The 55601-nt window shown below is 66.4% G+C and carries 56 protein-coding genes (2 of these 56 cut by a window edge); 25 read left to right on the top strand and 31 right to left on the bottom strand.

Annotation, left to right across the window (positions count from 1 at the left end):
- The 3 genes from RBB46_RS02155 to RBB46_RS02145 form a co-directional block, all read left to right on the top strand.
- Nucleotides 1-238, top strand: the end of a protein-coding gene (locus RBB46_RS02155; protein WP_306027196.1) for an RT0821/Lpp0805 family surface protein. The gene continues 266 nt to the left of window position 1, outside the view; 238 of the gene's 504 nt are visible here — the last part of the coding sequence; the start codon falls outside the window, past its left edge; it ends in the stop codon at nucleotides 236-238.
- Nucleotides 239-366: 128 nt separating this feature from the next.
- Nucleotides 367-1359 carry a J domain-containing protein gene (locus tag RBB46_RS02150; protein WP_306027195.1) on the top strand — a complete coding sequence of 331 codons (993 nt, stop codon included), beginning with the start codon at nucleotides 367-369 and terminating at the stop codon, nucleotides 1357-1359.
- A 12-nt stretch (nucleotides 1360-1371) separates the two neighbouring features.
- Complete coding sequence (locus RBB46_RS02145; RefSeq protein ID WP_306027194.1) at nucleotides 1372-1500, top strand: hypothetical protein; 129 nt, start codon at nucleotides 1372-1374, stop codon at nucleotides 1498-1500.
- Nucleotides 1501-1543: 43 nt separating this feature from the next.
- Here the strand turns inward: RBB46_RS02145 and RBB46_RS02140 are convergent, their stop codons facing one another.
- The 3 genes from RBB46_RS02140 to RBB46_RS02130 are packed head-to-tail and all read right to left on the bottom strand — an operon-like array spanning nucleotide 1544 to nucleotide 4987.
- Nucleotides 1544-2407 carry an NAD(P)-dependent oxidoreductase gene (locus tag RBB46_RS02140; RefSeq protein ID WP_306027193.1) on the bottom strand — a complete coding sequence of 288 codons (864 nt, stop codon included), beginning with the start codon at nucleotides 2405-2407 and terminating at the stop codon, nucleotides 1544-1546.
- A 31-nt stretch (nucleotides 2408-2438) separates the two neighbouring features.
- Nucleotides 2439-3194, bottom strand: a complete 756-nt coding sequence (locus tag RBB46_RS02135) for a crotonase/enoyl-CoA hydratase family protein (protein WP_306027192.1) — start codon at nucleotides 3192-3194, stop codon at nucleotides 2439-2441.
- A 23-nt stretch (nucleotides 3195-3217) separates the two neighbouring features.
- A complete protein-coding gene (locus RBB46_RS02130) occupies nucleotides 3218-4987 on the bottom strand; it encodes an acyl-CoA dehydrogenase (protein ID WP_306027191.1) in 1770 nt (589 codons plus the stop codon).
- A 216-nt stretch (nucleotides 4988-5203) separates the two neighbouring features.
- Here RBB46_RS02130 and RBB46_RS02125 point away from each other — a divergent pair, with 216 nt between their 5' ends.
- The 3 genes from RBB46_RS02125 (at nucleotide 5204) to RBB46_RS02115 (ending at nucleotide 7983) form a co-directional block, all read left to right on the top strand.
- On the top strand, nucleotides 5204-6196 hold the full coding sequence (locus RBB46_RS02125; protein ID WP_306027190.1) for an L-threonylcarbamoyladenylate synthase: 993 nt from the start codon (nucleotides 5204-5206) through the stop codon (nucleotides 6194-6196).
- A gap of 460 nt (nucleotides 6197-6656) precedes the next feature.
- The gene (locus RBB46_RS02120; protein ID WP_306027189.1) at nucleotides 6657-7586 is read left to right on the top strand and encodes a histone deacetylase family protein; all 930 of its coding nucleotides are present in this window, start codon (nucleotides 6657-6659) and stop codon (nucleotides 7584-7586) included.
- A 142-nt stretch (nucleotides 7587-7728) separates the two neighbouring features.
- Nucleotides 7729-7983: an exodeoxyribonuclease VII small subunit gene (locus RBB46_RS02115; RefSeq protein WP_306027188.1), complete on the top strand. Its 255-nt coding sequence runs from the start codon at nucleotides 7729-7731 to the stop codon at nucleotides 7981-7983.
- Nucleotides 7984-8003: 20 nt separating this feature from the next.
- Here RBB46_RS02115 and RBB46_RS02110 read toward each other — a convergent pair whose 3' ends face one another.
- From RBB46_RS02110 to RBB46_RS02055, 12 genes are all read right to left on the bottom strand, one after another.
- On the bottom strand, nucleotides 8004-9128 hold the full coding sequence (locus RBB46_RS02110; RefSeq protein WP_306027187.1) for a class I SAM-dependent methyltransferase: 1125 nt from the start codon (nucleotides 9126-9128) through the stop codon (nucleotides 8004-8006).
- A gap of 35 nt (nucleotides 9129-9163) precedes the next feature.
- Nucleotides 9164-10423, bottom strand: coding sequence for a class I SAM-dependent RNA methyltransferase (locus tag RBB46_RS02105; protein ID WP_306027185.1), 1260 nt, complete (start codon nucleotides 10421-10423; stop codon nucleotides 9164-9166).
- A 51-nt stretch (nucleotides 10424-10474) separates the two neighbouring features.
- The gene (locus tag RBB46_RS02100; protein WP_306027184.1) at nucleotides 10475-11218 is read right to left on the bottom strand and encodes a TlyA family RNA methyltransferase; all 744 of its coding nucleotides are present in this window, start codon (nucleotides 11216-11218) and stop codon (nucleotides 10475-10477) included.
- A gap of 12 nt (nucleotides 11219-11230) precedes the next feature.
- Nucleotides 11231-11365 carry a hypothetical protein gene (locus RBB46_RS02095; protein WP_306027183.1) on the bottom strand — a complete coding sequence of 45 codons (135 nt, stop codon included), beginning with the start codon at nucleotides 11363-11365 and terminating at the stop codon, nucleotides 11231-11233.
- A 25-nt stretch (nucleotides 11366-11390) separates the two neighbouring features.
- Entirely contained in the window at nucleotides 11391-12008 is a 618-nt protein-coding gene (locus RBB46_RS02090; protein ID WP_306027182.1) for an SCO family protein, read from the bottom strand.
- Nucleotides 12009-12015: 7 nt separating this feature from the next.
- Nucleotides 12016-12594, bottom strand: coding sequence for a copper chaperone PCu(A)C (locus tag RBB46_RS02085; protein WP_306027181.1), 579 nt, complete (start codon nucleotides 12592-12594; stop codon nucleotides 12016-12018).
- A gap of 49 nt (nucleotides 12595-12643) precedes the next feature.
- Nucleotides 12644-13036, bottom strand: a complete 393-nt coding sequence (locus RBB46_RS02080; protein ID WP_306027180.1) for a hypothetical protein — start codon at nucleotides 13034-13036, stop codon at nucleotides 12644-12646.
- A gap of 89 nt (nucleotides 13037-13125) precedes the next feature.
- Nucleotides 13126-14535 carry an MFS transporter gene (locus tag RBB46_RS02075; protein WP_306027179.1) on the bottom strand — a complete coding sequence of 470 codons (1410 nt, stop codon included), beginning with the start codon at nucleotides 14533-14535 and terminating at the stop codon, nucleotides 13126-13128.
- 188 nt (nucleotides 14536-14723) lie between these two features.
- Complete coding sequence (gene dxs, locus RBB46_RS02070) at nucleotides 14724-16643, bottom strand: 1-deoxy-D-xylulose-5-phosphate synthase (RefSeq protein ID WP_306027178.1); 1920 nt, start codon at nucleotides 16641-16643, stop codon at nucleotides 14724-14726.
- Nucleotides 16644-17088: 445 nt separating this feature from the next.
- Nucleotides 17089-18408 (bottom strand): 3,4-dihydroxy-2-butanone-4-phosphate synthase, encoded by a 1320-nt coding sequence (gene ribB / locus RBB46_RS02065; RefSeq protein ID WP_306027177.1) that lies wholly within the window; start codon nucleotides 18406-18408, stop codon nucleotides 17089-17091.
- A 69-nt stretch (nucleotides 18409-18477) separates the two neighbouring features.
- Nucleotides 18478-19563, bottom strand: coding sequence for a chorismate synthase (aroC, locus tag RBB46_RS02060; RefSeq protein ID WP_306027176.1), 1086 nt, complete (start codon nucleotides 19561-19563; stop codon nucleotides 18478-18480).
- 98 nt (nucleotides 19564-19661) lie between these two features.
- Nucleotides 19662-20870 carry a DUF3095 family protein gene (locus RBB46_RS02055; protein WP_306027175.1) on the bottom strand — a complete coding sequence of 403 codons (1209 nt, stop codon included), beginning with the start codon at nucleotides 20868-20870 and terminating at the stop codon, nucleotides 19662-19664.
- 242 nt (nucleotides 20871-21112) lie between these two features.
- Between RBB46_RS02055 and RBB46_RS02050 the strand changes: the two genes are divergently transcribed.
- A complete protein-coding gene (locus tag RBB46_RS02050; protein WP_306027174.1) occupies nucleotides 21113-21373 on the top strand; it encodes a DUF1344 domain-containing protein in 261 nt (86 codons plus the stop codon).
- A 63-nt stretch (nucleotides 21374-21436) separates the two neighbouring features.
- On the opposite strand, the gene RBB46_RS02045 is transcribed toward RBB46_RS02050, so the two are convergent.
- Nucleotides 21437-22063, bottom strand: coding sequence for a histidine phosphatase family protein (locus tag RBB46_RS02045; protein ID WP_306027173.1), 627 nt, complete (start codon nucleotides 22061-22063; stop codon nucleotides 21437-21439).
- A gap of 90 nt (nucleotides 22064-22153) precedes the next feature.
- Nucleotides 22154-22975 carry an enoyl-ACP reductase FabI gene (gene fabI / locus RBB46_RS02040; RefSeq protein WP_306027172.1) on the bottom strand — a complete coding sequence of 274 codons (822 nt, stop codon included), beginning with the start codon at nucleotides 22973-22975 and terminating at the stop codon, nucleotides 22154-22156.
- Between the two features lie 226 nt (nucleotides 22976-23201).
- Between fabI and RBB46_RS02035 the strand changes: the two genes are divergently transcribed.
- Entirely contained in the window at nucleotides 23202-24626 is a 1425-nt protein-coding gene (locus RBB46_RS02035) for an FAD-binding oxidoreductase (protein WP_306027170.1), read from the top strand.
- Nucleotides 24627-24901: 275 nt separating this feature from the next.
- On the opposite strand, the gene RBB46_RS02030 is transcribed toward RBB46_RS02035, so the two are convergent.
- Nucleotides 24902-25699 carry an SOS response-associated peptidase gene (locus RBB46_RS02030; RefSeq protein WP_306027169.1) on the bottom strand — a complete coding sequence of 266 codons (798 nt, stop codon included), beginning with the start codon at nucleotides 25697-25699 and terminating at the stop codon, nucleotides 24902-24904.
- On the opposite strand from RBB46_RS02030, the gene RBB46_RS02025 reads away from it, so the two are divergent.
- The 4 genes from RBB46_RS02025 (at nucleotide 25698) to RBB46_RS02010 (ending at nucleotide 27768) form a co-directional block, all read left to right on the top strand.
- Entirely contained in the window at nucleotides 25698-26324 is a 627-nt protein-coding gene (locus tag RBB46_RS02025) for a hypothetical protein (protein WP_306027168.1), read from the top strand. The two genes, RBB46_RS02030 and RBB46_RS02025, sit on opposite strands and share 2 nt — an antisense overlap.
- A gap of 70 nt (nucleotides 26325-26394) precedes the next feature.
- Entirely contained in the window at nucleotides 26395-26832 is a 438-nt protein-coding gene (locus RBB46_RS02020) for an NUDIX hydrolase (RefSeq protein WP_306027167.1), read from the top strand.
- Between the two features lie 85 nt (nucleotides 26833-26917).
- Nucleotides 26918-27349: a TIGR02301 family protein gene (locus RBB46_RS02015; protein WP_336623125.1), complete on the top strand. Its 432-nt coding sequence runs from the start codon at nucleotides 26918-26920 to the stop codon at nucleotides 27347-27349.
- 146 nt (nucleotides 27350-27495) lie between these two features.
- Nucleotides 27496-27768, top strand: coding sequence for a hypothetical protein (locus RBB46_RS02010; protein ID WP_306027166.1), 273 nt, complete (start codon nucleotides 27496-27498; stop codon nucleotides 27766-27768).
- Between the two features lie 115 nt (nucleotides 27769-27883).
- On the opposite strand, the gene RBB46_RS02005 is transcribed toward RBB46_RS02010, so the two are convergent.
- Nucleotides 27884-28513: a LysE family translocator gene (locus RBB46_RS02005; protein WP_306027165.1), complete on the bottom strand. Its 630-nt coding sequence runs from the start codon at nucleotides 28511-28513 to the stop codon at nucleotides 27884-27886.
- A 211-nt stretch (nucleotides 28514-28724) separates the two neighbouring features.
- On the opposite strand from RBB46_RS02005, the gene RBB46_RS02000 reads away from it, so the two are divergent.
- Nucleotides 28725-29411 (top strand): hypothetical protein, encoded by a 687-nt coding sequence (locus RBB46_RS02000; RefSeq protein WP_306027164.1) that lies wholly within the window; start codon nucleotides 28725-28727, stop codon nucleotides 29409-29411.
- Between the two features lie 15 nt (nucleotides 29412-29426).
- A complete protein-coding gene (locus tag RBB46_RS01995; protein ID WP_306027163.1) occupies nucleotides 29427-29810 on the top strand; it encodes a DUF427 domain-containing protein in 384 nt (127 codons plus the stop codon).
- Nucleotides 29811-29846: 36 nt separating this feature from the next.
- Here RBB46_RS01995 and RBB46_RS01990 read toward each other — a convergent pair whose 3' ends face one another.
- Nucleotides 29847-31115, bottom strand: coding sequence for a L,D-transpeptidase family protein (locus RBB46_RS01990; RefSeq protein WP_306027162.1), 1269 nt, complete (start codon nucleotides 31113-31115; stop codon nucleotides 29847-29849).
- A gap of 337 nt (nucleotides 31116-31452) precedes the next feature.
- Between RBB46_RS01990 and RBB46_RS01985 the strand changes: the two genes are divergently transcribed.
- Nucleotides 31453-32211, top strand: coding sequence for a hypothetical protein (locus tag RBB46_RS01985; RefSeq protein WP_306027161.1), 759 nt, complete (start codon nucleotides 31453-31455; stop codon nucleotides 32209-32211).
- Nucleotides 32212-32322: 111 nt separating this feature from the next.
- Here RBB46_RS01985 and RBB46_RS01980 read toward each other — a convergent pair whose 3' ends face one another.
- The gene (locus RBB46_RS01980) at nucleotides 32323-33627 is read right to left on the bottom strand and encodes an ArgE/DapE family deacylase (protein WP_306027160.1); all 1305 of its coding nucleotides are present in this window, start codon (nucleotides 33625-33627) and stop codon (nucleotides 32323-32325) included.
- Between the two features lie 39 nt (nucleotides 33628-33666).
- Nucleotides 33667-34491, bottom strand: coding sequence for a class II glutamine amidotransferase (locus RBB46_RS01975; protein WP_306027159.1), 825 nt, complete (start codon nucleotides 34489-34491; stop codon nucleotides 33667-33669).
- Between the two features lie 340 nt (nucleotides 34492-34831).
- Between RBB46_RS01975 and RBB46_RS01970 the strand changes: the two genes are divergently transcribed.
- The 4 genes from RBB46_RS01970 (at nucleotide 34832) to RBB46_RS01955 (ending at nucleotide 38028) form a co-directional block, all read left to right on the top strand.
- Nucleotides 34832-35782, top strand: coding sequence for a folate-binding protein YgfZ (locus tag RBB46_RS01970; protein WP_306027158.1), 951 nt, complete (start codon nucleotides 34832-34834; stop codon nucleotides 35780-35782).
- 13 nt (nucleotides 35783-35795) lie between these two features.
- On the top strand, nucleotides 35796-36446 hold the full coding sequence (locus RBB46_RS01965; RefSeq protein WP_306027157.1) for an HD family hydrolase: 651 nt from the start codon (nucleotides 35796-35798) through the stop codon (nucleotides 36444-36446).
- Between the two features lie 95 nt (nucleotides 36447-36541).
- Nucleotides 36542-37066 carry a tyrosine phosphatase family protein gene (locus RBB46_RS01960; RefSeq protein ID WP_306027156.1) on the top strand — a complete coding sequence of 175 codons (525 nt, stop codon included), beginning with the start codon at nucleotides 36542-36544 and terminating at the stop codon, nucleotides 37064-37066.
- Nucleotides 37063-38028, top strand: a complete 966-nt coding sequence (locus tag RBB46_RS01955) for an NAD regulator (protein ID WP_306027155.1) — start codon at nucleotides 37063-37065, stop codon at nucleotides 38026-38028. The genes RBB46_RS01960 and RBB46_RS01955 overlap by 4 nt, the downstream gene beginning before the upstream one ends.
- On the opposite strand, the gene RBB46_RS01950 is transcribed toward RBB46_RS01955, so the two are convergent.
- Nucleotides 38009-38551, bottom strand: coding sequence for a MarR family winged helix-turn-helix transcriptional regulator (locus RBB46_RS01950; RefSeq protein WP_306027154.1), 543 nt, complete (start codon nucleotides 38549-38551; stop codon nucleotides 38009-38011). The two genes, RBB46_RS01955 and RBB46_RS01950, sit on opposite strands and share 20 nt — an antisense overlap.
- Nucleotides 38552-38724: 173 nt before the next feature.
- Here RBB46_RS01950 and RBB46_RS01945 point away from each other — a divergent pair, with 173 nt between their 5' ends.
- From RBB46_RS01945 to RBB46_RS01930, 4 genes are all read left to right on the top strand, one after another.
- Nucleotides 38725-39213: a PaaI family thioesterase gene (locus tag RBB46_RS01945; protein WP_306027153.1), complete on the top strand. Its 489-nt coding sequence runs from the start codon at nucleotides 38725-38727 to the stop codon at nucleotides 39211-39213.
- A gap of 95 nt (nucleotides 39214-39308) precedes the next feature.
- A complete protein-coding gene (locus RBB46_RS01940; protein ID WP_306027152.1) occupies nucleotides 39309-39971 on the top strand; it encodes a pseudouridine synthase in 663 nt (220 codons plus the stop codon).
- A 219-nt stretch (nucleotides 39972-40190) separates the two neighbouring features.
- Entirely contained in the window at nucleotides 40191-41462 is a 1272-nt protein-coding gene (locus tag RBB46_RS01935; RefSeq protein WP_306027151.1) for a cell wall hydrolase, read from the top strand.
- Nucleotides 41463-41787: 325 nt separating this feature from the next.
- Nucleotides 41788-43650: a GGDEF domain-containing protein gene (locus RBB46_RS01930; protein ID WP_306027150.1), complete on the top strand. Its 1863-nt coding sequence runs from the start codon at nucleotides 41788-41790 to the stop codon at nucleotides 43648-43650.
- Between the two features lie 9 nt (nucleotides 43651-43659).
- On the opposite strand, the gene hyi is transcribed toward RBB46_RS01930, so the two are convergent.
- The 5 genes from hyi to RBB46_RS01905 form a co-directional block, all read right to left on the bottom strand.
- A complete protein-coding gene (hyi, locus tag RBB46_RS01925) occupies nucleotides 43660-44442 on the bottom strand; it encodes a hydroxypyruvate isomerase (protein WP_306027149.1) in 783 nt (260 codons plus the stop codon).
- Between the two features lie 71 nt (nucleotides 44443-44513).
- Nucleotides 44514-45380 carry a carboxylating nicotinate-nucleotide diphosphorylase gene (gene nadC, locus RBB46_RS01920; protein ID WP_306027148.1) on the bottom strand — a complete coding sequence of 289 codons (867 nt, stop codon included), beginning with the start codon at nucleotides 45378-45380 and terminating at the stop codon, nucleotides 44514-44516.
- Complete coding sequence (locus tag RBB46_RS01915) at nucleotides 45377-47011, bottom strand: L-aspartate oxidase (RefSeq protein ID WP_306027146.1); 1635 nt, start codon at nucleotides 47009-47011, stop codon at nucleotides 45377-45379. Before RBB46_RS01915 ends, nadC begins: the two co-directional genes overlap by 4 nt.
- A 251-nt stretch (nucleotides 47012-47262) precedes the next feature.
- Complete coding sequence (gene nadA / locus RBB46_RS01910) at nucleotides 47263-48345, bottom strand: quinolinate synthase NadA (RefSeq protein WP_306027145.1); 1083 nt, start codon at nucleotides 48343-48345, stop codon at nucleotides 47263-47265.
- Between the two features lie 255 nt (nucleotides 48346-48600).
- Nucleotides 48601-49491 carry a LysR family transcriptional regulator gene (locus RBB46_RS01905; protein WP_306027143.1) on the bottom strand — a complete coding sequence of 297 codons (891 nt, stop codon included), beginning with the start codon at nucleotides 49489-49491 and terminating at the stop codon, nucleotides 48601-48603.
- A 172-nt stretch (nucleotides 49492-49663) separates the two neighbouring features.
- On the opposite strand from RBB46_RS01905, the gene RBB46_RS01900 reads away from it, so the two are divergent.
- Both RBB46_RS01900 and RBB46_RS01895 read left to right on the top strand, forming a co-directional pair.
- The gene (locus RBB46_RS01900) at nucleotides 49664-50905 is read left to right on the top strand and encodes an MFS transporter (RefSeq protein WP_306027142.1); all 1242 of its coding nucleotides are present in this window, start codon (nucleotides 49664-49666) and stop codon (nucleotides 50903-50905) included.
- Nucleotides 50906-50982: 77 nt separating this feature from the next.
- Entirely contained in the window at nucleotides 50983-51246 is a 264-nt protein-coding gene (locus tag RBB46_RS01895) for a hypothetical protein (RefSeq protein WP_306027140.1), read from the top strand.
- A gap of 19 nt (nucleotides 51247-51265) precedes the next feature.
- On the opposite strand, the gene glyS is transcribed toward RBB46_RS01895, so the two are convergent.
- From glyS to RBB46_RS01880, 3 genes are all read right to left on the bottom strand, one after another.
- Entirely contained in the window at nucleotides 51266-53341 is a 2076-nt protein-coding gene (gene glyS / locus RBB46_RS01890) for a glycine--tRNA ligase subunit beta (RefSeq protein WP_306027139.1), read from the bottom strand.
- A gap of 126 nt (nucleotides 53342-53467) precedes the next feature.
- Nucleotides 53468-55411, bottom strand: a complete 1944-nt coding sequence (locus tag RBB46_RS01885) for a DUF2207 domain-containing protein (RefSeq protein WP_306027138.1) — start codon at nucleotides 55409-55411, stop codon at nucleotides 53468-53470.
- Nucleotides 55412-55422: 11 nt separating this feature from the next.
- A protein-coding gene (locus RBB46_RS01880) for a LemA family protein (protein ID WP_306027137.1) crosses the window boundary here: on the bottom strand, nucleotides 55423-55601 show its 3' portion. It continues 379 nt past the right edge of the window; only the last 179 of its 558 coding nucleotides appear in the window; the start codon falls outside the window, past its right edge — the gene reads right to left on this strand; the stop codon is at nucleotides 55423-55425.

The raw sequence follows: 55601 nt of genomic DNA, 5'->3' as shown, positions 1-55601 counted from the left end.
CGGCATCGCCGAGCCGCCGTTCTCTTGGAACAATCCGATCAGCGGCAACTCGGGCACGATCATCGCCCTGGTCGACGACACGCCGACCAACGGCACCGGCTGCGCCCGCTTCGAAACGACCGCCAACACGATCGGCGGCGTGCGCGCCTACAATGGCGTCGCCTGCCAGGACCTGATGCGCGACTGGGCAGTGATCGGCCTAACCGTCAAGGACGGCAGCGACGACAGCGCAGGCTGAGGTCAGGACGGCGGCCTGCAAGGGCAGCCGGCAGGGCACTGGATTTTATTCCTATCAATTACCATATGGTTCCCGAGCATCGCGCGGGTGTATACCCGTGTCCACCATTCATCAGTGCGGTCTGAACCATGCGTGACCCCTATAGCGTCCTCGGCGTCGGAAAGTCTGCGAGCGAGGCGGAGATCAAGAAGGCGTTCCGGAAGCTCGCCAAGACGTGCCATCCGGACCAGAACGCCGACAATCCCCAGGCCAAGGAACGCTTCGCGGAGGCGAACCAGGCCTATGAGATCCTCGGCGACAAGGACAAGCGCGCGCGCTTCGACCGGGGCGAGATCGACGCCGAAGGCAAGCCGAAATTCCATGCCCACGGCTTCGAGGGTTTCGGCGACAACGACATCTTCCGTCAGGCGCGCGGCGCGCGCGGCGGCTTCGGCCAGGGCGGGGCGGCCGGCGGCGGCGCCTTCGACGACATCCTGAGCGACATTCTCGGCGGTTTCGGCGGCCGGGCACGTACCGGTGCAGGGGCCGGCGCGGGAGGCCCGGGCATGGGAGCGGGGATGGGCGGCGGACGCGCACCGACGCCCCGGCGCGGCGCCGACGCGCAGGTGACGGCACGTGTCACGCTCGAGCAGCTGGTGCATGACCACAAGGCCCGCGTGACGCTGCCCTCCGGCAAGGCACTGGACGTCAAGCTGCCGGAAGGAACGACCGACGGCGAGAAGATCCGGCTCCGGGGACAGGGCCATCCCGGAGAGAACGGCGGCAGCGCGGGCGACGCCATCGTCGAGATCCGGCTTGCCCGGCACCCGCTTTTCGTGCCTGCCGACGACGACCTGAAGCTCGACCTGCCGATCAGCCTCTACGAGGCAGTGCTCGGCGGCAAGGTGCGGGTGCCGACGCTCGACGGAGCCGTCAATCTGACGGTCGCCGCGAACGCGCGTGCCGGCAAGACCATGCGGCTGAAAGGCAAGGGCCTGCCCAACAAGAACGGCGGCCGGGGAGACCTTCTGGTGACGCTGCGCATCGTCCTGCCCGAGGAAGAGGACGAGGAGCTGGCGACGCTGATGCGGGCCTGGAAGGAACTGCGTCCCTACCGGCCGCGCGGTCCGGAATTCGACTGACCGGACCGGCCGATGGCGGATCGCAACGACACGTCACGCAAGACCCGCAAGGATCTGCATCCGGTGTGGCGCCTGCTTGCCTTTGCCGTTGCGGCCGGCGCCTTCCTCGGCGCGCTCTTTTGGAAGGCCATGGGCTGGTAGGCCGCCACCCGCCTTCCGCGCACTCGTCAGCGCGGCCGAAGCTTCACCCCCTGGAAGGCCCCAGTGCCGCTGGCGCCTCGCTTTCGTCGGGCACGAAGAAATCCGGCATCAAGGGCATCGACGGATCGACCCGGTAGCGGTCGAAATCGGTGACGCCGCGCGAGGCGAGGAAGCTGTCGTCGATCAGGAAATTGCCGGTGAACTCGCGCGAGGGACTGGTGAAAATCTCCCAGGCAGCATCGGCCAGGATTTCCGGTGTGCGGCTCTTCGAAACCATGTCGTCGCCGCCGATGAGGTTGCGCACAGCGGCGGTGGCAATGGTGGTGCGCGGCCACAGGGCGTTGACGGCGATGCCCTTGCCGCGCAGTTCTCCGGCAAGGCCCAGCACCGCGAGGCTCATGCCGTATTTGGCGATGGCATAGGGGGTAAACGGGGCGAACCACTTCTCCTGCATGTCCAGCGGCGGCGACAGCATCAGGATATGCGGATTGTCGGCGCGCGCCAGATGCGGCAGTGCGTGTTTCGAGCAGACCAGCGTGCCGCGCGTATTGATCTGGTGCATCAGGTCGAAACGCTTCATGTCGGTCTGGGCGAGCGGCGTCAGCTGGATGGCGCTGGCGTTGTTGACGAGAATGTCGATCCCGCCGAAGGCCTCCACCGTGCGCGCCATCGCCTCCGCCACCGTCTCCTCATCGCGCACGTCGACGATCAGCGGCAGGGCGCGGCCGCCGGCCGCCTCGATCTCCGCGGCGGCGGTGTAGATCGTACCCTCCAGTTTCGCATGCGGCTCGGCGGTCTTCGCCGCGATGGCCACATTGGCCCCGTCACCGGCGGCGCGCAGGGCAATCGCCTTGCCGATGCCGCGCGAGGCGCCGGTGATGAAGAGCGTCTTTCCCTTGAGCGACATCTGGTCGATCCTCCCGATGGCGGCACCCGGCTCAGCCGGCCGGCCGCGCCCTGTCCATGAATGCGGTGAAGGCGGCCCGGGCTTCGTCGGAGGCAAGCCGCTCGGAAAAGAGCCGGATCTCCTCCTCCATGCGGGCGCGCAGTTCCGTGCGGTCACCGACCAGCAGGGCGCGTGACAGGCGCATGGCCTCTGCCGGCTTGGCGGCGATCGCCTGCGCAGCGGCCAGCGCACGCGGCTCGAGCTCCTCCTCCGAGACGATGTGATTGACGAAGCCGGCGGCCTTCGCCTGCACCGAATCGAAAGGCTCTCCGAGGCAGAGCAGCTCGAAGGCGCGGGCATGGCCCATGGCACGCGGAGCCAGCAGGCTGGCGCCGGCCTCCGGCACAAGTCCAAGGTCCAGGAACGGCGTGCGGAACACGGCGCGCGGGCTGGCGAAGACCATGTCGCAATGGAAGAGCAGCGTCGTGCCGACGCCGATGGCGAGCCCGTCGACACCGGCAACCATCGGCTTGTCGCACTGCGCAAGCGCGCGAAGGAAGCGCACCACCGGCGCATCCTGCATGCCCCCGCCGGACATGGCGAAGCCGAGAAAATCGCCAATGTCGTTGCCCGAGGTGAAGGCTCCAGGCACACCCAGGAGGAGATGGGCGCGGATCCCCTCGTCCGTGTTGCCGGCCTCCAGCGCGCCGGCCAGCGCCTCGTACATCTCGCCGGTCAGGGCGTTTTTCTTCGAGGGCCGGTTCAGGCGAACCACCTGCACCGCGCCGTCGCGTTGGACCTCGATCATCCCGGCTCCTTTCAGCTCAGGCCTCAGGCGGCCGGATCATAGGCAAGCACCGCGTCGGCCGCGGCGACCACCTGTTCCTTCAGTGCCCCCGTCTCGGCGAGATGGGCGGCGGCGAAGTAGCGGGCCAGAAGCAGACGACGAGCAGCGGCGGGCGACTGCTCTCCCCGGCAGGCGAGCGCGCCCTTGACCAGCATGGCGCCGCCATAGGCGATGCCCATCAACCGCAGGAAGGGCGTCGCGCCGGCCAGCGCCTCGCTCTGGCGCCCCTCGCCCAGCGCCTCCAGCATCCACTCGGCGGCCTCCGACAGGCACGCCAAGGCCCGCTCCAGCCGGCTGCCCGCATCGGCAAGCTCCGACCCGGCGCCGCGCGCCTCCCGTGCAATCGCCGAAAGCTCGGCGATCAGGCCGCGAATATGGTCCCCGCCGGAGAGCGGCAGCTTGCGGGTGACCAGATCGATCGCCTGAATGCCGTTGGTGCCCTCGTAGATCGGCGCGATGCGCGCGTCACGCAGGTGCTGGGCGGCGCCCGTTTCCTCCACATAACCCATGCCGCCGTGGACCTGGACGCCGAGCGAAGCGACCTCGACACCGATATCGGTGGACAGCGCCTTGGCGATCGGGGTCAGGGTCGCGGCCCGCTCGCTCCAGTGGGTGCGGGCATCGGCATCGCCGGCGAGCCGCGCCATGTCGATCGCATGCGCGTTGGTGAAGCAGGCGGCGCGGGCGATCTGCGTCCAGGCCTGCATGGCAAGCAGCGTGCGGCGAATGTCGGGATGGCCGGCAATCGGGCTCATCCCCTCGCCGGTGTCGCCGGCAACGCGCCCCTGGCGGCGCTCGTTCGCATAGGCAAGCGCCTGCTGGGTAGCGCGCTCGGCCACGCCCAGGCCCTGGATGCCAACCGACAGGCGGGCGTTGTTCATCATCGTGAACATGCAGGCGAGGCCGCGGTTCTCCTCGCCGATCAGCCAGCCGACGGCACCGCCCTCATCGCCATAAACCATGGTGCAGGTGGGCGAGGCATGGATGCCAAGCTTGTGCTCGATGCCGGCGCAGCGCACGTCGTTGCGCGCACCCAGCGATCCGTCGGCGTTGACGAAGAACTTCGGAACGAGAAAGAGCGAGATGCCGCGCGTGCCGGCGGGTGCATCCGGCAGGCGGGCGAGCACCAGATGGACGATGTTGTCGGTGAAGTCCTGCTCGCCGAAGGTGATGAAAATCTTCTGGCCGAAGATGCGATAGGTGCCGTCGCCGACCGGCTCGGCGCGGGCGCGCAGCGCGTTGAGGTCGGAGCCCGCCTGCGGTTCGGTCAGGTTCATCGTGCCCATCCACTCGCCGGAGACGAGCTTTGGCAGATAGGTCTCCTGCAATTCGCGGCTGGCGTGCTTTTCAAGCGCCTCGACCGCGCCCATGGTCAGGGTCGGGCCGATGGCGAAGGCCATGGAGCCGGAATTCCACATCTCCAGCGCCGCCGCATGCAGCATCATCGGCAGGCCTTGGCCGCCGAATTCCGTCGAGCCGGTGAGCGAGTTCCAGCCGCCGTCGGTCCAGGCGCGATAGGCATCCCGCCAGCCCGGCGGCATGGTGACCTCGCCGTTTTCCAGTTTCGCGCCGACACGATCGCCAGGTGCGTTGAGCGGCGCGATCTCCTCGGCCGCAAAGCGCCCCGCCTCCTCCAGGATCGCGTCGACCAGATCGTCGGTCACCTCCGCGTGGCCCTCGTGGGCAAGCACGTCGGCAAGGCCCGCCACATGCTTCAACGTAAAGGCGATCTCCGAAACGGGGGCACGGTACATGTTTCACTCCCTGGCAGGCGCTGGCCGGCGGCTTGACGAAATGCGGCACAGGCCGCAGAACCGCCGGGCATTTTTGATTGGGCGCGAGGATGGTCTGTGTTGACGTAAACGTCAATCGGTGACGTTGCGGCATACGCTTCCCCGCTTTGGACCCCGGCCCCTGCCGGGCCGGTCCGCGCGCCATCGGAACGACAACGGTACGGAGTGAACGAGGCAATGCGCCGCTGGCAGATCGATCCACAAAGCGAGACCTGGCGCGGCACGGCGGCCTTCGAGGCGGCGGTGGCGGATCTCGTCGACGGGCGCCTGCTCGCCGTTCCGACTGAGACCGTCTACGGGCTCGCCGCCGACGCGACCAATGCGCTTGCCTGCGCCGACATCTATGCGGCGAAGGGGCGACCGAGCTTCAACCCGCTGATCGCGCATGTGGAATCGACAAAGGCGGCAGAGCGGCACGCATTGTTCGATGCCCGCGCCCGGGCATTGGCCGAGGCATTCTGGCCGGGGCCGCTGACGATGGTGCTGCCGAAGCGGGTCGACAGCCCGATCTGCGACCTTGCCACGGCCGGCTTGCCGAGCGTGGCGCTGCGGGTGCCGGCAGCGGCGATCATGCGCGACCTGGCGCAGGCCAGCGGCCGACCGATTGCCGCGCCCAGCGCCAATCGGTCGGGGCGTATCAGCGGCACCACGGCCGAGGCCGTGGCCGGCGATCTGGGCGACCGGCTGGCCCTGCTCATCGATGCCGGGCCGACCCCGGTGGGGGTGGAGTCCACCATCGTCGCCCTGACCGACGAGCGCCCGCGCCTGCTGCGCCCCGGCGGCATCGAGCGGCAGGCCATCGAGGCCGTGCTCGGCGAAACGCTTGCCCCTGCCCTCGTGCGGCCCGACGATGCGCCGGACGCGCCGGGCATGCTCTCCTCCCACTACGCGCCGCGCGCGGCCTTGCGGCTCGAGGCCACCCATGTGGAACCGGACGAGGCGCTGCTCGCCTTCGGTCCCGACCTGCCGCCGGGCGCGGAACATGCCCGAGCGGTCGTGCAGTTGAGCGCAAGGGGCGAGTTGCGCGAAGCGGCAGCGCGGCTCTTCACCGCGATGCGCGAACTCGACGCAAGCGGCGCAGAGCGCATTGCGGCAATGCCCGTACCGGAGGCCGGCCTTGGCGAGGCGATCAACGACCGGCTGCGGCGGGCGGCGGCGCCGCGCCGCTGACATCCAGCGTTCTGACACCCGCGTTCGGCATCCGGTGTCCGATCTGCATCGGCAGACAGGTCAACGTGCTGAATACTGATATTTTTTACAATGAAAACTGTCTGCCGCTGCGTAAGACAGAACGCAACCCCAAGATGAAAATTCACCTTTTTTGCATTCCGCCTTCTGAAAAGCCGGCGAATCAATTAGTATTATAATTGCCTTCACAGGCGATGCAGCGGACCTCCCCTACGGGCCTTGTCATGCCCGCACCTTCCACCGGGGCCGGCAGTCGGATGCCGCCCCGGCTTTCTTTTGTCCGCCAGCCCGCACGCCGCCTGTTCCAGCTTTCCCGCATCCGTTCCCCAAGGCCTGCACATCCTGCCCGCCGTTTGAGCTCGCTCATTGACAGCCGCCTGACCGGCCGGTCAGATGGGCGCGAAACGCCAGCATCGACAATGGCCCGCGCAAGGAAACGCTCTTGGGAACGCTCTATCTGCATCATTCCGCCTATCTCGACCATCTGACGCCGGTCGGTCATCCCGAGCGGCCGGACCGTATTCGCGCGATTGACCGCATCCTCGAGCATGAGCGCTTCCAGACCCTGCAGCGGGACATGGCTCCGATGGGCCGGATTGCCGACATCGCCCGCGTCCACCCCTCCTCCTATATCGACATGCTGCACAACGCGGCGCCGACGGACGGGCTGGTGCGCATCGACGCGGACACGACCATGTCGCCGGGCAGCTGGGAGGCGGCGATGCGCGGCGTCGGCTCCGCCTGCCGGGCCGTCGACGAGGTGATGGAAGGCAAGGTCGCCAACGCGTTCTGCGCCTCGCGTCCGCCCGGGCATCACGCCGAAACGGCCCGTGCGATGGGCTTCTGCTTCTTCAACAACGCGGCCATCGCCGCCCGGCACGCGCAGGAAACATACGGCGCGGAGCGGGTCGCGATCATCGATTTCGACGTGCATCACGGCAACGGCACCCAGGACATCTTCTGGAACGACCCGAGCGTAATGTACTGCTCGACCCACCAGATGCCGCTGTATCCGGGATCGGGCGCGGCGAGCGAGCGCGGCGAAGCGGACACGATCGTCAACGCGCCGCTTGCCGCCGGCGACGGCGGCGAGGAGTTCCGCGAGGCGATGGAGGTTGCGATCCTGCCCCGGCTGGAGACATTCCAGCCGGACCTGGTGATCATTTCCGCGGGGTTCGACGCCCATCAGCGCGACCCGCTGGGCGGGCTCAACCTGGTCGAGGCGGACTTCGCCTGGGCGACGCTGCGACTGATGGACATTGCCGACCGGCACTGCGGCGGCAAGGTCGTCTCCCTGCTGGAAGGGGGCTACGACCTGGAGGGGCTCGCGCGCTCGGCCGCCGCCCACATCATGACGCTGATGAAGGCCTGACGCGGCCCTTGCCGGTGCCGCCCCCGCCCCCTGTCCACAACCGGTGCGGACGGGACCGGCAGCGCTCCTTGCCCGCCGCGCCCCCGAGCTCTAGGATTGCCGTTCGACCGATGAAACCCGCCACCGACCCGGGAGCCCCTGCGTGAGCCGAGACGAGATCGATCCGGAGATCACGGCGCTTGCCTTCGAAGCGGCGCTGAAAGAGCTGGAGACCATTGTCGGCCGGCTGGAGCGCGGCGACGTTCCGCTGGAGGAAAGCATCCAGCTCTATTCGCGCGGCGATGCATTGCGCCGCCATTGCGACAAGCTGTTGAAGTCGGCCGAGGCCAAGGTGGAGCGCATCCAGCTCGCCGAGGATGGCAGCGCGTCCGGAACCGCTCCGCTCGACGTCGACTGACAGCCGCACGCTTCGCGCCCTTACGCCTTTTCGTAGAGCGCGACGCGCGACAGGAACGCCGTCGCCAGTTCCCGGCGGCGCAAACCACCCACCGAGAACAGAGCGTCGAGATCCTCCACCAGGTAGCTGCGGTAATAGGGCTCGTGGAAGAGGTCGGGGAAGAGCTCCAGCAGCCCGTCGTTCTCCGGCAGGTCCCCGCTCTGCAGGCTGTCGACAAAGATCAACCGCCCGCCCGGCTTCAGCACCCGCCCCAATTCGCCGGCAACGAGGGCGCGCACCTTTGGCGGCAGTTCGTGAAAGAGGTAGACGCAAGAGACCGCGTCGAGGCTTTCATCCGCGAAGGGAAGGTTTTCAGCGGCGGCGTTGAGGAAGGCGGCACGGCCGCGGCGGCCGGTGGGCAGCGCCTCGCGGGCATGCGCCAGATAGGGTTCGGACAGGTCGACGCCGACGCCGCGCAGGCGCGGGAAGGCCGCAAGCGCGGGGGCGAGCAACCCGCCCGTGCCGCAGGCGATGTCGGCATAGGCGACATGACGCTGGTCGGTCCCGCGCAGAAGCTTTGACAGATGCACGAGCCCCTGCCGGCGCATCGCCGCCGTCGCGCCCTTGAACAGGACTTCGACCTGAAAATCGTAGATGCGGGCGCTGTCGCGCGACAGCCAGCCATCGGTCTGGAAGTGGAAGTTCTGCCGGTAGTAGCGCGGCAGGCCGGCGCCCGTCTCGCGCGTCGCATCGAACACCTCCTGATGGTCCTTGCTCACACGCCGCCTGGCGACCTTCGGCACGTCGGCGAGAAAGCTGCGACTGAGGTCGAGAAAGGAGCGCGGAGGGCCGAACTCGCCCTCAGGGACGGGATAGTGGCCTGCCTCGATATTCGCCAGGTCCCGGGCAAAAAGCGCCGCGATCTGGGAGAAAAGGCGCTTGAGGTCGGGGCGCGCGGCCGTCTTTCGCGGGGGGCTGGCGGAGCGCGAGGATGCCTCTGCCTCGCCGCGCTCGCGCCGGGCCTCGCGCACCACCCGGCGCGAGATCGCCTGGGCCACTTCTCCGTGCGCGGCAAACCAGACGACACGGGAGCCCTGGCGCGCGGCATAGCGCGCCCTGCGCACCCAATTGAAGGCAAGACCGGCCAAGCTTGCTTGCTGCGCCATGGGCTTTCCCCGACATCCGTTGCCGGGCGGCTTTTTCAGCCGCGCGACAGAACCACCACAACCTCAATATGGGGCGAATGACGAAACTGATCCACCGGAAGGATGGAGCGCGGCCGGTAACCGCCATCGACAAGGATGCGCAGGTCACGCGCCAGCGTCGCCGGGTTGCAGGACACCGCGACGACGACCGGAACCTTCGAGCGGGCGATTTCGCGGGCTTGTGCCTCGGCGCCGGCGCGCGGCGGATCGAAGACAACCGCCTCCATGCCCCTGCCGAAATCGTCGAGTTCGCCGGCAGTGAGCGGATTACGCATCAGGTCGCGCCGTTCGGTGTGGATCTGTCGCAAGGCGCCAGCGCCGCCACGCATCGCCCGATCGAGAGCCGCCAGGGCGGGCTTCTCGCCTTCCACCGCGCGAATGGTCGCCTTGCGGGCAAGCCGGAGCGCGAAGGTGCCCGATCCGCAGAAGAGGTCCGCGACCTTGCGCGCCTTGCCGACACCGGCAGCGACGCGCTCGACCAGCGCCTGTTCGCCGGCGGCCGTCGCCTGGACGAAGCCGCCGGGCGGCGGCACCAAGGCCACACCGTCCATCCGGAGCTCCGGCGAGCGGGCCTCGACCAGCACCTCGCCATTGAGCGACAGGCGGGCGATGCCGGCGGCCATCGCCTCCTCGATCAGGCCGGCCACCGCCTTCGGTTCGGTGCGCGCGGGCGAGACAAGCGCCAGGTCGGCGCCGTTCGGCGTGGCAAGCACCGTCAGCGTCACCTCGCCCTTGCGCGGCATGACGCGCGCGGCGAGCGACTTCAGCACAGGAAACAGGCGGGACAGCTCCGGCACGAGCACCGGACAGGTATCGATATCGACAAGACGATGGCTCGCCCGCTCATGAAATCCGAGAAGAATGCGGGATCCGGCGCGAGCGGCGGCAAGGACCGCCCGGCGGCGGCCCGTCCCGCCCGCATCGACCGTCGGCTCGACCAGGGACGCCCAGTCCTCCAGCCCCCTGGAGGCAAGGGCGGCGATGACCTGCCCGCGTTTCCACTCCAGTTGCGCGGGAAGCGCCATGTGCTGGAGGGCACACCCCCCGCAGGTGCCGAAATGCGGACAGGCGGGCTCGACCCGGTCAGGGGACGGCGTCACCACCTCCACCAACCCGGCGCGGGCACCGTCGCGGACAACGCGCACCGTCTCGCCAGGCAGCGCGAAAGGGACATGGACGGGACCGTCGGGCGTTTCCGCCCTGCCTTCGCCCTTGTGGGCAAGGGCGGTGATCTCAAGAAGGGTGTCTTTGCTCATCGGGCCCGATTAGGCCTTTGAACCGGCAAGCGCAAGCGCGTTGAGCGTGGCTCAGCCGGCCTTCGTCCCGGCGAGCAGCCATTCGGCGTTGCCGTCGCCGCCGGCAATCGGCGACGGCACGAGACCGACAGCGGACCAACCGGGCTGTTCACCGAGCCAGTCGGAGAGATCGCGGGCGACCGCCTCGCCCACGTGCGGATCCACCAGCCCGCCCTTGCCGATCGCCTGCCGGCCGGCCTCGAATTGCGGTTTGACCAGAAAAAGGCCCTGCGCCCCGGGAGCGGCAAGGTCCAGCGCCGGTGGCAGGGCCAGGCGCAGGGAGATGAAACTCATGTCGGAGACAACGATCTCCGGTGCCTCGCCATCGAGATCGGCCGGGGTGAGCGCGCGCGCGTTGAGCCCGTCGCGGCGACGGACCTGCGGCAGTGCCGCGATCCGTTCGTGAAGCTGGTCGTGGCCGACATCGATGGCATGAACGCGAAGGGCACCGGCCTCGACCAGAACCTGGGTGAAACCGCCGGTCGAGGCGCCAAGGTCAAGCGCGACCTTTCCCCTCACATCGATGGCGAAGCGCTCCAGCCCGGCCTTCAGCTTGAGCGCCGAACGCGAGACATAGTCGGCCGCCGGATCGTCGATGGAAAGCTCGGCATCGACGGCGACCTTCTGACCGGGTTTTTCAACGACGACACCGGCGATGCGCACGTGGCCGCGCAAAATGGCGTCCCGGGCCCGCGCGCGGGTTTCAACGAGGCCGCGCGTCACCAGCAGCTGGTCGAGCCGATCCCTGTCCGCCATTGAGGCCGCCGTTCAGAAACAGTTGGCAATGCCGGTGAGCAGCCGGTCGACATAGATGCGCTCCCCGTAGACCCACCACAGCAGCCCGCTCGCCGCGAAGGCGGCGGCGAAGAAGATACCGGCGGGGAGCATCAGGTCGGAGCGCATCGTCTGTCCCGGTCAGGTGCGAGGGTCAGCCTGCATTATCGATCAGGCGGCGTAGTTTGGCCATCGCGTTTTCCGGCGCCTCCTCATAGGCGATCGTTCCAACGAAACGGTTATCGGAATCCATCAGGAAAACCGCAGCCGAGTGGTCCATCGTGTAGTCGCCGTCGTCCAGGGGAACGCGCCGGGCGTAGACCCGGTAGGCCTTGAGCATTGCCTCGACCTGTTCCGGAGAGCCGGTCAGCGGCCGGATGCGGTCGTCGAACGCGGCCACATAGTCGCGCATCACCTCGGGCGTGTCGCGCTCCGGATCGACGGAGACGAAGGCAAAATTGACCTTGTCGGCGTCAGGTCCGAGCTTCTCGATCCACATCTGCGTCTCCGCAAGCGTCGTCGGGCAGACATCCGGGCAGAAGGTGAAACCGAAGAAATAGGCCGTCGGCTTGCCCTTGAAATCCGCCTCGGTAACCGTTCGGCCGGCGGCCGCGTCGACCATCGTGAACGGGCCTCCGATGGAGGCGACCGGTGACAACAGCCCTCCGTCCTTGGGGCCGAGATAGTGCTGGGCGGTGACAAACCCGATGGCGCCGAGCAGGACGGCTACCGCCGCCCATGCCACATAGCGCAGGACCTTCAATCCTGACATTCTCGCCTCAATCCTTCGACTTGTCGTGGTTCATGTGGCCGGCATCACTGCCATGATCCATCTTGCCGTGGTCCATGTCGCCGTGCTGCATCTGGTCGCCGCCGTGTTCGCCATGCTCAGGCCCCTTGGCGCCGATACGCTCGACCTTGAAATCGAGCGTAACCTCGCCCGCCTTCTCGAAGGTCAGCGTCACCGGAACGTTCTCGCCTTCCTTCAACGGACCGTTGAGATCGAAGAACATGACGTGATAGCTGCCCGGCTTGAGCTCGAGCGTGCCGCCGGCTGGAACCGGAATGCCGTCAGCCATTTCACGCATCTTCATGACGCCGTCGGTGACGGTCATCTCGTGAAGCTCCGTGCGCTTCGAGACGCTGGCAGAAGCGGAAACCAGACGGTCCTCGCCGCCCGCATTGACGATGGTGGCGAACCCGCCTCCGGCCTTGGCGCGGGGCGGCGTTGCCCGGGTCCAGGGGGAGGAGACGGTGATGTCCCCGACGGTCTTGGTGTCATGGGCAAGCGCCGGAACGGCGAGGAGAGCAGACAGGGCAAGGGCCGCGCTGATCGCGGTGGTCTTGAAAAAGGTCATGATGATTTTCCGGATTTCGATTGCAGTTCCGCCGCGCAACAGGCGCGGCTCACAAGGGCAACGAAACCGGGACGGGCGGCGCACGAATGCCCCCGGACGCCAGGAGCGCGCGCGCGCCGGGCGGTGTATCGCGCATGACGAAGCGCTGAGGCGGAACGGCAAGCAGCGGGCGCACCGAAGCGGCGGCTGGCGCGCAGCCGCCGGTCAGGCACGCCGTGCCATGCGGGCAGACGGGACCGCAGGGACAAATCCCCTTGCCGTGGCCGGGGGCCGGTTGCGCATCTCCGTCGGTCGCCTGACCGCCAACGCACAGAACCTTGAGACCGCTGTCGCCGCTGGTCGCGGCCGCCGCCACGGTGCCGGCAACGAGCTGGAAGACGAGCGCAAGCGCACAGAGCACCGCCAGGGGCAGCGCCTCGCGTCTGAACAGCCCAAGGAGCATGGTGTCTCTCGTCATCGGCGCGACAATGCCCCAGCACCCGGCCAAGGTCGAGGGATGTTTTGCCGCAGGCCCCGCCTGCCGCTTGCCGCTCAGCGGGAGGGCATGACCGCGTCTCGGTCATCGGGCCCGGGTTCCGATGCACCGTCGTCCTCGCCGCTTTCGGGGCCAAGGGAGAAGTGTTCCTCCATGACCGCGCCGTCATCCTGACCGGTCTCGGCATCCCGTTCATAGTCATAGGCCGGGAATTCCTCCGGCGAGATGACATAGGGATCCTCCAGGTCGAGCGGTTCCGGCGACAGCACGGTGCCGACCTGGGCGGAGGCGGCATAGTCGAAATCGGTCTTGTCTTCCACCGACAGCGCGGCGCGCTGGAACAGACGGGTGAAGATGTAAACACACATGACAGCCTGGATGATGGCGACCTGCAAGAACAATCCCCAGGGACCAACCGACTGCATCAGGTAGGAGGCCGTCAGCGGCCCCACGGACGAGCCGATGCCGAAGGCCAGGTTCATGCCCGAGGAGGTCTCGACATAGTCGTCCCGGTCGGCATGGTCGAAGGCATGCGAGGCGGCGATTGCATAGGCGGGCTGCGTCGCGACGCCGACGAGCAGGGCGAGCATGAGCGCCACGCCGACACCGCCGATGGGAACCGTCATGAAGACGATGCTGACGAACACCGCACTCACCGCAAGGCCGAGCAGGATGAGACGGCGGTCGAACCGGTCGGACAGGCGGCCGATGGGCCATTGCGAGATCGCTCCCGCGCCGACGACCGCCGCGGCGAAATAGGCCGCGTTGTTGGTGGAAAGGCCGATCTGGATCGCATAAAGCGGTGCCAGCATCCACAGCCCACCCTGCGTCACGCCGATCAGCAGCACCGCGACAAGCGCCGTCGGCGAATTGCGATAGAGCTTGACCGGACGGAAGCGCACCACCGTGATCGGCGCCGGCTGGTTGGCGGTGGTCAGCGACACAGGGATGACCGCCAGGCTAACGGCCACGGAAGCGATGGCGAAGGGTACGAATGTGGAGATGTCGGTCGCCGTCAGCGATATCTGGCCGGCGGTCATCGCGGCATAGACCAGCACGATGTAGATCGACATGATCGTGCCGCGGTTCTCGTTGGAAGCCTGTTCGTTGAGCCAGCTTTCGACGATCATGTAAAAACCGGCGAGGCAGAAGCCGGAGACGATGCGAATCAGGCTCCAGGCGAGCGGGTCGACCATCAGGGGATGGAAGATCGCGGCAGCCGACATCAGCGACACCAGCGCGGCAAAGGCGCGGATGTGACCGGCACGCATGATCACATAGGGCGCGCCAAGGCAGCCCAGCACCAGTCCGAAGAAATAGCTCGATGACACCAGGCCGACCGCAAGATCGGAAAAGCCCGCCTGCGAGCCGGCCAGCGGCAGCAGGGTGCTTTGCAGGCCGTGCCCGGTGACGAGCAGGGCGATGGCGATGAGAAGGGCCGATACCGGGGCCAGCGTCTGCGCCATGGTCGCGCTCTTTCCTGATCTGGCTCGCAGGTGCGCACGGTCGATCCCGTGCAATGACAAGCAGCGACGGCGACTGAAAGCCGTCGCCCGGTGCATCAGGGCGACCGTTTCAACATTCGCGAGAGACTGTCAATGACGATGCTACGCATGGCGTCCCGACCCATGCGCATAGCTCTCGCGACGCCTCCTCAGGCGAGGCGTGCTGCGGCGGCCGCGTCCTTGCCGAGAGCGGAAAACACCGTCGCCATGATGCCCTTCACGTCCAGCCCGGCCTCGGCATGCATGCGCTCCGGCTTGTCGTGATCGAGATAGCGGTCCGGCAGGCAAACGGGCCGCACCTTCAGTCCCGCGTCGAGCAGACCGCGTTCGGCCAGCCGGTGCAGGACGTGGGAGGCAAAGCCGCCGGCCGAGCCTTCCTCCACGATCACCAGAACCTCGTGCTCGCGGGCAAGCCGAACGAGCAGGTCCTCGTCGAGCGGCTTGGCGAAGCGGGCATCGGCGACGGTGGTCGAAAGACCCGCCGCATCGAGCTCGTCGGCCGCGAGCAGGCATTGCGCCAGTCGGCCGCCGAAGGAGAGCAGCGCCACCTTGCTGCCCTCGCGCAGCACACGGCCGCGGCCGATCTCCAGCATCTGGCCGCGCTGCGGCAGCTCGATGCCGACACCCTCGCCGCGCGGATAGCGGAAGGAAATCGGTCCCTCGTCATAGGCCGCAGCCGTTGCCACCATGTGCCTCAGCTCCGCCTCGTCGCCGGCCGCCATCACCACGAAGCCGGGCAGGCAGGCGAGATAGGCCGTGTCGAAGCTGCCGGCATGGGTGGGGCCATCGGCGCCGACAAGGCCGGCGCGGTCGATGGGAAAACGCACCGGCAGGCCCTGGATCGCGACGTCGTGCACCACCTGGTCATAGGCGCGCTGCAGGAAGGTCGAGTAGATGGCGCAGAACGGCTTGTAGCCCTCGCTCGCCATGCCGGCGGCGAAGGTGACGGCGTGCTGCTCGGCAATGCCGACATCGAAGGTACGGGCGGGATAGGCCTCGCCGAAGAGATCAAGTCCGGTGCCGTCGGGCATCGCCGCCGTGATGCCGACAATGCGTTCGTCGTGGCGGGCCTCCTCGATCAGGCTCTCGGCAAAGACGCGGGTATAGCTCGGCGCGTTCGCCTTGGGCTTCGACTGCTTGCCGGTGACGACATCGAACTTGGCGACGCCGTGATACTTGTCAGCGGAATTTTCCGCCGGTTCGTAGCCCTTGCCCTTGCGGGTGACGACATGGATCAGCACCGGTCCCTGGTGGGTGTCGCGGACATTCTTCAGCACCGGCAGGAGATGATCGAGATTGTGGCCATCGACCGGTCCGACATAATAGAAGCCGAGTTCCTCGAACAGCGTGCCCCCGGTCCAGAAGCCGCGGGCGTATTCCTCCGCCCGCGCAGCCTTTTCCTTGAGCTGGCGCGGCAGCGCCTTGGCGAGCTGCTTGGCCGCATCGCGCAGGGTCATGTAGGCACGGCCGGAGACAAGGCGCGCAAGGTAGGCGCTCATCGCCCCCACCGGCGGGGCAATCGACATGTCGTTGTCGTTGAGGATGACGATCAACCGGGAATGAAGCGCGCCGGCATTGTTCATCGCCTCGTAGGCCATGCCGGCGGACATGGCTCCGTCGCCGATGACGGCGATGATGTTGTTCTTGCGCCCCTCAAGGTCGCGCGCCACGGCCATGCCGAGGCCGGCGGAAATCGAGGTCGAGGAATGGGCCGCGCCGAAGGGGTCGTATTCGCTCTCCGAGCGCTTGGTGAAGCCGGACAGCCCGCCGCCCTGGCGCAGGGTGCGGATGCGGTCGCGCCGGCCGGTCAGGATCTTGTGCGGGTAACACTGATGGCCGACGTCCCAGATCAGCCGGTCGTCCGGCGTGTCGAAGACATAATGGAGCGCCGTGGTCAGCTCGACGACGCCAAGGCCCGCCCCCAGATGGCCACCGGTCACCGAGACGGCGTCGATCACCTCCGCCCGCAGTTCATCGGCGAACTGGCGCAGGTCGCGCTCCGGCAGCCGCCGCAAGTCGTGCGGGGTTACCACGGTGTCCAGAAGCGGGGTGTCGGGGCGTTTGTACACGAGGGCGGTCCCAGAGGTTCGTCGCTTGGTTTCGGCACCGCTTGCGCGGATCTCGCCAAGGCGCTCAATACCACCATGACCATATAGTGCGCAAATACGCTGCTTGCAGGTGCCGGTCGTGCGACCGCAACGGTCGGCGGCGCCCGCTCGGGAATCGGCATCATCACGGCTGCACGCGATAGCCTTGCCGTTATCGTCATGCAACCTTAAGTAATTCAAGCCCTGTCGAAAGTGATGATATTCCGGGAAAATCTCCGTCAACCTCACCCCTGAGGGTGATGGACACAAGAGCAAAACCTACTAAACAGAGGTTGTGGTCGATGGGGCCACGTGCACAGTGATCGACTTGAGGCCGTGCCTGCGCACGGCCTCTTTTTTTGCCGGCTCACTCGCCGGCCCGAATGTGTCCGGCCCACAAGGCCGGACAGCGGCGGCAGACGCGGGATTATCCCTCCCGGATCTCCGTGCCCTCGATGACGATGCCAAAGCCTTCCAGGCCGACATAGTGACGCTGGCGCGAGGCCAGGAGCGTGATCGAATTGACGCCGAGATCCTTGAGGATCTGCGCGCCGAGCCCGACCTCGCGCCATTGCTCCTCGCGGGCCTGCGCCGACTGGTGCTCCTCGTCCTCGGCCGCCATCAGGTCGGTGCGCGCGCGCCGCGCCTGGCGCGCCACGCCGACGGAGCCTTCCCGGAGATAAACGACCACCCCGCGGCCGCGCGCGGCGAAATCGCGCATGACATCGTCCATCACCCGCGTGTCGCCGAAAACGTCATCGAGCACCGATTCCAGCTGCAGGCGAACCGGCACGTTGCGACCGTCGAGAATGTCGCCATAGACGACGGCGACATGATGCATCGGGTCATAGGGCGTCGAATAGGTAACCGCGTATGCGGGACCGGCAATGGTGTCGACAGGCTGCTCGGCCACCCGCTCCACCAGCCGCTCCATGCGCTGCCGCCACGAGATGAGGTCGGCGACGGACACCACCTTCAGCCCGTGCTCGGCCGCGAACGCCACCACCTGGTCGCCGCGCTTGACGGTGCCGTCATCGTTGACGAGCTCGGAAATCACACCGACTTCCGGCTGGCCCGCAAGACGGCAGAGATCGACCGCCGCCTCGGTATGGCCGGAGCGCATCAGCACCCCGCCCTCGCGGGCGACAAGCGGGAAGATGTGACCCGGGCGGGCGAAATCGGCCGCACCGGCATTCGGATTGGCAAGCCCGCGCACGGTGGAGCAACGCTCCTCGGCGGAAATACCCGTGGTCAGGCCGTGGCGATAGTCGACGGAAATGGTGAAGGCCGTGGAGAGCGGCGCGTCATTGTCGGCGACCATCGGGTCGAGCCGCAGCCGCCGCGCCGCATCGCGCGTCATCGGCGCGCAGACGATGCCGGAGGTGTGGCGGACCATGAACGCCATCTGTTCGGGCGTGATCAGCGAAGCGGCGACAACCAGATCGCCCTCGTTCTCACGATCGTCATCATCGGTAACGACGAGCATCTCGCCGCGTTCGAATGCGCGGATCGCCTCCGCGACACGGGTCTGGGACATGTCCAATTCCTTGGATCCTTTCAAGCCGAGAAGGTCATTCGGGGTCACGGCGCCGCCAGTGGCCGCCGCGATCCGTTCCGCGCTGTCGCGCGACACCCAGACGCCAGGATCGTTGCACAAGGCAGTCACCGCCGCCGGCGACAGGCCGGCGCGCCGGGCAAAGGCCGAGCGGGTTTCCTTGTTGATCGAGAGCCAAGCATCCAGACGCATGCCGGCATTCTAGCCAACAGAAAATTCAGTGACAACGAAAAATATTTCAAAATTCAGTAATACTGAAAATCACCCGACCTGGCCGCGATGGCGCAGATAGTGATCCGCGAGGATGCAGGCGACCATGGCCTCGCCAACCGGCACCGCGCGAATGCCGACGCAAGGATCGTGGCGGCCCTTGGTGCGCACATCGACCTCCTCGCCCGAGCGGGTCACCGACTTGCGCGGGGTGAGGATGGAGGATGTCGGCTTGACCGCGAAGCGCGCGACCACCGGTTCGCCGGAAGAGATGCCGCCGAGCACGCCGCCGGCATTGTTGGTCAGGAACAGTGGCCTGCCGTCCGCACCGATGCGCATCTCGTCGGCATTTTCCTCGCCGGTCAATGTCGCCGCCTCGAACCCGTTGCCGATCTCAACGCCCTTGACCGCGTTGATCGACATCAGGCCGCTCGCGATGTCCTGGTCAAGCTTGCCGTAGATCGGCGCGCCGAGACCGGCAGGAACTCCCTCGGCGACGATCTCGACGACGGCGCCAACCGACGACCCGTCCTTGCGGATCTGGTCCAGATAATCGGACCAGCGCGCCGCAGTGGTCGCGTCCGGGCAGAAGAAGGGGTTGTTGCCGATCTCGCTCCAGTCCCAGCGCGACCGGTCAACCTTGTGCGGGCCGATCTGGACCAGCGCGCCACGCAGGACGAGGCCTGGGAGCACCTTGCGGGCGATGGCGCCGGCGGCGACACGCGCGGCCGTCTCGCGGGCCGACGAACGCCCGCCGCCGCGATAGTCGCGAATGCCGTATTTGGCGTCATAGGTGAAATCCGCGTGGCCGGGCCGGTAGCTCTCGCGGATCTCGCCATAGTCCTTGGAGCGCTGGTCGGTATTCTCGATCATCAGCGAGATCGGGGTCCCGGTGGTGCGCAGCACGCCCTCGTCATCGCTCATGACGCCGGACAGGATCCGCACCGTATCGGCCTCGCGGCGCTGGGTGGTGAACCGCGACTGGCCCGGCTTGCGCTTGTCGAGGAACGCCTGGATCTCGGCTTCGGAGATCTCGATCAGCGGCGGGCAGCCATCGATGACGCAGCCAAGCCCGGGGCCGTGGCTCTCGCCCCAGGTCGTGACGCGAAAAAGGTGACCAAAGGTGTTGTGCGACATCGGCTTTGTCCGGGCGGGGGTTCGCGAATGCAGTCTTGCACAGGTCTTCTAGTTCGGCCTGCGCCGCAGGGAAACCGTAAAAAGAGCCCCGAAGGTCTTCAGTCCGCCACCGCCGGCGGCTCCATCGCCGCAAGACGCGCCTTGAAGTCGACCGCAGCGCGCGCGAAGCCTCCCCCTGCCCCGTCGATGAAGTGAATGTGCCGGCTCTGCTCGATGCTGAAGACGAGGCACGTCATCAACGCGGAATGAGAGACATGCATGCCGTAGACAAGCCGCCCCTCCGCCTCGCCACGGGCAAGATAGTCGGAGAGCGCTGTCGTCTCGCGAGCGTCAAGATCGAGAACCAGGCGCAACGTGTCATCGAACTTGCGGAAATCGGTGTTCAAGGAGACCTCGCGCAGATACTTGCGCGGTTCGAACGGACCGAGCCGCCGCCCCGTGAGAACTCCGAAAACGAAGGCGAGCGAGGCGAGGAACCCGCCCAGGTAAGCTCGCCAGGTACCGCTTCGCCAGCCCAGCATGCGGGCCTCCAGTGCCAGGCCCGAAGGAGGAAACCGGAACTTCAGCGAGCTTCGGCGAACCGGCGCGCTGGCGGGATCGGAGGCGGCAAGGTCGATACCGAGCAGCGAGCGCAGGTCGAAAAGCAGTTGCTTCAGATCCTCCACGCGGCCGCTCGCCGGACGCAGGATCAAGGTCACCATGCGGCCGCGCTCGGCCGGCAGCGCCTCCCAGCGGCAGGAGAGCCCGTCGAGCGGCGCCGGACCGGCGGCGCTGCTCTCCGTGAGGCGATAGGGGGCGACGCGGGTTTCGTCCTTGAGGATCGTGTCGGCCAGTTCGATGCCGCCGCCGGAGAACATGGCGAGGTTGTTGCCGAGGCTCAGTTCGAACTTCGCGACACGCAGGTCGGCACCCAGCCGCCTGAGATCGCGCACAGGGATCGCGGCAACGCGCAGGTCGAGCCCGGTAGTCTCCCGCGCCATGACCCGAACGCGGACGAGGGCCTCCGACGACGCCCGGGAAAGCGATGGCGGCACGGCGGCCATCGCCCCGTCGCCGCCGAAGACGAAGGGAAGATCGGCGCGTCCTGCCGCGTTCAGCACCGCCGTGACGACAGCCGCTGCGACCATGTTGACGGTCTTGTACTGTCCTGCCGCGACCGCGTCGCGCGAGCGCACGATGTCCGCGACCAGCAGCGTCCAGTCGTCCGGCAACGGCGCGAAGGCATCCGCCTCACTGACCCGTCCGAAATCGCTGAAGACCGGCAGGCCTTCGTAAAAGCCCTCGGTTCCCTCGGTCACTTCCGCCATCGAAACGCCATCCTTGACCCGTACCAACGTCCCCCGTTCGACCTTGACGATCCACGCGCCGGCCGCAGCCCTCAAGAGCCTATACGGCCTTAACGTGGGGATGGTTGCGCAAAGTCGTGTCGAACACACGTTAGTGACAGCATATCCTGCCCGCGCCATGACGCCTCAACCTCTTGACGCCGACGCGCAGGTTTTGTTCGATCCTGCCCGATCGCCAAGCGGGCGGGTCCACGGAGACGAGAATGAAGCGCATCCTTTCAAAGACGCTGGCAACCCTGGCGCTGTGCATGATGACGGCAGGCGTCGCCTGGGCCGGCGAAGTCGAGGCAACGATCGTCGAGATCCAGCCGGACACCGGCAAGCTCGTCCTGTCGGACGGCACCAGCTACGAGATTCCGGTCGACTTTTTCGTCGACGACCTGAAGTCAGGCATGCGCGTGCTGGTCTTCTTCGACGAGGGCGGCAGCGCCAAGACGCTCACCGACGTCCAGATCCTCAACTGAACGAAGCTCTCCCGGCCGGCGCAGCGGCGGCAATGCCGTCCGCTTGCGATCCCGGTCGCGGCCTCAAACCCAGTCGACCTCGCTGCCGGTCCATACCAGCATGCGGTCCTGCGGGATGTCCAAGCCGGGGATATCCTGGTTCGGAAGCGATCGCAGGCGCCCCTGCAGGACACGCATGACGCCGCCATGCGAGATGACCACGGACGGGCGCGTCAGGGTTGCGAGCCACGCATCGATGCGGCTCGACAGCATCCGGTAGCTCTCCCCTTCGGGTGGCACGAAACCCCATTTGTCGGCCTTGCGCGCCGCAGCCAGTTCCGGCGTGCGCTCGGCAAGCTCGGGGATCGTGTAACCTTCCCAGGCTCCGAACGTGATCTCCAGCAACCGTTCGTCACGCTGGCAGAGATCCGCTTCGACGCCGAGCTCATCGCAAATCAGTTCCATCGTCTCGACCGCCCGCGACAGGGGGGAGACGAAATAGGAAAGCTCGTTCTTGTCGATGCCCTTGTCGGCGAAGTAGTCGCGCAGGGCCGCGCCGTTGCGGCGTGCCTGGATGCGACCGGTATCGTTGAGCGGGATATCCCGCCGCCCCTGCATGCGTCCTTCCGCGTTCCAGTCGGTCTGGCCGTGACGGATGAAGACCATGAACGGGGGGACAAGACGCGCAATGCCCGTATCGGCGCTGCTCATCGAACCTCCATCAAACAGACGATCCAAGGCCCGCGCGGAAGCACTCCACCCGGGCCACAGGATTCGAGAACTGGAAAAGTCGCGGTCGGATCAGTCCTTGACCACGGTGGTGATGTCCGGCGCGTCGACGGCCTTCATGCCGACGATATGGTAGCCGCTGTCGACATGCTGAATCTCGCCGGTGATGCCGCGTCCGAGGTCGGACAGCAGGAACATGGCGGCGTCGCCCACTTCCTCGATGGTTACGGTACGGCGCAGGGGCGCATTGTACTCGTTCCACTTGAGGATATAGCGGAAATCGCCGATGCCGGATGCCGCAAGCGTCTTGATCGGCCCGGCGGAGATCGCGTTGACCCGGATGCGCTTCTTGCCGAGATCAGCGGCGAGGTAGCGCACGCTTGCCTCGAGCGCCGCCTTGGCCACGCCCATCACATTGTAATGCGGCATCACCTTCTCGGCGCCGTAGTAGGTGAGCGTCAGCATAGAGCCGCCATCGGTCATCAGCTTTTCGGCGCGCTGCGCGACGGAAGTGAACGAATAGCAGGAGATCTGCATCGTGTTGCGGAAGTTCTCCGGGGACGTGTCGACATAGCGCCCGGTCAGTTCGTCCTTGTCGGAAAACGCCACCGCATGGACGAGAAAGTCGATCTTGCCCCAGGTCCTGGCGAGATTGTCGAACACCGCGTCGATGGAGGCTTCGTCCATCACGTCGCAATGACCGGCGACCGTGGCACCAAGGTCCGCCGCCAGGGGCTCGACCCGCTTGCGCAAGGCATCTCCCTGATAAGTCAGTGCGATTTCCGCACCCGCGTCGGCGAGCGCCTTGGCGATCCCCCAAGCGATGGACCGATTGTTCGCGACGCCCAAGATAAGCCCGCGCTTTCCAGCCATCAGTCCCTGTGTCATCGCCATGCTATGTCTCCTGCACGCCAAAAATCGCGGATGATTTCGGCCGAACCCGACCCGCGTATCCGCGCCCGAACCATAACCGCCGGCCGGGACGGGTTCGTATGGCACAGCCCCCTAGCCGCTTCAAGCCACTGACAGGTCTCCCGCACGGATCGACCGACGGGGAAAATGTGATATGCGTGACCGTCGAATTTTCCTCCCTCACATGCCAGACGCCGGTCCCGCCGCCATGCCCGACACCGCACTCCTCGCCCCCCTCGTCGACATCGTCGGCGCCCGCAACGCGCTTGTCGCAGCTTCAGACACCGCGCCCTACCTGCGCGAGTGGCGCGACCTTTATGTCGGCAAGACCCCGGTCGTGCTGCGGCCCGGCAGCCGGGACGAGGTCGCCGCGATCCTCTCCCATGCCGACGCGAGCGGCCTGAAGATCGTTCCGCAAGGGGGCAATACGGGTCTCGTTGGTGGGCAGATACCCGATGATTCCGCTACGGAAATCGTCCTCAGCCTGGGCCGTTTGAACCGCATCCGCGAGATCGATGCGGAGGGCTTTTCGATGACCGTCGAAGCCGGCTGCACGTTGCAGGCAATCCATGACGCAGCCGCGGAAGCCGACCGCTTCTTCCCCCTCACGCTTGGCTCCCAGGGCTCCTGCCAGATCGGCGGCAACATCGCCACCAATGCCGGAGGCACTGCCGTGCTCGCCTATGGCAACACCCGCGACCTGGTTCTCGGACTGGAAGTGGTGCTGCCGGACGGACGCATCGTGGAGGGGCTGAGAGGGCTGCGGAAAGACAATACCGGTTACGATCTGAAACAATTATTTATCGGTTCGGAAGGCACGCTCGGCATCGTCACGGCCGCTGTCCTCAAGCTTTTCCCCCGACCGCGTGCCCAGGACGTCGCCTTTGCGGGAATCGCTTCGCCGCGGGACGCGCTGGCGCTGTTTTCCCGGGCGCGGGCCCGCGCCGGCGCGATGCTCACGGGCTTCGAGCTGATGCCGCGTGTCGGGCTTGAATTCTCGGTCCGTCACCTGGCCGGCGCGCGCGATCCGCTGCAGGCCCCCTCCCCCTGGTATGTCCTGATGGAACTGTCCTCGGGCACGGAAGAGGACGGCAGCGAGACCCCGACGCGGACACTGATGGAAACCATCCTCGGCGAGGCCTACGAGGCGGGCCTGGTGGAAGATGCAGCGCTTGCCGAATCGGTGGCGCAGTCGGCCGCTTTCTGGCACCTGCGCCACGGCATGTCGGAAGTGCAGCGCGAGGAAGGCGGATCGATCAAGCACGACGTTTCCGTGCCTGTCGCAAGCGTTCCAGCCTTTCTCGAGGAGGCGATCGCCGCCGTCGAGGCGCTGGTGCCCGGCTGCAGGCCAGTGCCCTTCGGCCACATGGGCGACGGCAACATCCATTTCAATGTCAGCCAGCCGATAGGCGCCGACAAGGCTGCCTTCCTGGCCGGCTGGGACGAGATGAACGCGCTCGTCCACGGGATCGTGCTGAAATTCGGAGGCTCCATCTCGGCCGAACACGGCATCGGCCGGCTGAAGCGCGAACTGCTCGCCGAGGTCAAGAGCCCGGTGGAGCTTGAGTTGATGCGCCGTATCAAGGCTGCCTTCGACCCGAACAACACGCTCAATCCGGGACGCGTGCTCTAGGGTCAGGGCCCATTAAATTGGCGGATATGGTCGGAGCGAATTTGTGCGGAGGCAAGGAGCAAGCCCGAAGGAAGGCTGAGGCCTTTCAAGGGCTTGCGACGCTGACACCCGTGCAAATTCGCCCGATCCGAAGGACGTTCGATCTGCCGGCGATCTGCCGCGTCAAAGCTCTCGACCGGGGCACCGACCCCGCTCTTCGAGCTTTTCCTAGCATCTCTTGTCATATCAAACGCCATCTTCGTCAATTTAACGGGTCCTGACCCTAGCTGCCAGGTTTAGAAAAGATCGAGCTGGCCCGTGTCTGGCCTGGCGCTGCCGGTGGCCCGGCGTGTTGCCCGGCTCGTCCTGTCCGCCGGGGCCTGCGTGTCCGTCTCGGCGGGCGCGCATGGTACCGTTGCGGCCACCGGCGTCGTCAGTGCCGGGTCGTCCTCACGCGCCGAGTTGACCCGTCCGGAAACCGGCACCGCCTCGAACAGGTCACCGGCGGCAGGGCGCAGCAGCGCCAGCGCCTCCTTCAGCGGAGTACCTCCGACATCGAGCCAGGTATCGAAGTCCTCGGGCGCGACAACGACCGGCATGCGGTGGTGGATCGGTGCGAGCGCAGCGTTTGCCGGGACGGTGAGAAGGGCCCCGGTCTCGATCTCGCCGCCATCGGGATCGCACCATTCCTCCCAGAGACCGGCGAAGGCGACGATGCCGCCGTCGCGCGGGCGAATGTAATAGGGCGTCTTCTCGCCCGTTTCCGGGCGGTGCCACTCATAATAGCCGGAGGCCGGCACGAGGCAGCGACGATGGCGCACGGCCGCACGGAAGGACGGTTTGTCCGCCGCCGTCTCCGCACGCGCATTGATCAGCAGCGAGAAGGCTGCCGGATCCTTGACCCATCCGGGAACGAGCCCCCAGCGCACGAGCGCAAAGCGACGCTCGCCATGGGAAAGGCGCACGGTCGCAATCGGCTGTGTCGGCGCGATGTTGTAGCGTGGCGGAAAATCCGCACCTGGCGCATCGCCGCGATATCCGAACAGCGCGCTGACCTCGGCCGGACTCTGCTTGAGCGCGAAACGTCCGCACATGGCCGCTCTCCTTGTGTCCCCGGGATTGCTCCTGCCCGTTGGTATCGCATTCCATGAATTAGGCAAATTGAAACCCGATGACGATAGATTCGCCATGAACTGTCCGGAAAGGCGGCACATGAGCTTGGCGGAAATGATCTTGGGCGAGGGAGATTTGTCGGCTGACAGGCTTGTCGCCGCCAATATCAATCCGCACACCGGTCTCGCCACCGATTATCTGAACCATTTCAATGAAGTGGTCATGATGCTCGAGATGCTTCCGGCCATGCCCGAATGCGCCGAGGAGGTGCTGGAGTGGCAGCCGCTGAGCTACGAGCAGCATTTCGAGGCTTCCAATTTCGCCGAGAAGAACCTCGCGATCGAGGCGTTCCATGCCGCTCCCGCCGCCGTTCGGCGCGCGTTGCGCGACGTGGTCGCGACGCTCAACACGGCGGTCTGCGAGAAACAGGGCCGGCTGCGCGACGCAGCGGATATCGCTCCGCTCGCCGATGCGATCGCGCGCGAGACGGCGGACGAGATCAAACCCCTGATCGCCACGGCAAGCGGCATCATCCACGGCCACCTTGACCCTGCGGAAACCGTCGAAACCGATTCGCAGGCCGAGATCGACGCGCTCTTCGCCTGACCGGCCTGCTCCCGCCAGGGTCGCGACAAGCCGCTTGCCCCGCTCACCCGGCGTGGCATTCTCGCCGACCATGAACGACGCATCCGCCCTCCCTCATCCGCGCCTTGGCGTCAGCGTGCTGATCCTCGACAAGGATCGCGTTCTGCTGGTCCGGCGCGGCAAGCAGCCCTTTCGCGGCCACTGGAGCCTGCCGGGCGGATCCGTCGAGTTTGGCGAGAGCCTGCACGAGGCGGCCCGGCGCGAACTGGCCGAGGAAACCGGCCTTGCCGCACAGATCGAGTCCCGGCCGGTGGAACTGGTCGAGGCGATCGGCCCGCCCGAGGCGGAGAACGGCGGCCACCACTTCGTCATCGCCGTGTTCAGGGGAACAGCGGGCGGCGGCCTCCCTGTTGCGGGCGATGACGCGGAGGCCGCCGCCTTTGTCGGGCTTGCCGAACTGGACGGACTGACGATGACGCCGGGAACCGCGGCGCGGATCCTGCGTCTCGCGGCGGTCCGGGAAAGATGACGCGCGACCAATCACTGCCGGCAGCACGTCCGGCGCTCGCCACAATGGCTTGCGCAACCTGTCGCGCCGACGCATCTTGCCGGGCATGACGCCGCGCTTCCGAGCCCCCTTCCCCGCTTCTTTCCGCCTCGCGCCTCTCCTGTGTTGCGCGGCGCTTGCCGTTGCCTTGCTGATGTCGGGGCAATCGCCGGCCCAGGACGCCGCACGGGTGGAAGACCCTCCCTATGAGACGAACCTGATGCGGCTCTCCGAGATCCTCGGCGCCCTGCACTACCTGCGTCCCTTGTGCGGGTCGTCCGACGGCAGCCTGTGGCGCGACCAGATGCAGTCCCTGCTCGATGCGGAAGTGCAGGACGACGAACGCGAGCGGCGGTTCATCGAACGTTTCAACCAGGGATATCGAGGTTTTTCATCGGTTTACCGGCGATGCACACCGGCGGCGCAAGAAGCGCTGGCCCGCTATATCGACGAGGGCGGCGCTTTGATCCGCAACGTCACCACCCGCTACAATCGTTGAGCGGATACTTTCGCCGCGTTAACCATAACTGCGGGAATTTAGCGAAGATTTTAAGCTTTTCTTTACGGTTCGCGCCCGACTCACGCACAGTAGCCGTCAAAGCACATACCGGAATCCAGCTTCCGGCAGGCACAGGCGGGTCAACCATGCAAGACACAGAGAACACCGATCTCGAGTTCGACGAAGGTCCGGTCACCGACCAGGATATCCGCCGGATGGCGCTCGGCTATATCGATGATGCCTTCGCGGAAGCCGTCGCCGACGGCATCGATTCGGCCGCCGTTGCCCATGCGGCCCTGTTCACCGCGTTTGCCGATCTCGTTGCCTCGTTTGGCGAGGAGGCCGTTGCCCAGCTCGCCGAAGGGCTGCCGGAGCGGGTGCGGCGCGGCGATTACACGATCTTCAAGCCGATGCACTGAACCAGCCGGGGCGGTGCGGCCGAATGGCTTCATTGCCGAGCAAGGGAACCTGCCGGACCCTCGACGCCCTCAGGGCACTGCCCGTCGAAAAGACGGATGACGGTTGCGGGCAGCTCTATCCGAGCACGTATTGGTGCAGGAATATGGCGACGCCGAAGGCGATCAGTGCGGCCCCCGCGCCCCGGTTGATCCACAACAGCCAGGTGTCGTTCATCCGCAGGCGCAGCCGCGAGACCAGCGCCGAAAGCATCACCCACCAGGAGAGCGCGCCGGTCAGGACGCCGGCGACGAGCATCGCCGCCCCTACATAATCACCCGGGTCCGGCGCCCATTTTCCCAGACTTCCGAAGATTGCCAGGAAGCCCAGCACGACACCGGGATTCGTCACTGTCATGACGAATCCCGTGGCGATCCCCGACACCAGACTCGGCGACGGTTCCTCGTCATTTTCCAAGTGCGGCCGGCTCAACAGGATGCGGATCCCGAAGACGATGACCAGCAACCCGCCGACCGTCTGGATGATGGCACTGTTCTCGTCGACGAAATCCGACACGGCGGTCACGCCAAAGGCGGCGAAGCTCGCGTAGAGGCCGTCTGCGAGCACCGCGCCGAGGCCGGCGCAGAACCCGGCAAGAAAGCCCGACCGCAAGGCCCGCTGTATGGCGGCAATGTTGATCGGCCCGACCGGCGCGCTGGTCGCCAGCCCGACCCCCAGACCTACCAGGAAGAAGAACGGTTCCTGCAAAGACGTTCGTCCCCGTCGTCTGTTCCCGCGCCTCCACGCGGGCGCTCCCTGCCGCCCATCCCTAGCGACCGCCTTGCGCAAGCTCAACCGTACAAGCTGATTTTTTGCCCGTTCCGACCGGGAGCGCGTCTCGCGATCCTGTGATTTCAACGCGCCGCGGCGTGGTATAGGGTCCACGCATCAGCCTGAACCGGGACCCGAAAGGATTGCCATGCTACCGGTCCGCTCCCTTGCCGTCGCCCTCGGCCTGCTTGCCGCCACCTGCGCCCTGCCTGCCGGCGCCGCGAGCGTTCAGACCGAACGGATCCAGGTCCAGCCGACCGAGGAGGCCGTCGAAACGCAGAAAATCCCGGCCGAAGACCTGGCGCCCCAAGAGCCTTTTGCCGAACCGGGCACGGCGGCCTCCGGCGCCTATGGCGCGCAGCCTGTCCACTTGCCCGAAGTGTTCTACGGGGACGCGGACCTGCCCAAGGCGGTCGCCCGCACCCGTGCCCAGTTGCTCGAAGCCGCCCATGCCGGCGACCTGGAGCGGCTGCGCATGGTGCTTGAGGGCAACGAGATGATGCCGACCCTGACCTTCGGCGAGATGACCGACCCGATCGAGTATCTGAAATCGGCTTCCGGCGACCCGGAAGGGCTGGAAATCCTCGCGATCCTGACGGAGCTGCTGGAAACCGGCTATGTTCATGCCGACAAGGGCACCGCGCAGGAAATGTACATCTGGCCCTATTTCGCGCGCATGCCGCTCGCACGGCTGAGCAACGAGCAGAAGGTGGAGATGTATCGCATCGTCACCTCAGGCGATCTTGCCGAAATGGAGACGACCGGTGCCTGGACGTTCTACCGGGTTGGCATAGGTCCGGACGGAACGCTGCACTACTTCGTCGCAGGCGACTGATCGGGAGACGATATCATGGCCAATCCGGCCCCGGGCTTCGCACGTCATCCGGACCACAAGATCACTCTGCACCGGTCCGATGAACGCATCCGCGTCAGCATCAACGGCATCCCCCTGGCGGAGAGCCGCAACAGCGTGATCGTGCGCGAGAGCGGCTATCCGCCGGTCCACTACCTGCCCAAGGCTGACATCCGCACGGACTGGCTGGTACGCTCCGCCCACTCGACACGCTGCCCGTTCAAGGGCGAGGCGACCTACTGGAATGTCGATGCCCCCGACAGCGAGGTGGAGAACGCCGGGTGGAGCTACGAGACACCCTATGATGAGGTCGCCGAGATCGCCGGGCATGTCGCCTTCTATGCCGACCGCGTCGACGTCACGGTCGGCGAGGACAGTTAGGGTCAGAACCGGAGAGACGAGCCGGCCCCTCGCCCCCTACTGGCGGGTCATCACCACGAAATCGGTGCCCAGTCCCGAATGCAGGCGGAACGGACGGTCGGTGACCATCAGCGAGGAACCGAGCGCAAGGTTTGCCTCGACGAAGGCACGGGCATCGTCGCTCCATTCGAAGCGGTCGAGCACGCTGGCCGGGGTGACGCTTTCGGCCGCATCCGCGACAACGCCCATCCAGCGCGCCGTCTCGCCCTGCCCGACACCGCCGATAACGGTGAAGAGATGGGTGCCGAGCGGCGCATCCGGATCCTTCAGCACCACATTGGCGGAGAACACTTCCCTGAACTTGCGCCGAACGTAAAGCCGGCCGGTCGCCGGGCCCGCTTCGCCGGCCTCGGCATAGAGAGCCTTGAGAACGACGTCCGTCGGCTCGCCGGTGACGGGAAGCTCGGCCCCCTCCTGGAACAGGCGGATCGCGGCTCGCGTCTTGCGGCCGATCACGCCGTCCACCGGGCCGGGTTCGTAGCCGAGCCGGTCGAGCACGCGCTGCAGGTCGCGCAAGCGCTCCTGCGGGCTTGTCCGGGTGACGAGGATGCGCAGCGGCTCGCGCGGCAATTCCAGTGTCGCCTCGGGCATGCCGATCGCCCCGACCGTGTCGGACGCGCTGTCCTCGACGGGCCCGGGAAGCGCGGGGCGCAGGCCGACGTCGAGGCTCGCCACCGTCGTTTCGGGCAGGCGCAGGGCCGGCAGGGAGGCGTGAACGATTTCGCTCGGGCGGGTCTTCTCGCGCGTGACGATGACGTGACCGCCCCGTCCCGTCATGGCGAAGAGTTCCTTGGCGAAGCCGCGCGGCAGGCGGACACAGCCATGCGAGGCCGGATAGTTCGGCACGCGCCCCTCATGCAGGGCGATACCGGACCATGTCAGCCGCTGCATATAGGGCATCGGCGCGTTGTCGTAGATGTTGGAAAAATGTCGCCGGCGCTTTTCCAGAATGCTGAAGACGCCCGTGGGCGTGCCGTAGCCGGCCTTGCCCGACGAGATCCTCGTGGTTTCCACGAGACGCGTGCCGCGATAAACCTCCAACTGCTGGTCGGACAGCGAAACGAGGATCTGCAGCGGCGCTTCGGACAGGGCATCCTGACCGCCGATGCCCGCAACGCCACCGGCGACAGGCGTCATCGCCTTGCCGTCCCGCGCGCTCGCCGGCAGCGTGCCCAGCGCCAGCAGGGCCGCGACGGCAACAGCCGTCACCTGTCCGGCAAAAACGCCCTTCGACATGCCACCCATGGTCTTCAAAGTCTCGATCATCCGCCCAACCTTCACCCTTGGATTTCTACGGCGCGACTGCATCTAACCGCAAAACCGTGAATCCGACGTTAGTTTCGACAAGATTTGGGCGTGTTTGACTCAAATTGCCGTGATGGCGATCACAAAGGGTGCGGTTGGAGACTGCAACCGATTCGCCATTGTCCACACAAAACCTCTTGCGAATGCAAAATATCCTTGCTTCGCGCGGTCATTTCCCGATTGCGACTCAGATCACGATTCGGAATCTTTTAACCAAGACGGCTTTCCCGGCCGAAAACCCAAAAGACAAGACGACCAGAAACGTCGCCCGGACAACGGGCCGGCGAAGGAGATTGCCGTGTTCAAACCGCAGAATGGCGTGGAGCGCAAGAGCCCGAACCTCTTCACCGACATCACCGAGATCCGCATGTCGGATTGTCCTGTCGAGGCCGACGCCCTGCCGGTGGTGAACCGCCTGCTCCAGCACCATCCCTGCTTCCGCAACATCAGCGAGACCTTCGAGGCCGGACTTTTCGACATCGTCGAAATGAACTTCATCGAATGCAACCCGGCGCAGGAGCGTGCGTTGCGCGAGCTGGTGCATCTGCTGTCGCGCCGGATTCTCGACATCTTCGAGGCTTCGCTCCTGATGAAGCAACTGTCGCTGGAAGACGGCTCCGCGAAACTGACCAGCACGCAGCTGGCCGCCTTCATCGAGACAGCCCGCGAGGAGGCACAGATCCAGTGCCTCGACATCAACGAGTTGCGGCCGGCGTCCGAGGACCTTGCCTATGCGGCGGTGCTGAGAAGCATCTTCGACGAGTTGAGGGCTTATCTCGGCCTGCCGACGCTCGACCTGGAATTCCTCATCGGCGACATCAAGGCCTGCATGGACCTGGTCATCCAGCGCCACGTCTGGCGGCGGATCCGCATCGAGACCGAAACCCATCGCCGCGTCGGCGAGCAGATCGAGTCGCTGATGGCGCTGGCGAACGATGCCGGCCAGAGCCGTATTCCCCGCCTGTTCACGATCCGGCCGATCCCGGCAAGCGCCCGCATCGCCAGCATCTCCGCGGCCCTTGGCGGCTCACGCGGTTCGCTGCCAAGCCCTGCCTGACGCAGGCGCAACCGCGCCAGCAGACACGGTCGGCCCACATCCTTCCCCGCACACATGCAAGGCCCTGCATCGCCGGATGCGGGGCCTTCCGCGTTTCCCGTCAACGTTCGCTCAGTCGCCCGGCCCAGCCACCGGCTCCAGTCCGCACCATTCGGCGATGAACAGCGCGACGGCGCCGGTCACCCGCCGGATCGAGGCAAGGCTGACGCGCTCGTCGAAACCATGCACGCTCTCCGAGAGAGGCCCGTAGACGAGGCAGGGCATGCCGGCATAGATGACGAAGACCCGCGCATCGAGATAGGCCGGCGAAACGAAGCTCGAAAGCGCGCTGCCGGCGGCGAGCCCGTGCGCTCGGGCAAGGGCCGCCTCCGCCTCGCTTCCCTCTTCCAGCACATAGCCGCGGGCGAAGAAGCCGTTCCAGGTGACTTTCGGCGGCCGGTTGCCGAGAAAGGCGTCATCGGCCAGAACGTTCGCCAGATGCGCCTCGATCTCGCGCGCCCGAGCGGCGGGATCGTCGCCCGGATAGATGGCAATGCGGCAGGACAGCCGGCACCAGGCCGGCACGGACGAGGCCCAGTCGCCGCCCTCGATCTTGCCGACGTTGAAGTTGATCGGATGATGGACACCGGCAAACTGCGGATGAGCGTCCTTCTCCGCGTTCCAGGCCTCGGCCAGATCCTTCAGTGCAGCGATGACCCGATAGCCCGCCTCGATGGCATTGGCGCCGGAACCGGCCTCGCGCACGTGCACGGGATGGCCGGCGACATCGACGTCGAACCAGAGCACGCCGACATTGGCGCGCACCAGGCGTTCGTCGACGGGCTCTGGGATGATCGCGGCATCGGCCGTGTAACCCTCGACGAGGCAGGCGAGCGCGCCGTTGCCGGTGCATTCCTCCTCGACGACACTCTGGAAATGCACACGGGCCGCCGGCTGGTAGCCAAGACGGCGCAGCGCGTCGAGGGCAAAGAGATTTGCGGCAATGCCGGCCTTCATGTCGCCGCCGCCGCGCCCGTATAGCCAGTCGCCGACACGCCTGGGCACGAAGGGCGGCGAGATTTCCCACATCTCGTGTGGCCCTTCCGGCACCACGTCCATGTGTCCGTTGAGGATCAGCGAGCGCCCGGTTTCGCGGCGCGGACGGTGCGTTGCGACCACATTGACGGCCTGCGCGTAGTCGACGCCAACCACTGGCGAGAAGCCCGGATGGTCGTGGATCCTGTCGATGTCGATGGTGAAGCTGTCGACCGCATAGCCGCGCCGTTCCAGCTCGCCGGCGATGAAATCCTGTGCCGGCTTTTCCGCCCCGCGCAGCGAGGGAAAGCGGATCAGGGCCTCGGTGAAGGCGATCTGGTCCTCGAAGCCTTCATCGACCGCGCCCAGAATGTCGCGGGCAAGGGTGGCGTCCAGCATCATGACCTCGCTTCAGGGCAGCTCGTTGCGGAAGTTTCCCGCTCAGGACGACATCGAACGCACCGGGCGTTCCAGGTCCCCCGCGCCGTGGGACGGATTGATCGCATGAACGGCAACGCCGTCATTGCCCAGTTCGTACAGGATATCCGGCTCCACGACACGCCAGCGCGCGCAAGGGCCTTCCAGCGGCTCGGAAGCGAAGGCCCGGCCGCCGTGATCGAGGCAATCCGACAGGTATAGCGAGGGCGCGCGGCCGTCATCGGCGAAACGGAAGGCGAAGATGCGCTCGCCATCGCTGAAGGCGCAGGTCAGGCGGATCGGTTCGCCGCGCGTGCCGCGCCGTCCGGCGATCTCGAGCAGCCGGGCGAGTGTCGCGTCGAGCGCCGCCTTGGGATCCGTCTCGAGACCGTTGCTCAGCAGCAGCAGGAAGAAGAGCTCCGAATCGGTCGTACCCCGCCGCGTGGCATAGAACTCGTCGGCAATGCAGGCTTCCATGTCGCGGCGCAGGGCGGCAAAATTGCCGATGCAGCCATTATGCATGAAGGCCCAGCGCCCGTGGGCGAACGGGTGGCAATTGTCGCGAGAGGCAGCGCCTGTCGTCGCCGCCCGCACATGGGCAAGGAAGAGCCGGGAGCGCACCAGACGGCACACACTCGGAAGGTTGGTGTCGGCCCAGGCCGGCAGCACGTCCTTGAACAGGCCCGGCTCGGGCAGGTGGCCATACCAGGCGATGCCGAAGCCGTCGCCATTGACGCGCAGTTTCGCCTCCTGCGCATCCTGGCTCTGCACGAGCAGGGAGTGGCGCGGGCGGGCGATGATGTTTTCCAGCGGAATTTCGGCACCGAGATAGGCAGCCAGACGGCACATGGCGGAACGACCTGAAAGCGCTGGGCCGGAGCGACCGGCGGAGCGGATCGAAGACATCACATGCTAATGTGCAACTCGTAACAAAGCGTGTCGAATTTTCGGCTCATCATCATTTCCGCAAAGGACCGTTCCCCTCATTCGTCCGGGCTGCCGATCGCCGTCCCCGCGAGCCGTGGCGGCGCCGGCATGGAACCGGCCGACAGGGCCATCACCTTCGGTCAGGGCCTTGCCGGAACCTTGTTGACCCGTAAGATCCGGCCTATGTCGCCATGAGCGGGGCGGAACGATGGCGAGTCGCGCCGCGCACGCGCCGCCACTTGTCTCGAGGACAGAAATGAACATGACCGGCATCAGCGAGAATTCCGCGGCCACGCAGGGCGCGACACGGGCCGCCGCGAGGCTCGACTGGCGCGGCCTTGTCCGTGTCGGCGGGCCGGATGCGCATGACTTCCTGCAGAACCTCCTGACCTGCGACCTCGACAAGGTCGATGCCAAGACCGGCGGCTATGGCGCGCTGTTGACGCCACAGGGCAAGATCCTGTTCGATTTCCTGATCGTCGGCCACGGGGACGGCTACCTGATCGAAGCCAACCGGGATCAGATCGCCGACCTTGCAAAACGGCTCGGTTTCTACCGGCTGCGCGCCAAGGTGGAGATCGAGGACGTCTCGGGCGAACGGACCGTGCTTGCCGCATGGGGCGGCAAGCCGGAGGCGGTGAACAGTATTGCCATGGCCGATCCGCGCCTTGCAGGCTTCGGCTGGCGCGTCTACGTCCCCGCCGCCGGGCAGGGCACCTGCCAAACCATCGAACCGGCCGGCGGGCTCGACGGTTTTCCCGAAGCTTCCGCCTCCGCCTATCACGCGCGGCGTGTGGCATTCGGCCTGCCGGAAGCCCCGTTCGACTTCACCCCCGGTGACAGTTTCCCGCACGACGCGGACATGGACGACCTCAACGGCGTTGCCTTCGACAAGGGGTGCTTCGTCGGCCAGGAGGTCGTCAGCCGGATGCAGCATCGCGGCACCGCCCGGCGCCGTATCGTCAAGGCAAGCGCCGAGACCTCCTTGCCCCGAAGCGGGACGGATATCCTTGCCGATGGCAAGCCAGCCGGAACGCTGGGCAGCGTCGCCGGCAACCAGGGCCTTGCGATGGTACGGCTGGACCGCGTTGCCGGCGCGCTCGCGCGGGGCGCCGACGTCACCGCGGACGGCATTGCCCTGGCCTTCGTCCTGCCGGAGTTCGCGCGCTTCACCTGGCCGCAGCAAACGGGCAGCGGCGAGGACGACGCGTGAGGGCGCCGCTCCCATGAGCCGCGCGCCGAAAAGAACGGCGGGCGAACCGCGCGCCTGGCAGCGCATGCTGTCGGGCCGGCGCCTCGACCTGCTCGATCCCTCCCCGCTCGATGTCGAGATCGAGGACATCGCCCACGGACTGGCCCGGGTGGCGCGCTGGAACGGCCAGACCGTCGGCGACCACGCCTTTTCCGTCGCCGAGCACTCGCTGCTGGTGGAAAAGCTGGCGCGGCGGCTGCAACCGGGCCTGTCTGCCGACGAGCGCCTTTGCGTGCTGCTGCATGATGCGCCGGAATATGTGATCGGCGACATGATCTCACCGTTCAAGGCGGTGATGGGCGGCAACTACAAGGAGATCGAGGCGCGCCTCCAGGCAGCGATCCATCTCCGCTTCGCCCTGCCCGCGATCATTCCCGAAAAGACCCGCGTGCTGACCAAGAAGGCGGACACCGTCGCGGCCTATTTCGAGGCGGTGGAACTGGCCGGTTTCGACGACGAGGAAGCCGCGCGGATCTTCGGCCAGCCCAGCGGTTTCATCCCCGCCAGCGGACAGTCCCCAAGGCTCGGGTTGACCGCACTGCCGGCGGCGAAGGCACAACTGCTTTTCCTGAAGCGTTTCGAGGAAATCGAAGCGGCGCGGCGCGCCTGCTCACCAGCGCGGTGACAGGCGCTGCCTGCTGCCCTAGATAAGGACAAGGACGAGTCGCGCCCCGGAACGGATCCGGAAGCTGCGGCACCGGTCAAATCGCAGGAGGGGCAATGATTACCGTGTGTTCGCTGGCGCGTCTGTCGGAAACCGTCGAGCGCACCGGCGCCCGTCGCCTTGTGACCCTGATCAGCGCGGGAACCGAGGTGCGCCGCCCCCAGAGCATTGCCGCCGACGATCATCTTTTTCTCGCCTTCAACGACATCACCGCACCGGCCGAGGGCCTGACCCCGCCGGGCGAGATACATGTGCGCCAGCTTCTCGACTTCGTCGGCAGCTGGGACCGGGCGCAACCAATGGTGATCCATTGCTTCGCCGGCATCAGCCGGTCCACGGCCGCCGCCTATATCAGCGCCTGCGCGCTCTCCCCGCATGCCAGCGAGGTCACGCTGGCAAAGGCCCTGCGCACGGCCTCGCCATCGGCGACGCCGAATGCCCGCCTGGTGGCCTTGGCCGACACGCTGCTCGGGCGCGAGGGTCGCATGACGGCGGCGGTGAAGGCGATCGGCCGGGGGGCCGACGCCTTCGAGGGAACGCCCTTCACGCTCGATATCGCCGCCGCCACGGATCGCCCATGATCGAGATCGGCCTCAACGCCGTCATCGTCTCCGTTGCGGATCCCCAGCCGCAGGTCCTGACCATTGCCGCGAAGCCGGAGAACCCGGCCCAGTCGCTGCCCTTCGGCCCGTTCGACCCGACACGCCACCGCACGTTCGAGATCGGCCTGCGCGAATGGGTGGAGGAGCAGACCGCGCTGAAGCTCGGTTATGTCGAGCAGCTCTACACATTCGGCGATCGCGGCCGTCACCACATTCATTCGGACGCGGGCCCGCACGTGGTCTCCGTCGGCTATCTGGCCCTTGCACGGCAGACATTGCGCTCGGACGAGGCCCTGACGCTGCAGAACGCCCAATGGCGATCATGGTACAGTTTCTTTCCCTGGGAAGACTGGCGGTCCGGCATGCCGGCCGTGGTGCAGCAGGAAATCCTGCCGGCGCTGGAAGCCTGGACCTCCGCGCCGATACCGCGCGACAGCCCGCCCCGGGCACGCTCGCGCGGCGAGCAGGTGCATCAGGCGTTCAACATCCAGGACGGGATGTGGAACGAGGAGCGGGTCCTTGACCGTTACGAGCTTCTCTACGAGGCCGGCCTTCTGGAGGAAGCGCGCCGCGACGGCCGCCCGGCCGCCCTGAAGCGCGGCGACCTGCCCGGCCTCGGCCAGCCGATGCTCTACGACCACCGGCGCATCCTGGCCACCGCCATCTCGCGGTTGCGCACGAAGCTGAAATACCGGCCGCTCGTCTTCGAGCTGATGCCGCATATTTTCACGCTGACCGACCTGCAGCGCTGCGTCGAGGCGATCTCCGGCCGGCATCTGCACAAGCAGAACTTTCGCCGCCTGGTTGAAAAGGGCGACCTGGTCGAACCGACCGGCGAAACCTCCACCCAGACCGGTGGCCGACCGGCTGCGCTGTTCCGCTTCCGCCACGAGGTGCTGAAGGAACGCCCGGCCCTCGGCCTCAGAGTCGGCGGGCGGTAGTTTCGCTTGCGGCCGCGGCCTCCCCGTCGGCTCCGCCCCCGGCATCCCCCTGCAACGCCGCGACCTTGGCCTGGCGCACCCCGCGAGCCTTGTCCGGATCGTATTGCGTCGTCGCCGCCTCGGCCTCCGACAGCAGTTCCCAGAGCAGCGCCACCCGTTCGGGCCCCATGGCATGGCGCATGGTGCCCTCCGCCCGGCGCCAGCCTGCGACACCTTGCGCAAGTCGCTCGCGGCCAGAACCGGTCAGCGCGACGCGGCGCTCGCGGCGATCTTCGGCCGGGCCGGTCTCGACAAGCCCGGCCGCCTGAAGCCGGTCGATCGCCCGGGTCAGCGTGCTGCGCTCCGCCCCGACCCGCTCGGTCAGTTCCGACGCGGTTCGCGCCCCGTCATAGGCAAGGCTCGCCAGCACGGCGAATTGCTGCGGCGTCAGGCCGCTGTCCGCGAGCGCGTGTTCATAAAGCCGAGTGACGGCGCGGCCGGCGCGACGCAGGCGGTGACAGGAGCAGAAGAGGCTGGCGTTCATGCCGCAAGGTAACACGGACAAAGTTGCGTGCATAGGCACGCACTTACCGGACAACGGCCTCGAAATCTTCCTCCCTGAGCATGCCCCGAGACAGGAACGCGGCTTTCGGACGCCTTGCACGGCAGCCGCGTCCATGTATATGTGCATATGCACATAAAACGAGGAACGATGCGATGGATTTCGGTGACCGCACCTTCGGCCTTGCCGATCCCGCCGAGGCGGCCTCCTTAAGCGGGCTGGAGCAACTGCGCGGCATGATCGCGGGTCGCCTGCCCGCCCCGCCGATCTGCCGGACGATGAACTTCGTCCTGACGCAGGTCGATGCCGATTTCGCCCGCTTCGAAGGAGAGCCGTCCTTCGACCACTACAATCCTCTCGGCACCGTGCATGGCGGCTGGATCGCGACGATCCTCGATTCGGCCCTCGGCTGCGCGGTGCACACGACGCTCGCCCCCGGCGAGGGCTACACGACGGTCGAGTTCAAGGTGAACAACGTACGCCCCGTGTTCGAGACGAGCGGGCGGCTGGTCTGCGACGGCAGGGTGCTGCATCGCGGCCGCCGCATGGCGACCTCGGAGGCCCGCCTGGTCGACGGCAACGGCAAGCTCGTCGCCCATGGGGTCGAGACCTGCATGATCTTTCCCGCAGGCGAGGCGCGCTGAAAGGCAGGGTCCCGTCCGCCCGCGTCACCGATGGCCCTTTGCACGGCGCGCGCCGGCCGTTATGTGGGGGCATGCAGGAACAAACGCCCCCAGGCTTGCCGCTTCCCGACCGCGTCTACGCGCCGCCGCGCGAGCCGCTGCTGGTCGTTCTGCATCACGACCCTGACCTGCTCGTCGTCGACAAGCCCAGCGGGCTTTTGAGCGTGCCTGGCAAGCACCCGTGGCTTGCCGACTGCGTCGCGGCGCGGGCCGCGCTTCTTTATCCCGAAGCGCGCATCGTCCACCGGCTCGACATGGATACGTCGGGCGTGATGGTGCTGGCGCTGAACGCTGCGGCCCACCGACATCTCGGCCTGCAGTTCGAACGCCGCCATGTCAGCAAGGCCTATGTCGCGCGGGTCGCAGGCCATATCGCGCAGGATAGCGGCACGGTCGACCTGCCGCTTTGCACGGATTGGCCGAACCGGCCGCGGCAGATGGTCGATCGCGAGGCCGGCAGGGCGGCACTCACGAACTGGCGGGTGCTGACACGCGAGGAGCACGCGACACGGGTGCTGCTCGAGCCCCTGACCGGCCGGTCGCACCAGTTGCGCGTCCACATGCGCGAGCTTGGCCATCCGATCCTCGGGGACCCGCTCTACGGCACGCCCGAGTCGCAGAACGGCGCATCCCGGCTTCAGCTTCATGCCGAGCGCCTGACGATCCGTCATCCGAACGGCGGCGCTCCCACGACGTTCGCCAGCATCTGCCCCTTCTAAGAAAAACGCTTTTCCAAGAGCAATTTGGCCTGTTTCGGGCCCGCCGCATTAACCATGCCGGGCTCAGTACAGGGCCCCGAAATCATGGAATCCGGCGGCATTTCGCCCGTATTAACTCTCTTTCAAGGTTAAACCGCGAGGATCAACTTTAGACATCGCGTCGCGGCCCCTTCGCCGGACGTTCCCGACCTCTTGCCGCATGGACCGGAGTTGCCGCGTATGACTGGCACGGTGCAAACGCTTGGCCACCGCCTCGCCCCCCGTCGAAGAGCCGACGGTCCGACCCGCACGGGGCGGAACACGCTTGGCACGAAGAGGCCCGTTGCCTGGCGCCTCGCCGCGCTTGCTCCGGTGGTCTATCTCGCCTGGTCCGGTTCCATCGGCCAACAGGACATCACCGCATTGATCGAGGCAACGCGCGGCAACGCCCCGCGCTGGATGTCGGCGATCGAGGCGGCTCCCCATGCAAGCAGCGTCGCGCCTTCCCTCGTCCTTGCCGATGCCTCGCAGGACCGCAAGGGCGACACTCCCGACTACGCGATCACCAACGCGGCGCCGGGTACGGACCCGGCCGTGGTGCGCGGACTGGAGACCTTCGTCAAGGAAAGCGCTCCCAAGCAGCCGCCGGCACGCACACCCGTGAACCGCTCCGCCAAGGGCGACCGCTACGTATCGCTCGCTCCCGACCGTGAGATGGTCGGCGTCGCCGCCGGCTCGGTCTACACGATGACCAGCATGATCGGCGGACGGACCTCCGCCGACCTGCCACGTGTCGCCTTCGTGCGCACCAACATGCCTGCAGGCGTTGATGGCACGGTGCTCGCCAGCGCCGGAACGACCGGCAAGGGTTCGCCGCTCGACCTGGCAAGGCTCGCCATGGCGCGCAACGTGGCGGCGACCAGCGTGTCCTATGCCTCCGCCTACGCTCCACAGGGAATGGATAATGTCCGCGCCCCCTTCGAGGCGCTGCTTGGCGGGAATCCGCTCGCGCCGGGCACAGGCGACGAGGCGGCACTGGAAACCAACAAGGACAGCGATCCGTTCTGGTGGGCCAACCGCGCCCTTCCCGCCAGCGTGATCACTGCCAAGGAACAGCGCTGTCTTGCCGAAGCTGTCTATTTCGAGGCCCGCGGCGAACCGGTCGACGGTCAGGCGGCCGTTGCCCAGGTCGTGCTCAACCGGGTTCGCAACCCGGCCTACCCGGAAACCATCTGCAAGGTCGTCTACCAGAACCGACACCTGCGCAACCGTTGCCAGTTCTCCTTCGCGTGCGACGGGGTCCGCGACCGGATCAGCGAAAAGCCGGAATGGGAGGTGGCTCAGAAGGTTGCTCGCGAGACCGTCTCGGGACAGCGCTATCTGGAAAAGGTCGGCGCCTCCACCCATTATCACGCGACCTATGTAAGCCCGCGCTGGGCGCGCTACATGAAGCGCCTCGACAAGATCGGCCAGCACATCTTCTACAAGACCAAACGCGGCGGCTGGAGCTGATCCGGACGCCTCGCCGGAGCGGTCCGGCGACGTCGCGGCGGACCGCTCCAAGATCCGTGCAAGGTTCCCTTTACGATTAGAATATATGACTTTTTTCGCCTGCAGCCCGGCTGCGGGAATATTCACGACGTTCCGAATTAGATCATTCATTGCGGCGAAAAGGCCATCCCATGGATTTCGTGCGAAGCTCCGCGCGGCTCCCTGCATTCATACCGTCACCATTCGGCTGCAAGACTGGTGCCCGCCAGTCGCGATTCGGCCCGAGACCGGTACCGACTGCGCAGACGACCGGATGCAACGGCGCCGGCGAACGAAGGAGCCAGATGTGAGCGACAACGCCGGCGGCATTGCCGAGGCCCTGCGCGCCACCCGTAACCTGCCGCTCTTCATGACGCAGGCCGAGGCAGCGCTGGACTATGCGTTCCAGCCGATCGTCGACATCCATTCCGGCGCGGTGTTCGGCTACGAGGCGCTCTTGCGGGAATTCGGAAGGCTGGGGTTCGGTTCACCGCGCGAGGTTCTCGACTATGCCGCGGACAACGGCCGCATCGCCGAGTTGGAGAGCCTGCTGAGACGCAAGGCGATCGCCAAGTTCGCCCGTATGGACGTTTCCGAAAAAACCAAGCTGTTCCTGAACATCGACGCCCGCAACCTGTCGGCAATGCAGGAGCAGCTCGAGGCGACGCAGGCGGCCACCCGCGCCCATGGGCTGTCACCCTGGCACATATGCCTCGAGATCCCGGAAATCCACGAGCGCTTCGCCCAGAACGACCTGCACAGCTTCGTCACCAGCGCACGCGACCACGGCTTCGGCATCGCCCTCGACGATTTCGGGCAAGGCTACTCGCAGCTCCGCCTGCTCTACCAGTATGAACCCGGCATCCTGAAGATCGACCGGTTCTTCATCACCTCCTTGCAGAACGACGCCCGCAAGCGGCTGTTCGTGTCCAGTGTTGTCGATCTGGCCCATGTTCTCGGCATCCGCGTCGTTGCCGAAGGCGTCGAAACCCCGTCCGAGTTGCGCGCATGCCGCGATGTCGGCTGCGATCTCGTTCAAGGGTACCTGATCGCGCGTCCCTTCACCGACATCACCCAGGCCCGCCCTGCCTATGCCGTTCAGGGCGACAGGCCGGACCGCCCGGACATGCGCAAGCATGCCGATCTCGATTTCCTCGAAAAGGAAATGGCGCGCATCCCTTCAATCAGCGAAAGCGGCTCCATCGCCCAGGCGCTGGACATCTTCCAGGCAAACCCGCAGCAGACCATCCTTCCCGTGGTCAACGCGGCCAACGAGCCGAGGGGATTGATCCGCGAGGCTGACCTGAAGAGCTTCCTCTACCTGTCCTTCGGACGAGACCTGCTGCTCAATCCGACCATCGACAATCACCTGAGGCGTTTCATCCGCCCATGTGCGATCGCCGACATCAACGCGCCGCTCGCCCGGCTGGTCGATGTCAGTTCGGAAGAGCTGGCGGATGGCATCGTCATCACCCGCAGCGGCCGCTATGCCGGCTGCCTGCTTGCCCACTCGCTCCTGAAGATCTCGAACGAGGCCCGCCTGCAGATCGCCCAGGACCAGAATCCGCTGACAAAGCTGCCCGGCAATTCGGCTATCTCCGACCACGTTGTGCGAACCGGGGCGGGAGCGGACCGGGACCGGTCCCTGTGCTATATCGACTTCGACAACTTCAAGCCCTTCAACGACGCCTACGGGTTTCGCATCGGCGACCGGGCGCTGATCCTGTTCTCCGAACTGCTCAAGCGGAAACTGGACATGGGCCGCGCCTTTGTCGGTCATGTCGGAGGCGACGACTTCTTTGTCGGACTGGAAGACTGGCCGCGGGACAAGGTCGCCCGGCACATGCGCGACCTGCGCGCCGACTTCGCCCATCAGGTGGAAAGCCTCTACAGTCCCGAACACCGCCGGCAGGGTTTCATTCTCGCCGAGGACCGCACGGGACGGATGCAGACCTATCCGCTGCTGACCTGCTCGATCGCTGTCCTGCACATTCCCAAGGGCGTGGCGATCGACAATCTGGACATGCTGAGCAATCACATCGCCCGGCTGAAGCAGCACGCCAAGGCACAGGCCGACGGCCTCGCCATCGCCAGTATCGGCACACCTTTGGAAAGTCAGGGAGCAGGGGCGGGTCGCCCGTCCGACCCGGCGCTACGCTCGACAGCCTGAGAGCGCGCGTCAGCCGACCCGGGCGGCGGCGAACCAGTCGAGTCCGGCTTCCGTCGACGCCGCGGGCCGGTACTCGGCACTGACGAAGCCGTCATATCCGATCCGGTCGAGATGGCCGAAAAGAAAGGGATAATTCAGTTCGCCCGTTCCCGGCTCGTGGCGGCCGGGCGTGTCGGCGATCTGGATGTGCCCAATACGCGGCAGCAGCCGTTCCAGCCGGTTGGCGATGTCCCCCTCCATCACCTGCATATGATAGATGTCATATTGCAGGAACAGATTGTCTGCACCGACCTCGTCCATCACCGCGATCGCCTGGTCCGAATGGTGCAGGAAGAAACCCGGCATGTCGCGGATGTTGATCGCCTCGACAAGCAGGCGCAGCCCGGCCTTCTCCAGCCGCGCAGCCGCGTATTTCAGGTTGTCGATCAGGGTCTCGCGCAGCAAGGCAGGGTCGACGCCCGCCGGCGCCAGGCCGGCAAGGCAGTTCAGCTGCGGGCAGCCGAGTTCGGTCGCATAGGCCACCGCCCAGTCGACCCCCGAGCGAAACTCCGCGACCCGGTCCGGCAGGATGGCGATGCCGCGCTCGCCCGCCTCCCAGTTGCCCGGCGGGAAGTTGTGCAGGACAAGCTGCAGATCGGCGGCGGTCAGGCGGGCCGCGATCTCGTCCGGCTGAAATTCGTAGGGAAACAGGAACTCCACCGCCGTGAACCCCGCGTCGGCAGCGGCCTGGAACCGGTCGAGGAAGTCGTGCTCGGTGAAGAGCATCGAGAGATTTGCAGCGAACTTCGGCATGGCGTCCCTTTGCGGCAGAGACTTTCGCCAATGCCGCCCGACTTGTCGAGCCCCAACCGCGACCAGAGGCTTCAGCCGAGACCGATGTCGAGACCGAGGTCCAGAACGGGAGCGGAATGGGTGATCCAGCCGACGGAGATCAGGTCGACCCCCGTTTCCGCCACGCCCGCGACCGTGTCGAGCGTGATGCCGCCGGAAGCCTCGAGCAGCACCGCGCCGCTGGCGATGGAGACCGCCTCCCGCAGCATTGCCGGCACCATGTTGTCCAGCATGACCACGTCCGGGCGCGCGGCAAGCGCCTCGCGCAGTTGGTCGAGCGTGTCGACCTCCACCTCGATCTTGACGAGATGACCGGCAAAGGCGCGCGCCGCATCGATGGCCGCGCGCACGCCGCCGGCAACCGCGATGTGGTTGTCCTTGATCAGGATCGCGTCATCGAGGCCGAAGCGGTGATTGGCGCCGCCGCCGCAGCGCACCGCGTATTTCTCGAAAGCGCGCAGACCCGGCGTCGTCTTGCGGGTGCACACGATGCGAGCATTCGTATGCGCGACCCGGTCGGCGAACAGGCCGGTTGCCGTCGCAACCCCCGACAGGTGACCGAGGAAATTCAGGGCAACACGCTCGGCCGACAGAACCGCGCGCGCCGGCCCGTCAATGCGCATCACCACGTCGCCGGGAGCAAGTCGCGCACCGTCACCGACCAGCGGCTCGACGCGGATCGCCGGATCGCTCAACCGAAACGCCGTCTCGGCCAGGGCAAGACCGGCGAGACGACCGGGCTGGCGGGCGGCGATGACGGCGCTTGCGCGAAGCTCCGGGGACAGCGTTGCCTGAGCGGTGATGTCGCCGGCCCGGCCCCAGTCCTCCAACAGGGCAGCGCGGACCGCATCCTCGACCAGTAGGCCGGGCAGAACCGGAAGATTGCCGGCAGCGCTCATGTCTCGTCTCCGCCATCACGTGCAAGCCGGGCAACGGCGGCCCGCCCGACCTCGCTGTCGCGGGCGGCGGCAACCGCCGCCTCGACATCCTTGAGGGTGACGAAGGACCGCCGGGCCAGTGCCGGATCGGTTTGAGGGAAATCGGATCGCCAGTGCCCGCCGCGGCTTTCCCGGCGCATCAGCGCGGAGGCGGTCACGGCCTTGCCGGCGGTCATCATGTTGCGAATCGAGCGGCGCTTGCAGCGTGCTTCAAGCGCATCGATGACGGCAAGCGTTCCGGTGAGCCCATCCGCGTCGCGGATCACCCCGACGCCTGTGGCCATTGCCCGCCGCAACATGCCGATGGCCTCGCGCTCGACCTCGTTGCGCCGGGTCGGCTCCTGGATATGGTCGTCGATGCCCGGCCAGTGCGCGGTACGCGGATTGGGCATCTGGTTCTGGATATCCTCGGCGATGCGGGCGGCGAAGACCACCGTTTCCAGCAGCGAGTTGGAGGCGAGCCGGTTGGCGCCATGGGCGCCGGTGGAGGCAACCTCGCCGGCCGCCCAGAGATTGTCGAGCGAGGTGCGGCCGTTGGCATCGGTCAGCACGCCGCCCATGTGGTAGTGCTCGGCGGGCGCCACCGGGATCGGCTCGCGAACCGGATCGATACCCGCCTTCAGGCAGGCGGCATGCACCGTCGGGAACCGGTCCGGAAACGCTGCGCCGATCGCCTCCCGGCAGTCGAGGAAAGCGCCTCGCCCGGACAGCGTTTCGGCAAAGACCGCCCGCGCAACGACGTCGCGCGGAGCGAGCTCCTTCAGCGGATCGATCTCCTCCATGAACCGCCGACCGGCGGAATCGATCAGGATCGCGCCTTCGCCGCGCAGAGCCTCGGAGGCAAGCGGTGCCGGATCCTGGCCGACATTCAGCGCGGTCGGGTGAAACTGGACGAACTCCGCATCGGCAATCACCGCGCCGGCATTGAGCGCCATGGCAATGCCTTGGCCGTTTGCCTCCGGCGGGTTGGTGGTCACCGCAAAGAGATGGCCGATGCCACCGGAGGCAAGCACCACCGCATGGGCGGGAAAGGCAAGCCGCTCGCGGTCACCCCGGCGGCGAGCGAGCACACCGGTGACGAGACGCCCTTCATGCAGCAGTTCCTCGCCCAGATATCCCTCGACGACCCGTATCGACGGGGTCTTGCGAACCGCGGCCACAAGCGCGTCCATGATCGCCCGCCCGGCCATGTCGCCACGCACGCGCACGATCCGGTTGACCGAATGCGCCGCCTCGCGGGAGAGCTGCAGCCGGCCTTCCAGGTCCATGTCGAACGGCACGCCATAACCGAGCAGGTCGCGGACACGCTCGCCCGCCTCCTCGGTCATCAGCCGCACGACCTTCTCGTCGCACAGTCCGCCGCCGACGGCCATCGTATCGGCAGCGTGGGCGGCGGCGCTGTCCTCGTCGGAGACGGCGGCGGCGATGCCGCCCTGCGCCCAGGCCGAGGAGGCACCCTCGCCGATCGGCGAGGCGGACAGGATGGTGACCGGGCGCGGCGCCAGCTTCAGCGCGCAGAACAGGCCCGTGAGGCCTCCGCCGAGGATGACGACATCGTCGATATGCGAGGTGGCAGGGCGGGCTGACGTCATGTTTTCACGTCCGGGGAAGGGCCATGGAGGCCAAGGGCAGGGACAAGGCCGGCTGGCGGCCACGGGTAAAGGCAGAGGCAGATGCGCCGAGAAAGCCGGGAGCCGAATGGCCCGGCCGTTTCCGCCTTTCGCGCAAAGCCGGCCAGAGCGACCCGGCCCGGAGGCCGCCGTCGGTCTGCAATCTTACCCCGGCATCACGGCTTGCCAAACGAATTGCGCCCGAAGCGGTACGCTCCGGGCGCGACCAAATGTCAGCTCTTGAGATTGATCATCCGCTCGACCGACTGGCGGGCTCGGGCCGAGATGACCGGATCGACAGTCACCTCGTCGCGCATCTCGACCAATGCATCGAGGATCTTCGACAAGGTGATGCGCTTCATGTGCGGGCACAGGTTGCAGGGCCGCACATAATCGACGCCCGGCGTTTCCGAGGCGATGTTGTCGGCCATCGAGCATTCGGTGACGAGCATCACCTTGCCCGGGCGGTTCTGCTTGACCCAGTCGATCATGCCGGCGGTCGAGCCGGTGAAATCGGCCTCGTCAACCACCTCCGGCGGGCATTCCGGATGGGCGATGATCTTCACCTCCGGCTCGATCTCGCGATACTCACGCAACTCGGCTGCGGTGAAGCGCTCGTGCACCTCGCAGGCACCCGCCCAGGTCAGGATCTCGACATCGGTCTGGCGCGCCACGTTGGCGGCCAGGTACTGGTCGGGGATGAGCAGCACCTTCGGCGCGCCCAGGCTCTCCACCACCTGCACGGCGTTGGCCGAGGTGCAGCAGATGTCGCATTCCGCCTTCACGTCGGCCGAGGTGTTCACATAGGTGACGATCGGCACGCCGGGGTGCTTCTCGCGCAGGGCGCGCACATCGGCTGCCGTGATCGATTCGGCGAGCGAGCAGCCGGCCTTCATGTCCGGGATCAGCACCGTCTTGTCGGGATTGAGGATCTTCGCCGTCTCGGCCATGAAGTGCACGCCGCACTGAACGATCACATCCGCGTCGGTCTTGGCCGCTTCCTTGGCCAGCGCCAGGCTGTCGCCGACGATATCCGCCACGCCGTGGAAGATTTCCGGCGTCATGTAGTTATGCGCCAGGATGACGGCGTTGCGCTCCTTCTTGAGCTTGTTGATCGCATGGATCACCGGCGCCAGCACCGGCCACTCGATCTGCGGGATGAAGTCCTTGACCTTCTCGTAGACCGGCGCGGTCGCCTCGGCGACTTCCGGCGTGTAGGCAAGCTCGGGCCGCTCCAGGGGCGCGAAGCCCGAGGCACGCGCCGATGCGGCGCTGGCGGCGGGACGGTGACCGATATCGAGTGCAATGGTGGCCATGATGACCTCCCTGGCTTTCCGGACCGCCCGCGAGGCACGATCCGTCTACATGGAGCAATGCGTCGATCCGGGCAGTACGCCTTCGTGTGGCAACTCCGGATCTTCTTTTGCTCAATTTGAGCATAAACCGTCGTTTAAAAAACGCGGCAATAGCCGTCGGTTATGCTCGTACGGGGTATATATAGGCACGCGCCCGCTCCTTGCCAATGTCTTTCTTGTCGCAGCACCGATATTTTGTAGGATGAATAGATATTTCTATTCTGTTTCAAAGACTTGTTCCGCCGCCCGGCGCACCGCCTCAAGCGCAGGCGCCAAAGCCGGCAAATGGCCGGCGGTCATCATCCAGACCGCGAGACGGGGAGTGAAGTCGGGGACTTCGATGATCTGAAGCCTGTCGCTCTCCATGCTGGCACGCACCATGCGGCGAGGAACGAGGCCGATACCCACCCCGTCGACGATCAACTGCAGCTGTTGCGGAATGCCCCAGACGGAGGCGGCGACGGTGAGCGACTTGCCGCAACGCAGGAAACGATGCTCCAGGCCCGTTCGAAATCCGCAGCCGTCGGGATTGATCACGAAAGGATGGTCCGCAAGGTCCTCCAGTTCCATGCGTTCCGGCAGGCCGGCGGAACGCGCGGCAACCACGGAGACTTCTTCCATGCCGACGCGAATCGCCGTCTCGCGCGGATCGGGGCCTTTCTCCTCACGCAGGAAGACGATCGCCGCGTCGAGTTCGCCTCCGCGCAGGGCCGCACGCAGATCGATGCTCGGTCCGGTGCGCAGATCGAGCCGACCATCCGGCACATCACGGGCGAGCCCGTCGAAGACCGGCCGCAGCACCGCATCCATGACACCGGGCGTCACACCCAGACGGAGCACCTGACCGGCGGACGGGCGCCCCACCGCGCGGCGCAGGTCCTCGGTGGCGCGCAGGATATCGACGCAGGCACGATAGGCGGAGCGCCCCTGTTCCGTCGGGCGAGCCGGCTTCTGGTCGCGATCAAGCAGGGTGACGCCGAGGCTTTCCTCCAGCCGCTGGAGGCGGCGGGTGATGGCAGGCTGGGTCAGGTGCAGGCGCGCCGCCGCTTGGGCAAGCGTACCGCCCTCAACCACCGCGACCAGGGCGCGCATATCATCGATATTCATGCCGTCTCCCGTTTCGACCCGTTTTCGTCACTGCCTGAAGGTCTCGTTACATGCAAGATGCGAATGTCTTGGATAAATATGTTTCATTATTTTTATGTCATCAAATCACGCATAGTCGCGGCAACTGAGACTGCCGGCGATCGCGCCGGCCCTTCGCCGGGAACTTCAGACAATGACAACCGCCTCCCCCTCCCCGCTGCCGCGCGTCGCGGTCAGCCTGCCGCTGATCATCGCGTGCGGCTGCCTCGTCGCATTGATCAGCTTCGGCCCGCGCTCGGCGCTTGGCCTGTTCCTCGCCCCGATGACCGAGGCGCGCGGATGGTCGCGCGAGATCTTCGCGCTGGCGCTCGCCATCCAGAACCTCGTGTGGGGCGCGGCGCAGCCGGTGGCCGGCATGATCGCCGACCGCTTCGGCACCGCCCGTACCCTCGCCTTTGGCGGCGTCCTCTACATGGCCGGCCTGATCATCATGGCGCAGGCGGAAAGCCCACTCGTGCTGCATCTGTCGGGCGGCGTGCTCATCGGCCTCGGTGTCGCCTTCTCGTCCTTCTCGCTGGTGCTCGCCTCCTTCGGCCGCGCCGTTACACCGGAGAAGCGTTCCCTCGCCTTCGGCATCGGCACCGCCGCCGGTTCCTTTGGCCAGTTCCTGTTCGCCCCGCTCAGCCAGGGTCTGCTCGACGCCTTCGGCTGGCAGGAGACGCTCTATATTCTCGGCGGGCTGATGTTGCTCGTCCCCTTCCTCGCCATCGCGCTGAGGGGCAAGCCGGCGGCCCATGTCGCCGGATCAGGCATCGCCGACCAGAACCTGAAGCAGGCCATCGCCGAGGCCTTCGGCACCCGCGGCTTCATCCTGCTGACCTTCGGCTTCTTCGTCTGTGGCTTCCACGTCGCCTTCATCACCGTGCACCTACCGCCCTATATCGCGGATCTCGGCCTCGATCCGAAATGGGGCGCCATCGCCATCGCGCTGATCGGCTTCTGCAACGTGTTCGGCGCGCTCGCCTCCGGCTATATCGGCGGCCGCTTCTCCAAGCCCTATTTCCTGTCGCTGATCTATATCGGCCGCGCGGTGGCGATCACGCTGTTCCTGATGGCACCGGCGACGCCGCTGACGGTGCTGGTCTTTGCCGGCACGATGGGCTTCCTGTGGCTGTCCACCGTGCCGCCGACATCCGGGCTCGTGGCGGTAATGTTCGGTCCGCGCTACATGGCGACACTGTTCGGCTTCGTCTTCTTCTCCCACCAGATCGGCTCGTTCCTCGGCGTCTGGCTGGGCGGCCGGCTCTACGACCAGACCGGCTCCTATGACGTGATCTGGTATCTCGGCATCGCGCTCGGGCTCTTTGCCGCCGTTGTCCACTGGCCGATCAAGGAAGAGCCGGTGGCCCGGCTGGCCGGCACGCCGGCGGAGTGATCCGCCGGCAAACTTGTTGACGTAACGTCACCACTGTTGCTTGAATTCATCCGCACCCTCAACCGGAGATCACGCGGATGAAATGCGGAAGCCTTGAAAACCAGGCCGTCAAGGCCGGCGGCCTGGGCCGCACGCCGTTGAAGGCCGTGCAGCACGCCTTCGCCAATGTCATGGAGGCAGGCAACGGCGGCTGCGGCTTTGCCGGCGAGTGCGAGGCCGGCAAGAGCTGCGGCTTCGTCATCACGCAGATCGTCGAGATCTCCGTCACCATGCAGGCCGACTACTACGAGGCGTCGGTGTCGACCAACGGGCGATGCCAGTGCATCGACCCGGTGCCGTAGCGGTCTTCCGTCCTTCGCCTCAGCCGGCAATCCTGGAGAAGTCGGCGATCTCAAGCGTCGCCTCGCGGATTTCGGCGAGCAGGCGCAAACGGTTGAGCCTGAGATCCGCGTCATCCGCATTGACGAGAATGTCGTCGAAAAAGCGGTCGACAGGCGCGCGCAGGCCGGCCAGCGCCGTCATTGCACGGGCAAAGTCCTCGTCCTTGAGCGCCTCGCGAATATCGGCGCGGGCGGTATCGATGGCGGCGGCAAGATCGATCTCGGCCTTTTCGGCCAGATGGTCGGCATGCGGCCGGCCGGAAATCTCCTCCCCGTCCTTCTTCTCTTCCGCGCGCAGGATGTTCGCCGCCCGCTTGACGCCGGCAAGCAGGTTGGCTCCGTCCTCGGTCGCCAGAAACGCCCCCAGCGCCTCGACGCGGCGGACCACCATCAACAGGTCGTCCTGCCCTTCCAGCGCGAAGACCGCATCGATGAGGTCGTGACGAGCGCCCTGCTCGCGCAGATGTACCTTGAGACGATCGGCGAAGAAGGCGAGGAGGTCGGCGGCAAGCGGGCTCGCCTTTGCCGTTGCCGGATTGGCGTGCGCCAACAGCGATTCCAACGCGAGCCGCAGCCCGTTCTCCAGCACGATCCGGATCACGCCGAGCGCGGCGCGGCGCAGGGCGAAGGGATCCTTGGAGCCGGTCGGCTTCTCGTCGATGGCCCAGAAACCGGCCAGCAGGTCGAGCTTGTCGGCAAGCGCAACCGCAATCGCGACCGGATCGGCCGGCACGGCGTCTGACGGGCCTTGCGGCTTGTAGTGATCCTCGATGGCAAGGGCGATCGAAGGCTCTTCGCCCTGCATCTGCGCATAGGTGCGGCCCATCTGGCCCTGCAGTTCGGGAAACTCGTAGACCATCTGCGTCGGCAGGTCGGCCTTGGCAAGGCGGGCGGCGCGGCCCGCCTTCTCCGCGTCCGCGCCGACCAGCGGCGCGATCTCGCGGGCCAGGGCCTCGAGACGGTTCACCCGCGCGCCCTGCGTGCCGAGCTTCTCGTGGAAGACGACGCTGTCGAGCTTGGGCAGCCGGCTTTCGAGCGGCGCCTTGAGGTCCGTCTCCCAGAAGAAGCGGGCATCCGACAGACGGGCGCGTATCACCTTCTCGTTGCCGGCGATGATCGTCGCGCCGCCATCGGCGGCCTCGATGTTGGAGACCGCGACGAAGCGGTTGGAGAGCCGGCCGGTTGCGGGATTGCGCAGCACGAAGCATTTCTGGTTGGCGCGAATGGTCAGGCGGATGACCTCGTCGGGGAGTTCCAGGAACGCTTCCTCGAAGGAACCCACCAGCACCACCGGCCATTCAACCAGGCCGGCGACTTCCTCCAGAAGGCCCTCGTCCTCGACCAGCTCCAGGCCCAGAGCCATGGCACGATTGCGCGCGTCATTGGCGATGATGTCCTTGCGCCGGTCGGCGTCGAGCACGACCTTCGCCTTTTCCAGCTTGTCGGCATAGTCCTCCAGCCGCCGCACCTCGAAGGCATCGGGCGCCAGAAAGCGGTGGCCGCGCGTGATGTTCGACGAAGCGACGCCGTCGACCTCGAAGGGAATCACCTCCGGCTCCTCGGTCTCCGGGCCGAAGGTCGCGACAATGGAATGGAGCGGGCGCACCCAGCGCAAGGAGCCAGACCCCCAGCGCATCGATTTCGGCCAGGGGAAGCCCCGGATGATGCCCGGCATGATCTCGGCGAAGATCTCGGGCGTCGCGCGTCCGGGCTTCTCGATCACCGCAACGTAGAAGTCGCCCTTCTTCGGGTCGGAGGCGACCTGCGCCTCGTCGATGGAGGCAAGCCCGGCACCGCGCAGGAACCCCTCGAGCGCCTTTTCCGGCGCGCCGACGCGCGGGCCCTTCCGCTCTTCCCGGGTCGGCTTCGAGCCCGCCGTCAGACCGGCGATGTGCAGTGCCAGGCGGCGCGGCGTCGCGAAGGCCTTCGCGCCCTCATAGGTCACGCCCTGGTCGACCAGCGCATCGGTCACCAGCTGCTTCAGGTTTTCCGCCGCGCGGCGCTGCATGCGGGCGGGAATTTCCTCGCTGAAGAGCTCCAGGAGAAGGTCGGGCATTGCGGGATCTCGAAGTTTGGGGCCGGGATGAGCACACCATTGGCGCGCCATCCGATTTTCATCCCGCGTCCGTTAGCAAGTGCAGGGGAAAAAGTCACCCCCGCGCGCACGCGGGCGGCAGCGAAACTACCAGCCGCCGCCGCCGCCACCGCCGCCGCCGCCGCCGGAGAACCCTCCGCCTCCGCCGCCCGAACTTGAGGATTTCGGCGCGGGAAGCGAGGACGTGAAGGTGCCCGACATGGCACCTACCGTGTCTCCCAGGGTTCCCGCGACATCATGGCTGTCGAAGGCCCGGCCCGAATACCAGGTCGGCGCATAGGCGGTCGCAGCGGCCGCGCCGGCCGCCGTCAGAAGCCATGTCTCGAAGGCCTTCGACCACGGCTTTTCGACGTCGAGCGCCACCGCATAGGGAAGCAGCGTCTCGAAGCGGGAAGGGCTCATTTCAGGCGCCCCTTCCATGTTCATCCGGTCCTTTTCGGCGACCTCGAGATACATCTTCAGGCCTTCGATCTCGTCCGTGACCGCCCGGCCGAGCGCCGTCGGAGCGCCGATCAGGAAAAAGAAGAGGATGTTGACGGCAAGCAACGCGACGGCGATGAGCGCCAGCGGCGGAATGGCTCCTTGCGCCTGCAGCAGCGCGGCCGCACCGACGAGGTGGCCCATGGTGATGAAGCCGAAGATGACGAGGGTGAAAACGATCCGCAACGCGATGCCGCGCGAACGGCGGAACGCCTTGCCGATCTGCACCGTGAACATGACCACGACAAAGGTGATCATGAAAATCGGAATCATGAAGGCGATCTGGTTGTCGCTGAGATTGCCGAAGGCGAGCAGCGCGAAGATCGTCACCACGGAAATCGCCACTCCGGGAACAAGATAAAGCGTGTTCGACTTGAAAAAGCGGTTGCGGTTCTCGCCCTCGATGGCCCCGCGGAACGTGTTACCGAACGACTTGACCGCCGTCCCGTTCGCCTTGGACACGGTGAAACTGCCATCGCGCCCGTCGAGCCACCGCGCGATCGCCTTTTCGCCGCGCGCCAACCCGCTGTAGTCACCTTGCGTCCCTTCCGGACGCGTCAGCTTCAGGTCGCCGGCAAGGTCCTCGAGCACCAACCGCCCCTTCACGGCAAGGCTGATGCAAGCTGCGGAGAGCGCCCGCCAGCCGCCATCGCCAAACCCCTTGCCCACAACGTAGTTCGACAGCGCGGGAGAAATCCCTTCAGGTCCCTCGAAACGGGGAAAGATCACGCCCTTGCGCGGATCGCGGCCGACCAGCCACCAGACCCAGAGATAATAAACGAGCGCAAGCACGAGGCCGATGCCGCCAAGGATTTCGCCAAAATGATCGGACAGGAAATAGCCCAGTTCCTGTTCGGCGGTCGGTTCCGCGACCACGCCCTTTGCCATCTCGACATTGACCGTCAGCCCCTCGCCGGGGGCCAGGACGCGCGTGGAGGTGAAGAGCACGCTGCGGCCACCATCCTCGATGCGGGCGGTAAAGTCCCGGCCGGCGGCACCATAGGCGCCCGTATAGGCGGAGTAGTCCTTGGCGGTGCTGCCTTCGGGCAGCACGACCCGTGCGACCGCCTTGTCGATCGGGAAGTTCCACTCGTTGCCGGTCGCGTTCCAGTAAACTTCGTCATGGCTGCCGAAGAAGCGGACCTGGCGGTCGGTGCGGTAGACGATCGTGTAGTTATAGGTGCCGGGCCGCAGGAACACGTCCTCGCGGCCGATATAGACGCGCACGCCGCTGCCGCCGCGATTGACGGAATAGCCGTCCTCCGCACCATCGCGCCGGACCGAGACGAGATCGAAGCCGGCCATCGCCCTGCTCCCGTCCGCCGTTTCGAAGGCAAGCGGGATATCACGGTAGATGCCACGACGGATCTGGTTGCCTTCCGCGCGCACCCGGATCGTCTCGGTGACGGTGAATTCGCCGTCGGAGGCAACCTCGACCGTCGAGTTGAACGCCAGAATGCGCTCTTCGGCCTGCGCGGCGACTGGCGCCATGCACAGGAGCAGCGCGACAAGCCAGCCGGCGACACGGACCGGGAGATCGTGCAGACGCATGACCCGCCCCTTCAGAACGCGACCTTGGGCACGGCCCGGTCGGCCGGATCCTCGATCTCGAAGTAATCTTCCTGGGTGAAGCCAAAGCGACCGGCAACCAGGTTCGAGGGGAAGCTCTCCACCAGAACGTTCAGCGCGCGCACCGCGCCGTTGTAGTAGCGCCGGGCCATCTGCAGGGCGTCCTCGGTCT

Origin of the sequence: Stappia sp. MMSF_3263 (genome assembly GCF_030733745.1) — a bacterium.
Lineage (GTDB): Bacteria > Pseudomonadota > Alphaproteobacteria > Rhizobiales > Stappiaceae > Stappia.
This window is presented reverse-complemented; position numbering and strand designations above follow the sequence as displayed.

Bases quoted from the DNA above. Each gene is read 5' to 3' on its own strand.
- RBB46_RS02090 (WP_306027182.1), bottom strand. From the start codon at position 12,008: ATGTCAGGATTGAAGGTCCTGCGCTATGTGGCATGGGCGGCGGTAGCC.
- RBB46_RS02130 (WP_306027191.1), bottom strand. From the start codon at position 4,987: ATGTACCGTGCCCCCGTTTCGGAGATCGCCTTTACGTTGAAGCATGTG.
- RBB46_RS02095 (WP_306027183.1), bottom strand. From the start codon at position 11,365: ATGCGCTCCGACCTGATGCTCCCCGCCGGTATCTTCTTCGCCGCCGCC.
- RBB46_RS02050 (WP_306027174.1), top strand. From the start codon at position 21,113: ATGAAGCGCATCCTTTCAAAGACGCTGGCAACCCTGGCGCTGTGCATG.
- RBB46_RS02140 (WP_306027193.1), bottom strand. From the start codon at position 2,407: ATGTCGCTCAAGGGAAAGACGCTCTTCATCACCGGCGCCTCGCGCGGC.
- RBB46_RS02135 (WP_306027192.1), bottom strand. From the start codon at position 3,194: ATGATCGAGGTCCAACGCGACGGCGCGGTGCAGGTGGTTCGCCTGAAC.
- RBB46_RS01915 (WP_306027146.1), bottom strand. From the start codon at position 47,011: ATGACGTCAGCCCGCCCTGCCACCTCGCATATCGACGATGTCGTCATC.
- RBB46_RS01905 (WP_306027143.1), bottom strand. From the start codon at position 49,491: ATGAATATCGATGATATGCGCGCCCTGGTCGCGGTGGTTGAGGGCGGT.
- RBB46_RS01955 (WP_306027155.1), top strand. From the start codon at position 37,063: ATGATCGAGATCGGCCTCAACGCCGTCATCGTCTCCGTTGCGGATCCC.
- RBB46_RS01935 (WP_306027151.1), top strand. From the start codon at position 40,191: ATGACTGGCACGGTGCAAACGCTTGGCCACCGCCTCGCCCCCCGTCGA.
- RBB46_RS02100 (WP_306027184.1), bottom strand. From the start codon at position 11,218: ATGGCGGACAGGGATCGGCTCGACCAGCTGCTGGTGACGCGCGGCCTC.
- aroC (WP_306027176.1), bottom strand. From the start codon at position 19,563: ATGTCGCACAACACCTTTGGTCACCTTTTTCGCGTCACGACCTGGGGC.
- nadC (WP_306027148.1), bottom strand. From the start codon at position 45,380: ATGAGCGCTGCCGGCAATCTTCCGGTTCTGCCCGGCCTACTGGTCGAG.
- RBB46_RS01980 (WP_306027160.1), bottom strand. From the start codon at position 33,627: ATGATGCTGGACGCCACCCTTGCCCGCGACATTCTGGGCGCGGTCGAT.
- RBB46_RS01945 (WP_306027153.1), top strand. From the start codon at position 38,725: ATGGATTTCGGTGACCGCACCTTCGGCCTTGCCGATCCCGCCGAGGCG.
- RBB46_RS02075 (WP_306027179.1), bottom strand. From the start codon at position 14,535: ATGGCGCAGACGCTGGCCCCGGTATCGGCCCTTCTCATCGCCATCGCC.
- RBB46_RS01885 (WP_306027138.1), bottom strand. From the start codon at position 55,411: ATGCGTCTGCACGATCTCCCGGTCCGTGTCGCCGGCTGGCTTGTCGCG.
- RBB46_RS01970 (WP_306027158.1), top strand. From the start codon at position 34,832: ATGACCGGCATCAGCGAGAATTCCGCGGCCACGCAGGGCGCGACACGG.
- RBB46_RS02015 (WP_336623125.1), top strand. From the start codon at position 26,918: ATGACGCCGCGCTTCCGAGCCCCCTTCCCCGCTTCTTTCCGCCTCGCG.
- RBB46_RS02145 (WP_306027194.1), top strand. From the start codon at position 1,372: ATGGCGGATCGCAACGACACGTCACGCAAGACCCGCAAGGATCTGCAT.
- RBB46_RS02025 (WP_306027168.1), top strand. From the start codon at position 25,698: ATGGCCGCTCTCCTTGTGTCCCCGGGATTGCTCCTGCCCGTTGGTATC.
- RBB46_RS02030 (WP_306027169.1), bottom strand. From the start codon at position 25,699: ATGTGCGGACGTTTCGCGCTCAAGCAGAGTCCGGCCGAGGTCAGCGCG.
- RBB46_RS02010 (WP_306027166.1), top strand. From the start codon at position 27,496: ATGCAAGACACAGAGAACACCGATCTCGAGTTCGACGAAGGTCCGGTC.
- RBB46_RS02055 (WP_306027175.1), bottom strand. From the start codon at position 20,870: ATGGCGGAAGTGACCGAGGGAACCGAGGGCTTTTACGAAGGCCTGCCG.
- RBB46_RS02000 (WP_306027164.1), top strand. From the start codon at position 28,725: ATGCTACCGGTCCGCTCCCTTGCCGTCGCCCTCGGCCTGCTTGCCGCC.
- RBB46_RS01975 (WP_306027159.1), bottom strand. From the start codon at position 34,491: ATGTGCCGTCTGGCTGCCTATCTCGGTGCCGAAATTCCGCTGGAAAAC.
- RBB46_RS02125 (WP_306027190.1), top strand. From the start codon at position 5,204: ATGCGCCGCTGGCAGATCGATCCACAAAGCGAGACCTGGCGCGGCACG.
- RBB46_RS02150 (WP_306027195.1), top strand. From the start codon at position 367: ATGCGTGACCCCTATAGCGTCCTCGGCGTCGGAAAGTCTGCGAGCGAG.
- RBB46_RS01995 (WP_306027163.1), top strand. From the start codon at position 29,427: ATGGCCAATCCGGCCCCGGGCTTCGCACGTCATCCGGACCACAAGATC.
- RBB46_RS02085 (WP_306027181.1), bottom strand. From the start codon at position 12,594: ATGACCTTTTTCAAGACCACCGCGATCAGCGCGGCCCTTGCCCTGTCT.
- RBB46_RS01900 (WP_306027142.1), top strand. From the start codon at position 49,664: ATGACAACCGCCTCCCCCTCCCCGCTGCCGCGCGTCGCGGTCAGCCTG.
- fabI (WP_306027172.1), bottom strand. From the start codon at position 22,975: ATGGCGATGACACAGGGACTGATGGCTGGAAAGCGCGGGCTTATCTTG.
- glyS (WP_306027139.1), bottom strand. From the start codon at position 53,341: ATGCCCGACCTTCTCCTGGAGCTCTTCAGCGAGGAAATTCCCGCCCGC.
- RBB46_RS02020 (WP_306027167.1), top strand. From the start codon at position 26,395: ATGAACGACGCATCCGCCCTCCCTCATCCGCGCCTTGGCGTCAGCGTG.
- RBB46_RS01965 (WP_306027157.1), top strand. From the start codon at position 35,796: ATGAGCCGCGCGCCGAAAAGAACGGCGGGCGAACCGCGCGCCTGGCAG.
- nadA (WP_306027145.1), bottom strand. From the start codon at position 48,345: ATGGCCACCATTGCACTCGATATCGGTCACCGTCCCGCCGCCAGCGCC.
- RBB46_RS02080 (WP_306027180.1), bottom strand. From the start codon at position 13,036: ATGCTCCTTGGGCTGTTCAGACGCGAGGCGCTGCCCCTGGCGGTGCTC.
- RBB46_RS02110 (WP_306027187.1), bottom strand. From the start codon at position 9,128: ATGGCGCAGCAAGCAAGCTTGGCCGGTCTTGCCTTCAATTGGGTGCGC.
- RBB46_RS01895 (WP_306027140.1), top strand. From the start codon at position 50,983: ATGAAATGCGGAAGCCTTGAAAACCAGGCCGTCAAGGCCGGCGGCCTG.
- RBB46_RS01990 (WP_306027162.1), bottom strand. From the start codon at position 31,115: ATGATCGAGACTTTGAAGACCATGGGTGGCATGTCGAAGGGCGTTTTT.
- ribB (WP_306027177.1), bottom strand. From the start codon at position 18,408: ATGCGTCTGGATGCTTGGCTCTCGATCAACAAGGAAACCCGCTCGGCC.
- RBB46_RS02045 (WP_306027173.1), bottom strand. From the start codon at position 22,063: ATGAGCAGCGCCGATACGGGCATTGCGCGTCTTGTCCCCCCGTTCATG.
- RBB46_RS02105 (WP_306027185.1), bottom strand. From the start codon at position 10,423: ATGAGCAAAGACACCCTTCTTGAGATCACCGCCCTTGCCCACAAGGGC.
- hyi (WP_306027149.1), bottom strand. From the start codon at position 44,442: ATGCCGAAGTTCGCTGCAAATCTCTCGATGCTCTTCACCGAGCACGAC.
- RBB46_RS01960 (WP_306027156.1), top strand. From the start codon at position 36,542: ATGATTACCGTGTGTTCGCTGGCGCGTCTGTCGGAAACCGTCGAGCGC.
- RBB46_RS01950 (WP_306027154.1), bottom strand. From the start codon at position 38,551: ATGAACGCCAGCCTCTTCTGCTCCTGTCACCGCCTGCGTCGCGCCGGC.
- RBB46_RS02035 (WP_306027170.1), top strand. From the start codon at position 23,202: ATGCCCGACACCGCACTCCTCGCCCCCCTCGTCGACATCGTCGGCGCC.